The sequence below is a fragment of the Steroidobacter gossypii genome, from assembly GCF_016801985.1.
GTDB classification, from domain to species: Bacteria; Pseudomonadota; Gammaproteobacteria; order Steroidobacterales; family Steroidobacteraceae; genus Steroidobacter; species Steroidobacter gossypii.
The window spans coordinates 1-57,671 of sequence record NZ_JAEVLS010000011.1; the positions used below are offsets into that span (position 1 = coordinate 1).

At 57.7% G+C, this 57,671-nt stretch carries 36 protein-coding genes and 5 pseudogenes (1 of these 41 running past the window's edge); 33 read left to right on the forward strand and 8 right to left on the reverse strand.

What is annotated here, in order from left to right:
- The 7 genes from JM946_RS29365 to JM946_RS31870 form a co-directional block, all read left to right on the forward strand.
- On the forward strand, window positions 1-1,790 hold a 1,790-nt coding region (locus JM946_RS29365; RefSeq protein ID WP_203171029.1), incomplete at its 5' end, for a non-ribosomal peptide synthetase.
- The gene (locus tag JM946_RS29370) at window positions 1,790-6,346 is read left to right on the forward strand and encodes a non-ribosomal peptide synthetase family protein (protein ID WP_203171030.1); all 4,557 of its coding nucleotides are present in this window, start codon (window positions 1,790-1,792) and stop codon (window positions 6,344-6,346) included. The genes JM946_RS29365 and JM946_RS29370, both read left to right, overlap by 1 nt.
- A 58-nt stretch (window positions 6,347-6,404) precedes the next feature.
- A complete protein-coding gene (locus JM946_RS29375; RefSeq protein ID WP_203171031.1) occupies window positions 6,405-7,406 on the forward strand; it encodes a thiamine pyrophosphate-dependent dehydrogenase E1 component subunit alpha in 1,002 nt (333 codons plus the stop codon).
- A 22-nt stretch (window positions 7,407-7,428) separates the two neighbouring features.
- Window positions 7,429-8,478, forward strand: coding sequence for an alpha-ketoacid dehydrogenase subunit beta (locus JM946_RS29380; RefSeq protein ID WP_322110998.1), 1,050 nt, complete (start codon window positions 7,429-7,431; stop codon window positions 8,476-8,478).
- Window positions 8,479-8,516: 38 nt separating this feature from the next.
- Complete coding sequence (locus JM946_RS29385; RefSeq protein WP_230980090.1) at window positions 8,517-9,263, forward strand: SDR family NAD(P)-dependent oxidoreductase; 747 nt, start codon at window positions 8,517-8,519, stop codon at window positions 9,261-9,263.
- A gap of 72 nt (window positions 9,264-9,335) precedes the next feature.
- A complete protein-coding gene (locus JM946_RS29390; RefSeq protein ID WP_203171034.1) occupies window positions 9,336-10,496 on the forward strand; it encodes a hypothetical protein in 1,161 nt (386 codons plus the stop codon).
- A 151-nt stretch (window positions 10,497-10,647) separates the two neighbouring features.
- Complete coding sequence (locus tag JM946_RS31870) at window positions 10,648-11,664, forward strand: glycosyltransferase family 2 protein (protein ID WP_407700618.1); 1,017 nt, start codon at window positions 10,648-10,650, stop codon at window positions 11,662-11,664.
- Between the two features lie 295 nt (window positions 11,665-11,959).
- Here the strand turns inward: JM946_RS31870 and JM946_RS29400 are convergent, their stop codons facing one another.
- The 3 genes and pseudogenes from JM946_RS29400 to JM946_RS31875 form a co-directional block, all read right to left on the reverse strand.
- A complete protein-coding gene (locus tag JM946_RS29400; RefSeq protein WP_203171036.1) occupies window positions 11,960-14,251 on the reverse strand; it encodes a hypothetical protein in 2,292 nt (763 codons plus the stop codon).
- Between the two features lie 892 nt (window positions 14,252-15,143).
- On the reverse strand, window positions 15,144-15,275 hold the full coding sequence (locus JM946_RS29405; RefSeq protein WP_203171037.1) for a MerR family transcriptional regulator: 132 nt from the start codon (window positions 15,273-15,275) through the stop codon (window positions 15,144-15,146).
- 130 nt (window positions 15,276-15,405) lie between these two features.
- Window positions 15,406-15,900 (reverse strand): annotated as a pseudogene (locus JM946_RS31875) (RidA family protein); the annotation flags it as partial.
- A gap of 183 nt (window positions 15,901-16,083) precedes the next feature.
- Here JM946_RS31875 and JM946_RS29415 point away from each other — a divergent pair.
- From JM946_RS29415 to JM946_RS29470, 12 genes are all read left to right on the forward strand, one after another.
- Window positions 16,084-16,599 carry an RNA polymerase sigma factor gene (locus JM946_RS29415; RefSeq protein WP_203171038.1) on the forward strand — a complete coding sequence of 172 codons (516 nt, stop codon included), beginning with the start codon at window positions 16,084-16,086 and terminating at the stop codon, window positions 16,597-16,599.
- A gap of 10 nt (window positions 16,600-16,609) precedes the next feature.
- The gene (locus JM946_RS29420; protein WP_203171039.1) at window positions 16,610-17,689 is read left to right on the forward strand and encodes a FecR domain-containing protein; all 1,080 of its coding nucleotides are present in this window, start codon (window positions 16,610-16,612) and stop codon (window positions 17,687-17,689) included.
- A 136-nt stretch (window positions 17,690-17,825) separates the two neighbouring features.
- A complete protein-coding gene (locus JM946_RS29425; protein ID WP_203171040.1) occupies window positions 17,826-18,812 on the forward strand; it encodes a TonB-dependent receptor plug domain-containing protein in 987 nt (328 codons plus the stop codon).
- Between the two features lie 44 nt (window positions 18,813-18,856).
- Window positions 18,857-19,570, forward strand: a complete 714-nt coding sequence (locus tag JM946_RS29430; protein ID WP_203171041.1) for a type IV secretion system protein — start codon at window positions 18,857-18,859, stop codon at window positions 19,568-19,570.
- Window positions 19,571-19,636: 66 nt separating this feature from the next.
- Entirely contained in the window at window positions 19,637-20,608 is a 972-nt protein-coding gene (locus JM946_RS29435) for a type IV secretion system protein (protein WP_203171042.1), read from the forward strand.
- Window positions 20,609-20,880: 272 nt separating this feature from the next.
- Window positions 20,881-21,654, forward strand: coding sequence for a virB8 family protein (locus JM946_RS29440; RefSeq protein WP_203171043.1), 774 nt, complete (start codon window positions 20,881-20,883; stop codon window positions 21,652-21,654).
- Window positions 21,651-22,478 (forward strand): TrbG/VirB9 family P-type conjugative transfer protein, encoded by an 828-nt coding sequence (locus tag JM946_RS29445; protein WP_203171044.1) that lies wholly within the window; start codon window positions 21,651-21,653, stop codon window positions 22,476-22,478. The genes JM946_RS29440 and JM946_RS29445 overlap by 4 nt, the downstream gene beginning before the upstream one ends.
- Window positions 22,475-23,737: a type IV secretion system protein VirB10 gene (gene virB10 / locus JM946_RS31450; protein WP_218043194.1), complete on the forward strand. Its 1,263-nt coding sequence runs from the start codon at window positions 22,475-22,477 to the stop codon at window positions 23,735-23,737. Before JM946_RS29445 ends, virB10 begins: the two co-directional genes overlap by 4 nt.
- The gene (gene virB11, locus JM946_RS29455) at window positions 23,658-24,812 is read left to right on the forward strand and encodes a P-type DNA transfer ATPase VirB11 (protein WP_203171046.1); all 1,155 of its coding nucleotides are present in this window, start codon (window positions 23,658-23,660) and stop codon (window positions 24,810-24,812) included. The genes virB10 and virB11 overlap by 80 nt, the downstream gene beginning before the upstream one ends.
- A gap of 67 nt (window positions 24,813-24,879) precedes the next feature.
- Window positions 24,880-26,790, forward strand: coding sequence for a type IV secretory system conjugative DNA transfer family protein (locus JM946_RS29460; RefSeq protein ID WP_203171047.1), 1,911 nt, complete (start codon window positions 24,880-24,882; stop codon window positions 26,788-26,790).
- On the forward strand, window positions 26,787-28,067 hold the full coding sequence (locus JM946_RS31125) for an LPD7 domain-containing protein (protein WP_218043195.1): 1,281 nt from the start codon (window positions 26,787-26,789) through the stop codon (window positions 28,065-28,067). The genes JM946_RS29460 and JM946_RS31125 overlap by 4 nt, the downstream gene beginning before the upstream one ends.
- Before the next feature lie 13 nt (window positions 28,068-28,080).
- A complete protein-coding gene (locus tag JM946_RS29470; RefSeq protein WP_203171049.1) occupies window positions 28,081-28,776 on the forward strand; it encodes a hypothetical protein in 696 nt (231 codons plus the stop codon).
- A 314-nt stretch (window positions 28,777-29,090) separates the two neighbouring features.
- On the opposite strand, the gene JM946_RS29475 is transcribed toward JM946_RS29470, so the two are convergent.
- A complete protein-coding gene (locus JM946_RS29475; RefSeq protein WP_203171050.1) occupies window positions 29,091-30,251 on the reverse strand; it encodes a hypothetical protein in 1,161 nt (386 codons plus the stop codon).
- A 1,396-nt stretch (window positions 30,252-31,647) separates the two neighbouring features.
- Here JM946_RS29475 and JM946_RS29480 point away from each other — a divergent pair.
- The 11 genes and pseudogenes from JM946_RS29480 to JM946_RS29520 all read left to right on the forward strand — a co-directional run bounded on the left by JM946_RS29480 (window position 31,648) and on the right by JM946_RS29520 (window position 47,276).
- The gene (locus JM946_RS29480) at window positions 31,648-32,982 is read left to right on the forward strand and encodes a hypothetical protein (protein ID WP_203171051.1); all 1,335 of its coding nucleotides are present in this window, start codon (window positions 31,648-31,650) and stop codon (window positions 32,980-32,982) included.
- Between the two features lie 890 nt (window positions 32,983-33,872).
- Window positions 33,873-34,250 carry a GtrA family protein gene (locus tag JM946_RS29485; RefSeq protein WP_218043197.1) on the forward strand — a complete coding sequence of 126 codons (378 nt, stop codon included), beginning with the start codon at window positions 33,873-33,875 and terminating at the stop codon, window positions 34,248-34,250.
- Window positions 34,247-34,960 (forward strand): glycosyltransferase family 2 protein, encoded by a 714-nt coding sequence (locus JM946_RS29490; RefSeq protein WP_203171053.1) that lies wholly within the window; start codon window positions 34,247-34,249, stop codon window positions 34,958-34,960. The genes JM946_RS29485 and JM946_RS29490 overlap by 4 nt, the downstream gene beginning before the upstream one ends.
- Window positions 34,961-35,565: 605 nt before the next feature.
- Complete coding sequence (locus tag JM946_RS30075) at window positions 35,566-35,769, forward strand: hypothetical protein (RefSeq protein WP_218043199.1); 204 nt, start codon at window positions 35,566-35,568, stop codon at window positions 35,767-35,769.
- 722 nt (window positions 35,770-36,491) lie between these two features.
- Window positions 36,492-38,684, forward strand: a complete 2,193-nt coding sequence (locus tag JM946_RS29495) for a glycoside hydrolase family 172 protein (RefSeq protein WP_203171054.1) — start codon at window positions 36,492-36,494, stop codon at window positions 38,682-38,684.
- A gap of 322 nt (window positions 38,685-39,006) precedes the next feature.
- Window positions 39,007-40,329 carry a sugar porter family MFS transporter gene (locus tag JM946_RS29500; protein ID WP_203171055.1) on the forward strand — a complete coding sequence of 441 codons (1,323 nt, stop codon included), beginning with the start codon at window positions 39,007-39,009 and terminating at the stop codon, window positions 40,327-40,329.
- A 1-nt stretch (window position 40,330) separates the two neighbouring features.
- Entirely contained in the window at window positions 40,331-41,239 is a 909-nt protein-coding gene (locus JM946_RS29505; RefSeq protein WP_203171056.1) for a carbohydrate kinase family protein, read from the forward strand.
- Between the two features lie 93 nt (window positions 41,240-41,332).
- Window positions 41,333-42,205: pseudogene (locus JM946_RS30825) on the forward strand (IS110 family transposase); the annotation flags it as partial.
- Window positions 42,206-42,987: 782 nt separating this feature from the next.
- Window positions 42,988-44,628: an aminoglycoside phosphotransferase family protein gene (locus JM946_RS29510; RefSeq protein WP_203171057.1), complete on the forward strand. Its 1,641-nt coding sequence runs from the start codon at window positions 42,988-42,990 to the stop codon at window positions 44,626-44,628.
- Window positions 44,625-45,374 (forward strand): glycosyltransferase family protein, encoded by a 750-nt coding sequence (locus JM946_RS29515; protein WP_203171058.1) that lies wholly within the window; start codon window positions 44,625-44,627, stop codon window positions 45,372-45,374. Before JM946_RS29510 ends, JM946_RS29515 begins: the two co-directional genes overlap by 4 nt.
- A gap of 794 nt (window positions 45,375-46,168) precedes the next feature.
- Window positions 46,169-47,276 (forward strand): annotated as a pseudogene (locus JM946_RS29520) (IS3 family transposase).
- Between the two features lie 93 nt (window positions 47,277-47,369).
- Here JM946_RS29520 and JM946_RS29525 read toward each other — a convergent pair.
- Entirely contained in the window at window positions 47,370-49,136 is a 1,767-nt protein-coding gene (locus tag JM946_RS29525) for a hypothetical protein (RefSeq protein ID WP_218043201.1), read from the reverse strand.
- Window positions 49,137-49,859: 723 nt separating this feature from the next.
- Between JM946_RS29525 and JM946_RS29530 the strand changes: the two genes are divergently transcribed.
- The 3 genes and pseudogenes from JM946_RS29530 to istB all read left to right on the forward strand — a co-directional run.
- The gene (locus JM946_RS29530) at window positions 49,860-51,389 is read left to right on the forward strand and encodes an IS3 family transposase (protein ID WP_203171060.1); all 1,530 of its coding nucleotides are present in this window, start codon (window positions 49,860-49,862) and stop codon (window positions 51,387-51,389) included.
- 87 nt (window positions 51,390-51,476) lie between these two features.
- Window positions 51,477-52,489, forward strand: a pseudogene (gene istA, locus JM946_RS29535) (IS21 family transposase).
- A pseudogene (istB, locus tag JM946_RS29540) lies at window positions 52,486-53,187 on the forward strand (IS21-like element helper ATPase IstB); the annotation flags it as partial. The pseudogenes istA and istB, both read left to right, overlap by 4 nt.
- Window positions 53,188-53,840: 653 nt before the next feature.
- Here the strand turns inward: istB and JM946_RS29545 are convergent.
- The 3 genes from JM946_RS29545 to JM946_RS29555 all read right to left on the reverse strand — a co-directional run.
- On the reverse strand, window positions 53,841-55,067 hold the full coding sequence (locus tag JM946_RS29545; RefSeq protein WP_203171061.1) for a hypothetical protein: 1,227 nt from the start codon (window positions 55,065-55,067) through the stop codon (window positions 53,841-53,843).
- A complete protein-coding gene (locus tag JM946_RS29550) occupies window positions 55,054-56,493 on the reverse strand; it encodes an MBOAT family O-acyltransferase (protein ID WP_203171062.1) in 1,440 nt (479 codons plus the stop codon). The genes JM946_RS29545 and JM946_RS29550 overlap by 14 nt, the downstream gene beginning before the upstream one ends.
- Window positions 56,494-56,710: 217 nt before the next feature.
- A protein-coding gene (locus tag JM946_RS29555; protein WP_203171063.1) for an HAD-IIIC family phosphatase crosses the window boundary here: on the reverse strand, window positions 56,711-57,671 show its 3' portion. Its footprint extends 932 nt past the window's final position; 961 of the gene's 1,893 nt are visible here — the last part of the coding sequence; its start codon lies beyond the right edge, outside the window — the gene reads right to left on this strand; its stop codon occupies window positions 56,711-56,713.

Genomic DNA, 57,671 nt, shown 5'->3' on the forward strand with positions numbered 1-57,671 from the left:
TCTTCGAGGAGCAAGTGAAGTTAGTCTCGGAGAGGACTGCAGTGCTGCATGAGGGGCAGTCGCTGACGTATGAGGAGTTGAACTGCAAAGCCAACCAGTTGGCGCGATATTTGGTGCGAAAGGGGATCGGTCCGGATCAGCTGGTAGCAATCTGTATCGAGCGTAGTGTTGAGATGGTGGTGGGGCTGCTTGGAATTCTAAAGGCAGGCGCAGCGTATATCCCATTGGATCCGAACTATCCGATAGAGCGATTGCAGTACATGCTGGAGGATGCGGCGCCCGAAGTGGTGCTGGTTCAGGCGAAGTTGAAATCAACGCTGCCGATCACGCGGGCCGAGATGATCGCGCTGGATGAGCGCTGGGATGAGATTGCAGGCTATGCGGATTCGGACCTGTCACCTGCCGAGCTGGAAGTGAGTGCATCGAGTCTAGTGTACGTTATCTACACCTCTGGCTCGACGGGGAGGCCGAAGGGTACGACGATGACGCACCGCTCGATGGGCAATCTGATCGAGTGGCATCGGCGGACTTACCGGGCCCAGCCGGGACAGCGAGTGTTGCAGTTTGCAGCACTAAGCTTCGATGTGGCATTTCAGGAGATCTTTTCCACCCTATGTACCGGGGGCACGCTTGTACTGTTGAATGATGAGGTCCGTCGAGATGCCCGAGCACTGGCTGAACTCTTGCGCAGCCAGAGCATTGAAAGGCTCTTTGTACCTCCCTTGATGCTGCAAAGCTTGGCGGAGCATTGTCAGGCCACCGATATTGTTCCGGAAAGCTTGCGGGATGTGATCACGGCAGGCGAGCAATTACGGATTAGCCCAGAGATCTCGAGCTTCTTCAAGCGATTGCAGGGATGTCGGTTACACAACCACTATGGTCCAACCGAAACGCATGTGGTTACGGCCCTGAGTTTGCCTGAGGATGCCGGCGAATGGCCATCGCTACCATCGATTGGCCAACCGATATCGAACACACAGATCTACATTCTGGATCGACAGCGGCAGCTGGCGCCGATCGGCGTAACAGGGGAGATCTATATCGGTGGGGCGAACGTGGCGAGGGGTTATTTGAGGCGGCCAGCACTGACAGCAGAGCGCTTCATCGCAGATCCCTTCAATGAAGAACCGCCGTCGCGTATGTACCAAACAGGGGACTTGGGTCGATGGCGCACGGATGGCTCGATTGAGTATCTGGGGCGCAATGATGCTCAGGTGAAGATCCGCGGCTTTCGAGTTGAGTTAGCCGAGATTGAGGCACAGCTTTTACGGCATTCGCGCGTGAGAGAAGCGGCCGCTTTGGTGCGGGAAGATTCGCCAGGAGAGAAGCGTCTGGTGGCTTACGTCTCGCCAAGGGCTAACAGTAGTCTGAACGTTGAGGAATTGCGCGCTCATCTACAGGCGACACTGCCCGACTACATGGTTCCCAGTGCGTTCGTCATTCTGCAGAGCTTCCCGCTCACGCCGAGCGGAAAACTTGATCGGCGCGCACTGCCGGCACCGCAGGTTGAGGCATATGCCAGCGAGGAGTATGAGGCGCCCCAGGGCGAAATCGAGCAGACACTGGCAAGGATCTGGCAGGAGCTACTTCAGCTGGAGCGGGTCGGACGGCAGGATAACTTCTTCGAACTCGGAGGACATTCGCTACTCGCAACCCGCGCGGTCACACAGATAAATAGACTGCTCGATGTTGACATCAAGCTGCGGCACGTATTCGAGAAGCCGACCATCCGGCGATTAGCTGAGATCATTCTGCAAAAGATAGCTGATCAAATGTCTGAGGAGGTGTGATGAACGACGCGCACAACGACCTCAGGCATCTTAGCTTGGCGGAGATTAACGAGTTGCGAAATCGCTCGGTGGCTCGTAAAAAGCGGACTCAAATACCTCCATTGGTGCCGCAGGAGCGCGGGAAGAGCCTACCCCTATCATTTGCGCAAGAGCGATTGTGGTACATAGACCAGCTCGGCTTGGTAGGTGCGGCGTATAACGCGGTAATGCTGACGAGATTGGAAGGAAAGCTGAAAGTGAAAGCGCTGGAGCGCAGCTTTTCCGAAGTGCTGCGTCGTCACGAGATTCTGCGAACCCGCTTTGACGTTGTCGCCGGCCAGCCGAACCAAGTTATCGATCCCCCGATGCCTTTTGAACTGCCCATTGTGGATCTATCGGCGTTGCAAAAGGAACAAAGGACACGTGCGCTGCATCAAGCGAGCGCCGATGAAGCACGCCGGCCCTTCGATTTGGCTACGGGGCCGTTGATACGCGTGCTAGCGTTGAAATTGAGCGAACATGAGCACGTCCTGCTCATGGCATTTCACCACATTGTAACTGACGGCTGGTCTTGGCGGGTGCTGTACGAGGAGCTAAGTACCCTGTACAGCACGTATGTTGGAGGCAGGCCCTCCCCGTTGCCTGAGTTGCCAGTCCAGTACGCTGATTATGCGATCTGGCAGCGCCGATGGCTCCGGGGTTCAGTGTTGGATGAGCAGCTAAGCTATTGGCGAAGACAGCTTCTCGGTGCGCCCTCACAGCTGCAACTGCCGACCGACAGGCCGAGGCCCGTGGTGGAGAGCTTTCGCGGCGCGATGCATCGCTTTAAGTTACCAGCATCTTTGACTGCCGCACTATCTGAATTGGCTCGGCTTCAAGGGGCCACGCAGTTCATGGTGTTTTTAGCGGCATTTCACGTGCTGCTGTCGCGGTGGAGCGGGCAGGAGAGCGTCGTCGTGGGGGTGCCGATTGCCGGACGAAGGGCCGCGGAACTTGAACGCTTGATTGGATTTTTCATAAATACCTTAGCGCTGCGTGCCGACGTGTCCAAGGAGCTATCGTTTCGACAGCTACTGGATCGAATGAGGGAAATGACCTTAGAGGCTTATGAGAATCAAGATCTACCTTTCGAAATTCTCGTAAAGGAGTTGCATCCAGAAAGGAATCTGACTCGACAACCGCTATTTCAGGCGATGCTTGAAGTGGAGAATTATGGAGAACAACGTTTGGAGACGCCTGAGCTAACGTGGGCCTGGAGTTGGACAACTGTCGAGCGAGCGTCTACTCATTTCGATCTAACGCTGTATCTGCATGAATCCGAGGGCGGTGTCTCAGGGGCTTTCGAATACGCCACTGACTTATTTGATCCTTCCACGATAGATCGGATGGCGAGAAGCTTTCAGACGCTACTAGAAGGAATTGTCGAGAACTCGGATCGTCGGGTTGGCCAGCTCCCACTGCTGAGCGACGTGGAGAGGCAAAAATTGCGCGGGGAGTGGAGTACTACGCTGGCGCCCTATGTAGCTAAGCGGTGCGTGCACGAATTCTTCGAGGAGCAAGTGAAGTTAGTCTCGGAGAGGACTGCAGTGCTGCATGAGGGGCAGTCGCTGACGTATGAGGAGTTGAACTGCAAAGCCAACCAGTTGGCGCGATATTTGGTGCGAAAGGGGATCGGTCCGGATCAGCTGGTAGCAATCTGTATCGAGCGTAGTGTTGAGATGGTGGTGGGGCTGCTTGGAATTCTAAAGGCAGGCGCAGCGTATATCCCATTGGATCCGAACTATCCGATAGAGCGATTGCAGTACATGCTGGAGGATGCGGCGCCCGAAGTGGTGCTGGTTCAGGCGAAGTTGAAATCAACGCTGCCGATCACGCGGGCCGAGATGATCGCGCTGGATGAGCGCTGGGATGAGATTGCAGGCTATGCGGATTCGGACCTGTCACCTGCCGAGCTGGAAGTGAGTGCATCGAGTCTAGTGTACGTTATCTACACCTCTGGCTCGACGGGGAGGCCGAAGGGTACGACGATGACGCACCGCTCGATGGGCAATCTGATCGAGTGGCATCGGCGGACTTACCGGGCCCAGCCGGGACAGCGAGTGTTGCAGTTTGCAGCACTAAGCTTCGATGTGGCATTTCAGGAGATCTTTTCCACCCTATGTACCGGGGGCACGCTTGTACTGTTGAATGATGAGGTCCGTCGAGATGCCCGAGCACTGGCTGAACTCTTGCGCAGCCAGAGCATTGAAAGGCTCTTTGTACCTCCCTTGATGCTGCAAAGCTTGGCGGAGCATTGTCAGGCCACCGATATTGTTCCGGAAAGCTTGCGGGATGTGATCACGGCAGGCGAGCAATTACGGATTAGCCCAGAGATCTCGAGCTTCTTCAAGCGATTGCAGGGATGTCGGTTACACAACCACTATGGTCCAACCGAAACGCATGTGGTTACGGCCCTGAGTTTGCCTGAGGATGCCGGCGAATGGCCATCGCTACCATCGATTGGCCAACCGATATCGAACACACAGATCTACATTCTGGATCGACAGCGGCAGCTGGCGCCGATCGGCGTAACAGGGGAGATCTATATCGGTGGGGCGAACGTGGCGAGGGGTTATTTGAGGCGGCCAGCACTGACAGCAGAGCGCTTCATCGCAGATCCCTTCAATGAAGAACCGCCGTCGCGTATGTACCAAACAGGGGACTTGGGTCGATGGCGCACGGATGGCTCGATTGAGTATCTGGGGCGCAATGATGCTCAGGTGAAGATCCGCGGCTTTCGAGTTGAGTTAGCCGAGATTGAGGCACAGCTTTTACGGCATTCGCGCGTGAGAGAAGCGGCCGCTTTGGTGCGGGAAGATTCGCCAGGAGAGAAGCGTCTGGTGGCTTACGTCTCGCCAAGGGCTAACAGTAGTCTGAACGTTGAGGAATTGCGCGCTCATCTACAGGCGACACTGCCCGACTACATGGTTCCCAGTGCGTTCGTCATTCTGCAGAGCTTCCCGCTCACGCCGAGCGGAAAACTTGATCGGCGCGCACTGCCGGCACCGCAGGTTGAGGCATATGCCAGCGAGGAGTATGAGGCGCCCCAGGGCGAAATCGAGCAGACACTGGCAAGGATCTGGCAGGAGCTACTTCAGCTGGAGCGGGTCGGACGGCAGGATAACTTCTTCGAACTCGGAGGACATTCGCTTTTGGCTGTAAAGACCCTCTTCAGAATCAACCAGTCATGTCGGTCTACGCTGAAGCTTACTGACCTCTATACGAGTCCAACGGTTAGACAGCTAGCCGCTCAGATCCAGGAAGGTGAGATGCAGGTGGAATTTGTCGATCTACGTCGCGAGTCTGAGCTGGACGAAGGAATCGTTGCCATAGAGGGTACACGGTCGATTCCACCGCAGGCCTTGATGTTAACTGGTGCCACGGGATTCGTGGGTAGATTCCTTTTGGCGCAACTACTGCTGGATACGGCGGCCACAGTGTACTGTGTGGTACGAGCTTCGTCTCCAAAGGAGGCGATGATCAGAGTTCGAACAATCTTGGAAAAGTGGGATCTTTGGCAAGAACAGTTTGCACTCAGACTGGTGGCGATTCCTGGGGACTTGCGGCTGCCGCGTCTCGGCATCGATGAGGTCACCTATCAGCTTCTGTCACAAAAGATCGACAGCATCTACCACTGTGGCACAAGCATGAATCACCTTGAAACATATGCAATGGCGAAGCCTGCAAACGTAGATTCTGCTAGGGAGATTCTGAAGTTGGCGACAAACGGGCGACCGAAGCTGATCAACTTCATCTCCGCGCTCGGGGTGTTCAGGGGGGGCTCTGCTAAATCTCGTGTTGTAGATGAATTGAGCCCCATCGAGAACGAGATACATGCAGCCTCGAATGGCTACGCAGCGAGCAAGTGGGTGGCAGAGAAGATATTCATGATTGCCAACCAGAGGGGTATTCCGTGCAACATATTCCGCTTGGGATTCATCTGGGCTGACAGGCAGAGGGGGCGATATGACGAACTGCAGAGAGGCTATAGAATTCTAAAGAGCTCATTCCTGTGTGGCTGCGGTATCAGGAACTATCGACATATAAGCCCGGCGACCCCCGTTGACTACGCGGCGCGAGCAGTATTGGCACTAGCGGAGCGGCACCCTGATGGGTCCGGTATATTTCACGTATCTTCTCCTAGCGAGAGGATCGAGGGCTTGTTCGAGCGGTGTAACGCGATAGCGGGTACATCACTCAAGCTGCTTTCATACTATGAGTGGATCCAGGAGATAAAGAGGCTCCACGGCCAGGGGCAATCATTGCCGATAGTGCCACTCGTTGAATTCGCCTTTGCGATGGATGAGAGGTCCCTCATTGAGCATGAGCGGCGTGTCCAATCGGAGTTTGTGCGCTTCGATTGTACTCGCACGTACCGGGAGTTGGCCCAAGCGGGGATACTGGAACATCCGCTCGATGACGATTGGCTGAGCTTGTGCGTGCGAGATATGTTCGCGCGTGATCTCGAACTGAGCAGGTTGAAAGGCGCTCAATGGAGCTCGCACCGCGTTCGGGAGGGACGGTCTGAAGTTGGTTAGGTAAGTGGATATATGAGCGGCGACGATGCACGCTCCGCCAAGGAGAGAATTCGCAGACATGGCAACGAGGGTGACTGGCGCAGAGGAAATGATTCCGAGTAGAGCGAAGCTGTGCGAGATGTTTCGCAGGATGCTCAGGGTCCGTGCTTTTGAGGAAAGTGCTTCGAAGCTCATAGCGGAAGCTAAGTTACCAGGTGTCCTGCACAACTGCATCGGTCAGGAAGCTACAGTTGTTGGCGCGTGCATGGCGCTTCGCGATGACGACTACATGACTGGAAATCATCGGTCGCACGGACACCCGATTGCAAAGGGGGTAAGTCTGGCACCACTGATGGCGGAGTTGTTCGGTAAGAGCACGGGGGTTTGCCGAGGCAAAGGTGGCTCAATGCACCTCGCGGCATTCGCCGCAGGGAGTCTAGGTGAGTCGGGCATAGTAGGCTCGTTGATGCCGGTTGCAGTTGGCGCCGGATTAAGCGCCCGCCTGCGCGATACCGACCAAGTATGTCTGTGCTTTTTTGGAGATGGAGCTGCGAACTGCGGCCCATTTCATGAGTCGCTGAATCTCGCGGCTATATGGAAGCTGCCCGTCGTATTCCTATGTGAGAACAATGGTTATGCCCTCTACACACCTCAAGCACAATCAACTTCGGTTGCGCACATTGCTCAACGTGCTAGTGCATACGGCATTCCTGGTGCCATCCTGGACGGTCAGGACGTGCTCGCAGTCTACAGCGGCGTAATGGCTGCGGTTTTGCGCGCGCGGGAAGGTGGTGGGCCATCGCTCGTAGAGTCAAAGACCTATCGGTACTGCGAGCATTATGAGGCTGGCGGCCCCGCCAATCCGCCCATTTATCGCAGCGAGCATGAGATTGCTGCGTGGCGTGCTAGGGATCCGATAAGACTTTTTGCTGCCCACTTGCAAAGTTCTGCTGCGATAGGCGAAAGAGAAATTGAAGCCATCACGTCAGAGGTATTAGCGGAGGTCGATGAGGCAGTGGCATTTGCAGAGCAGAGTGCTGCGCCGAACCCGAGTGCCCTCTTCGAGGATGTGTTCACCTAGAGTGCCTATCTGGAGCTGTCGCGTGTCGTACATCACATACCAGCAGGCAGCCAAGCAGGCGATCATCGAGGAAATGCGGAGCGATCATCGTGTATTTGTGATGGGAGAGGATATCCAAGTCTACGCCTATGCAGATGTCATGGAGGAGTTTGGACCAGAGAGAATCCGAAACACGCCGATCAGCGAGATCGGCTTCTTCGGCGCGGGGATTGGGGCCGCCCTTACTGGCATGCGGCCAATCATAGAAGGAGGATTCTCGACCTTTCTTTACTCCGCAATGGACCAGGTCGTCAATCAGGCAGCCAAGAGCCGGTATATGTTCGGTGGTCAGGCGAGTGTGCAGTTGGTGATACGGCTAAACGTCTCCTATGCCACTTCCTCGGCGGCTCATCACTCCGATCGGCCGTGGGGCCTCTTTGCGCAGGTGCCTGGGCTCAAGATTATCGTGCCTTCCACGCCATACGACGCGAAGGGCCTGCTCAAGTCCGCCATGCGCGATGGAAATCCTGTTCTGTGCTTCGATGACTCGACGCTGCTGAGCTCATCTGGTGAGGTCCCCGATAGGGACTATACGATTCCGCTGGGAGCGGCAGAGATAAAGCGCGCCGGGACAGATCTAACCATTGTCACTCTCGCGGCTACAGTCGGTCATAGTTTAACTGCGGCCCAGATGCTAGCGGGAGATGGTATCTCAGTTGAAGTCTTGGACGTCAGAACCGTAGTACCGTTGGACCGGAGAACCATCCTTGACTCTGTGACCAGGACAGGTCGCTTGGTGGTGGTTGATGTCGCGCCTCGAATGTGTGGCTTTGCATCCGAAGTGGCAGCGACTGTGGCTGAGGAAGCGTTTCAGCACTTGAAGGCGCCGATCCTCCGAATCACCGCGCCTGATGTTCCAGTTCCCTTCAGTCCTGATCTAGAGCGCCTCATGTATCCGACTCCTGAGCGCATCCACGCAGCTGTGAGAAAGCTCTATATGAAATGGGGAAGGAGTGCACGGCGAGATCTGGATTTGTACCATGACTCCGGCGAGCGGCAATTGCCAGACGGCAACGCATCGAGCTTGCCGTGAGCGCTGTGATAGGCCAGTCGTTGAGCGATGCTGTGGTGATGGTAACTGGCGCGCGTGGCGATATAGGGCGCGCAGTGTGTTCAGCACTTGGCGACGCCGGTGCTCTAGTCGTAGGAACCGGCCTCGGTGACCCACCGAAGGACGTGAGGCTACAAGCTTGGTTACAACACGACGTGACATCGGCAGAGGATTGGGCGCATGTCGTACGCGAGATCCGTGCGCGATTTGGGCGTATGGATTGCTTGATCAATAATGCTGGTGTTGCTCTAGTGGAGCGCATCGAAGATACATCCATCGAGCAGTATAGGTTCGTATTTCGTGTGAATGTCGAAAGTGTTCTGTTGGGATTCAAGGCGACTGTGCCTTTGCTTCGAGAATGCGGAAGGTACCGATCCGGTGGATCTGCTGTGGTAAATATCTCATCGACTGCCGGTTTGCGCGGAGTTGCGTTCAACAGCATATATAGCGCGAGCAAGGGGGCGCTAGCTCAACTGAGCAAGTCGGCGGCGAAGGAGTTCGCGGCGCTGGGATATATGATTCGCGTCAATACTATTGTTCCTGGCGCTGTGGAGACCCGAATGATGGCTGGTATTCTCAGCAGGTATGTTGATATTGGGCGCGCCGTCAGCGTCGAGGACCAGAAGTCGATCTTCGAGACTCTAGCTCCACTCGGAAGGATGGCGCGACCGGAGGAGATAGCTGAAGGCGTGGCATTTTTATGTTCGCCCGCGGCCGCCTATATGACGGGTTGTGAGCTCATCATGGATGGCGGCGCTATCGCGTAGCGAATCCTCGGCTGGTGTATACGGATGGGAAGAGGCACGGTAGATCCATAATGGAATTGCGCCGGAGGGAATATGATTAGGCGTCAACATCAAGAACACGACTTCTTTGACGAGGCTAACTCACTGCGAGAGGTGCTCGATGCGCGCTTCACGGATGCGTACACGGACAGTATCGCGTGGTACTACTTCTGTGATCCTCGAATGTACACATATCTGCGTGCCTCGCCTCAGAAGGTCTTCCCCAAGGACTTGTTTGATCGGTTCATGAAGCGGCTGCGAGAATGGTGTATTGAGAATCTTGGGCTTACGCCGATGCATCTGCCGTATCTTCACCTGATGGTGAATGGGTGTCGGTTAGGGCTGCACAGTGATTTCCACAACGGTGCGTGGGGTTATGTGTATTCGCTGACTCGGTGGGATCAACGACGATTTACCGGAGGAGAGACGTTATTGTTGCGCGATGGCATACCTAGCTATAAGAAACATCATGTGCACGGTGAGGTGTTGTATGAGCTGGTACCTGCGCAGTTTAACCAACTACTCGTCTTCGATGATCGGATCGTACATGCGACCCCTGCTATCGAGGGCAGCATGGATCCGATGGATGGGCGGATCGCAATGGTCGGGCACATTCGAGCCACCTCGCCTTTTGTGCGCGGAAGTCTAAGTTCGATGGAAGTGCGGAGAGTGGTGTTAGGGGTGCTGCCACAAATCAGAGATAGCATCAGGAGCTACAAGGATGTTCAGGGAACTGTCTCGTACAGGCTAACGGTTGACATGACGGGAAAGGTAGAATCAGCAGAGGTGCTAACCGACAATGTTGTGACGCCATTCACTGGCTATGAGCAGTCGGATGCGGTGGCGGCTGTCAAGTCGATAGTCTATCAAGCTCTCGTTGGGATGAGGTTTCCATCGGCACGCGGATCATCAGTGGTTATTGTTCCAATACTCATCCCATTGCCCGACCTTCGCCCGATCGAGTTTTCTGTGAACCATGGATTGTCAAGTGAGTCGGCGGCCGAGTGGATTACCGCCAATCTAGAGGGTGATAGCAAAATGGGCCTGCATGGTCACTGGCAGGGGGATACATTCCAGGTTCAGGAGCCTCTTGCCGGAAGTATCAGAGTCGGTCCGCATCAACTCCTTTTCTCTTTCGATCCGCCGATGTGGGTGCCATCACAACGTGAAAGTTTTCATGCCAGCTTAAGAGGCCTTGTAGAGCGTGCCTCATGAGATCTATTACGGGCGGTACACCGATGGCAATTCGCTTAATAACCGCCTTCGTCGCGTTCGTATAACTTGGAATGTGCCGCGTCGGGTTGCAATTGCACGTGAGTCCAGCATGTCTACTCTAGGAGACCAATCGTCGGCACCGAAGCTGTCGATGTGCATCACGACGTTCAACCGTGCGCAGTTTATTGGCGCTACGCTCGAAAGCATCCTCGGTCAAAGTACAAACGAGTGCGAGGTCGTAGTTGTAGATGGAGCATCGACCGACGACACTCCCCACGTCGTCTCGGCGTATGTTAGACGCTATAGAAGCTTGCGCTATATCCGACAAGAAACGAACAACGGTATAGACCGAGATTATGATGCCGCGGTTGAGGTCGCGCGAGGTGAATACTGCTGGCTACTCACGGATGATGACATCATGATGCCCGGTGCCATTGCAGCAGTGCTGGAAGCGCTTCAGCGAGACCCGAGCTTAGTCATTGTCAATGCCGAACTCAGGGACTTCGAGTTACGGAGTATTTTACAGGCACGCTGGCTCAACTTCGAATCAGATCGGGTATATGGGCCGGGTGAGTTGGATCGTTTATTTGTCGAGATCGACGGGTGGCTTAACTGTCACTTCTTCATCATAAGGCGAGAGATCTGGCGTAAGCGAGAAAGGGAGCCATATTACGGATCACTCCTGCTCTATCTTGGTGTCATTTTTCAAGATAGCTTCCCCGCGGAAACACTGCTTATCGCAAGGCCTTGTATCAGCTATCGGCGCGGTAACATGCATACATTCTCACCTCGCATCAGTGAAATCATTTGGAACAAGTGGCCATCAATTGCGGAGTCATTGCCCATCTCTAAGGAAACCCGAAGGAGGGTTTTTAACGTAGAACCATGGCGACATCTCCGAGAGCTGCTAATGTGGCGCGGTCGAGGCTACTATTCTTTCGCTGAGTACCGACAGTGGGTGCTGCCAAGGGTGCGTTCGCCTCGTGCGAGGCTAATAGCCACGCTTGTTGCTCTGCTCCCGGGCGTGTTAGTGAACACATTGTTGATGCTGTATTACTCTATACCGGGCCGTTCGCATGGACTTATGCAGCGGGACCTAGTGCTGCGGGAGTTGGAGGACAGTCGGTTCCACTTGCGGAACTGGCTACCTTTCCAACGCGAGATGTAGTTCCCGCCCCGCGTCTGTATGTTGAGCATATGAGTGGTAGTGGGCGTAATGTACCTCCGTTCCTGCCCTCCTACCAGAACGCTACGTTGCGGAGCCGCGCGACCTCGGTACCTCTGACATTGGGGGCGCTATCCTGATTTATGATCAGTAGTCGCCGCGCGAAGGCATCGTCATTACGTGAGCTCCCCCGTCAAGGGAGACATCGGTTGACGAGAAGCTTTGCGAACAGTTGGCGAACGTCCACGCGGGCAATGCGAATTTCCGCTCAGATCCCGAGTTTCCGTACGGCACAGAGTTATCGGAACTGAATGAGAACGGTCGCACCTTCGGTGCCTATCTCCCCCTTAGTCCACAGCACCTTCCCATCCCAAGCGTAAGAATGAGTTGGTAGTGACTTGCCACCGAGACTTACGCTGACCACTTCCTTTGGTGCTTGATCGATCTCAAAGACAGGATTCACGGTGCGAGTCTGGGGCTCCACCCTGATAGTAAGCGAAGATTGCTCGGCGATGATCCGCAGCGACCGCCGCTCCAGGCTATAGACAGGATGGTTCAAACGTGCGCCTATCAATTCAACTGCCGGTGGAAACGAGAAGCTTTTCGCCCAATCGCGCAGCGACTCATCCGCTAGATCAGTGTGAGCAATCATCCACGTCCACTGCTGGGTATTCATAACCCGAGGCCGCCCCTGTGAGTCCACCGCCTGGCCTGAGCTACTGATCAGTGGCCGTTCCGGCCCGACGTACTTTCCGCGTTCGTCTAGTAGGAGCCACGCGGCGATACTGATATGACTCGGGCTGACGCGAATACGGTCGCTGATCCCCGACCCAGTCATGGACCCACGCGCCAGCGGCCAGTGCTCGCCCCAATAGGCCGGAGTCAGTGGTCGACCACGATCATAAAACGGCACGAAGCCATATAGACTGATCGGCGTACTGTGCGGGGAGAAATAGATCGCTGAGGCCGCGTCGTTCTTATGCGTGGAGAACCGATACATTGTTGGTTGCCGCTCATCGGCTAACTTTCCGAAGATGTCGCTGGACAATCCTGGTGCGTCCCTCGGCAGGACAAAAGCTTGCTTACCTCCGTCCAGCGTTAATAGATCGATCTTAATCTCTGGAAGCACATCTAGTGGGTAGGCCGCCTGCGGCGCCAGAATGATCGCTTCGGAAAGAGAGTAATAAGATGCATTGTTAAGAGGGCTGGTCAAAGTCACGACGCGCGTGCCGAATCCGTCTGGGTAAAAGTAGAAGTCTTCGGACACCTGATCGCCCCAAACTTTGTACTCGAAATCGCTCACCTCATAGCTCCAGCGCACATGGACCCGACTTTTTGTTGCCTCGAGGATGCGTACGCGCCCATAGCGGAGTTCCTTGTCCATCAGAGGCTCTGCCACATCGACGCTATCCCGCCAGCTCGTTTCCACCCATTGATAGTTGAATCCGGTGTTGTACGTTCCCGCCCAGAATGGGACATAGCTAGACCCGCGCCAGAATACGAATCTTGATCCGTTTGGTAGAAACACGACGACGTCGTTGAGCTTAGGATCCCAAGCGGTATCGTAATTCAATGACGAGAGTTCGCCTGTTTTTGGATCCCTAATCGAAATGGGAGCGTCATAACGCAGTTTCGTTTCCACGACACCAAAGCTTGGCCAGGGCGGCCGCGTGCCCGCGATCATGGTGCGAATCTCCTTGCTCCATACTACTCGCTCGCCTTCGGTAAGCCTGACGTAGAGCACGCTACGGTCGCCTGCCACGTCCAGTGGCACTCTCATTTTCTTCACGACGCGGGTATTGGCTACGATCGGCATGGGAGTTTCTACTGGTTGACCCCCTTTGAACCAAGCGCGCAAGCGCCCATCGCGTAGCTCGCGGTCGTGCGATAAAGCGGCGACTTCTATCTCCGCGCTCTGCCCACCTGCAAGCAAGAGCCAGTCGTGTGGTACCAATACTGTGCCCAGATCGACGGGGTTAATACGTTGGTTGGGCCGGGCCTCCGCATCCATCTCGAATTCCGGCCAATGCAGCGTCTGTCGGGCGAGTAGTTGTAGCTCGCCCTCGCCTTGACAGCGGGCCAGAAGGCCCACTTCGTTCGGTCGCTTGGAAAAGGGCACCAGATACGGAGGAGGGTTCGTCAAGGCTATCGTGATCCCATGCCGCTCGAGTTCTTTCCCACCAGCGTACCCCACTACTGAGTATTCCCGTACTGGAGAATTCTCCGGCGTCGTGAAATCCACGCGCACAATGGGCGGTTGTCCTATCCGATCGAGGCCGAATGGAGGCTGCCAAGGGTGTCCCTCGTCAATACTGAACACTGCTCCAATGTTTTGATCACAGCCGCTGAAAGGCTGCGCTAAGAGAGTCGCTGGGATACAGGAGGCGAGTACTATGAGCAGTATTTTGCTTCTCAATTCGGGAGTCTCTTTACGCCTGTGGGCGAACTTGCGCGCCTTCCTGTTCGCGCCGCGGCAGGTCATGGAAAGGCCCTTGGTTCGCTGGTCCGTTGTTGGGTCGAAGTCGAGCGCACGATGAGGTTCGTTTGCACCATCAACGAAGCGAGGATGGTTGTTTTCGAATCCCGGCAAGATGTCGATTATCGTGGGCGTAGGCTGATCGTTCCGTCTTCTGCTGAGGAGTAAACTATTTGGTTGCTAATCGTCTCTCGCCCTATACGCATCAAGCCCTCTAATACAAGGGTCCTTCTTCGCTTCGGCCACCTCGTGTCGGCCTCCGGACTTATCGATAGACATCCTGTCGAGGAGGAACTCATGTAGTCAGACCGCTTCAGCAAGGCCTATTGGCCCCTGCAGAATGAGATAGATGTCGGGAGGTCGATGGTCGCGAAGCGCTCACCGATGTGACGGAATCCGGACGATCAATCAGATACCGCGATTTCGACCTGCGCGCGAAAGCGGGAACTGCGCCTCGATCGACCCTCACGCTGCTTGGCTCAAATAACGCTCCCTGATCGGCCCGGCAATGCCATAACCGAGGCGGCGGCGCGATCGATTGCTGCGCGATACATCAAACGGGCATCATCAGCTGCCTCGTCACACACGAGACGGAGACGACGGTACAGGCTGGAATCTTGACGACATTCAGTCCGAGGGGATGAGAACTTCTGGCGGCATCCAGAAACACCAAAGCCTCACAATTGATCTGCTCCGCGCGGCCTTGGCACTTGTGCCATATTGCTCCCCGCCGATGACCAGCGCGCGCGACGGAAGCTTCGCTCGCAGGTTTGCAGCAGATCGCTTACGTCGTCATACGATCCGCAGGTTCGGCGCAAGCTGACGGCTACGTAAGCCGCCACGCTGCGGATCGTGACTTCGTACGGCTCCGGCGAGCCTTGGCGATCGATCTGAGAAAATGCGAGTCTCGACTTCATCGAGAGGCGCGCGTTCTGCTTCTATCTTCGCCCGCAGATTGTCACGCCTCTGTGTGAGCATCTCGCGTAGCTGCTCTGGCCGCGCCTCATTAGATATAAGTCCGCACTTCCTTCAATGAGAAGCCAAGACTGCGGTAGACGAGCAGCTGATTGAGGCGCGGCAATTGCGTGACGGAGTAGTATCGATATCCGGTATCTTCGTCGGTGACATGCGCCGGCAACAGCCCGATCCATCTTAGTGACGAACCATCTTGCTCGAGACATCGCCCAGGCGCGCGAACTCACCGATTCGGAGCATTTGCGACCCCCATCAACCCGGAAGCACGGCCACTGCCTCCTCTCGATCAACCAGTCCGGATGCACCAGTCGGCTCACGAACACGAATGTGCTTACCGGTGGCGACTGCATGTTCACATAGCGATCCCGCACCTCCACGACCGCCCGCTGCTGAGCAGGATCGACGCTCGCGACGGCGTAGTAATTCAATTTCACGACATCCGAAAACATGCCACCGCCAGCCCGCACGGCGGTATCCAGATTTGCGAACACTTGCTCGATCTGTGCGCGGTAGTCTCCCTTGCCCACCAACTCCCCGGCGGCGTTTCGCGGCACTTGTCCAGCAATAAACAGAACCTTGCCTCGGGTGACTTCCGCCACCTGTGAGAAGCCGATGCTCGGCGGTAATCCACTGGGATCGTGGAGTCGGACACTGCTTTTGAGCTTGTCCGCGGATTGGCCGTCAGCGAGAACCTGTGAGGCTGGGGCAGCGGCTATCGCCGCGCCGGCCCAGGCCGCTGACTTGATCAGGTGGCGGCGAGTCGGGGGAGATGCTTTGTCATGGCGCACGCGTGAATCCTCTGGAATCGACGTGACATGTAACGCACGGCGAAGCGTCAGGTTGACGCACGCCTTCCATCAGTTTCGCGCCTAAAAGGCCGCCGGCAGGTATTTTCCGCCACACTGGTATCCATTTTTCGCCCTCGACTACCCTTAAGCCACGGAGCGGAATGTCCGTGGAGCGCGGAGCTCGTGACCCTGGAAGAAAAGCAGGCCTTTATAGCCGCCGTCGAGGCGCAGCACGGTAAGCGGCTGCGGCGATTCCTACTGGCGCGGGTCCGGAGCGCAGCGGACGCGGCGGATCTGGTGCAGGAGGTCTTCCTGCGTCTGCTCAGGGTGGAAGACCATGAGAGCATCCGCATGCCGGAGGCCTACGTGTTCGCTCTGGCCAATCACGTGCTCTACCAGCATCGCCTGCGGCAGGCAAAGACCAGCGCCCACGACATTCTCGAGGTGCTGGCCGAGGTGCAAACCGTCCCGGAGAACGATCCGGCGGCGCAGGCCGAGACCCAGCAACGCGTGGAGGAATTGGAGCGTGCGCTGACGGACCTCTCGCCCCGGGCGCAGGCGGCGTTGGTGCTGCATCGTCGCGACGGCTTTTCAATCGAGGAGATTGCGGCGCAGTTCGGGGTGTCCCGGCCCATGGCCAAGAAGTACCTCGCGAAGGCGTTGCTGCATTGTCGGCAACGGCTGGAGCCAAAGGAATGAGGGTTCGGGTGTGAGCAGACGTAGCGTGAGCGCGGATTTCAACCAGCAGATCTATGAGGAAGCGTGCGATTGGTTCGTCGATATGCGCATGGGCGATGTCGATGCTGCCGGCCGCCAGCGTTTCGATGCCTGGGTGCGCAAGTCGCCTGAGCATTTGCGCGCCTATCTGGAGGTGAGCGAGATCTGGGATGACGCCCCGCTGGTCGACTCCTCGGCGCAGTTGAGCTCGACGGATCTCATCGCGCGGGCGCGCAAGGCAGGCGCCGACGTCGTTGCCCTGAACGGTGCCGCGCGTACGCCGACAACCGCCGTCCGCTCACCTTCGGCCGTTCGGGTCCGGCTTCGATTGGCCGCCGCCGCCACCATCGCATTCATCGCGATCGCAGTGGGCTCGCTCATCGGATACGAGCATTGGCGTGAGCCCACGTATTCGACCGGCATCGGCGAACAGCGCAGCGTGGTGCTGGAGGATGGCAGTCGGGCGCAACTGAACTCTCGCACGCGCCTGAAAGTGCTCTTCACCGAGCGCGCCCGACATATCGAGCTGCTCGAAGGGCAGGCGCTCTTCAACGTGGCAAAGAATCCGCAGCGCCCCTTTGTCGTGACCAGTGGAGACTTCTCGGTCCGCGCCGTCGGCACCGTGTTCGACGTGGATCGCAAGCAAAGCGGCACCACGGTCACCGTGCTCGAAGGCCGGGTCGCCGTCAGCTCGCTGGCTGAGATGCGTCCCGAGATTGCCCCGGTCCCGGGTATCGAAGTCGCTCCACCGCAGGTGTTCGTCGATGCGGGCGAGCAGCTGCGGACGAATGCGTCGAGCACGGCTCAACCTGCGCCGGCGAACGTTGCCGCGGCCACTGCATGGACGCGAGGGTCGCTGGTGCTCTCGGGCTCGCGCCTCGGCGACGTCGTGGAAGAGTTCAATCGTCACAACGAGCGGCCGCTGATCATCGCCGATCCGTCATTGGCGGAGATGCGCATCAGCGGTGTGTATGCTTCCACCGATCCGACCTTGCTGATCGAGTTCTTACGCGAGCAACCTGCGTTGAGAGTCGAGGAGCGTGAGTCGAGCGTCGTGATCGGCTCGCGCTGATCGGCTCGTGCGCAGCGAATCTTGTAAACATTTCGGGTATCCACTTTCCTCTCAGCGGCACCCTATGTCCCCTGTAACGCCATCGTCATGTTGGGTGGCGGCCATCAGAAGCCTAGTCATAAGGCGGGGAGTGCTCGTGAGATCGGCAAGCGTGGGTGTACTGCTACTGTCCGTGGTCGGGTTTTCGTTCGCGGCCGATAGCTGGGCCGCGATCAAACGTTCGACGCACATACGCGCTCAGGAGCTGGGATCGGCGCTGGAGACGCTCGCAAGAGAGCATGGCTTCCAGGTGCTCTATCGCACCGAGATCGTCGATACGTTGCGCTCCCGCCCGGTCGAGGGCGAGCTCAGCACCGATGAAGCGTTGCGTCGCTTGCTGAATGGCACGGGGCTCACGTATCGCGTGCTCGGCGATAAGGCGATCACGATCGTGCCACTCATGGAGGCTGCACCGGCCGGCGCTACCTCGAGCCTGCCTGCGAGCCCGATGCGAGTTTCTCAGTTGGCATTTCAAGCGGTCAGCGATGCACAGCAGATTCGTGGGAGCGATGCACCCGGCACCAGGAGCGCATCGAGCGGCCTCGAGGAAATCGTCGTCACCGCGACCAAGCGCAAAGAGCGTCTGCGCGACTTAGCCGGCGCCGCATCGGCCACGAGCGGCGTGCAGCTCGCCGCCATCGGCGCGCAGAGCAATGCGGATTATCTGGGCCGGCTGCCTGGCGTCGTCTTCAATGAGGGCACCTCCGGTCAGTCGACCGTGACCATCCGCGGCATCGGCACGACGGCCGGCGTGGACCAGGGGCAGGGGCCGACCGGTTATTTCATCAACGAGGTGCCGTTGTCCGAGCCGAGCTACGCGTCTGGCATTCCGGACATCGATACATTCGATCTCGACCGCGTCGAGGTGCTGCGCGGGCCGCAGGGCACGCTGTTCGGCTCGTCCTCGCTCGGCGGCGCCGTGAACTACATCGTCAAGACCGCCGATCCCGCGCAGCTCGAGGCAGGCACTGAAACCACCGTGCGCAGCATCGACCATTCCGGCGGCGATCTGAGCTACACCGCCAAGGCGATGCTCTCGAGCGTGTCGGCCCGAATCCCGCGCAATGGTTGCCAGAGTTCATGAATGGTGATGGGAGAACTTCGAACAGTTCCGCATAGGAGAGGCAGATGAAGGCGAATCGATGGATGGGTCTTTTAGGGATGGTGGCGCTTCTCGCTGGGTTCGTGCCGACGGCGAATGCGCAGTGGGCGGTGGTGGATGTGGGCGCGATCACACAACTCATCGAGCAGGTGAGAACGATGCAGGAGCAGCTCTCGACAGCACGCAATCAGCTTGCACAGGCAGAAGCCGAGTATCGCTCGATGACGGGAGGACGGGGCATGGAGCGATTGCTGTCCGATGTGCCTCGAAACTATCTGCCGGGAGAGTGGCGTGAGGTTCTTGAAGTGATGACTCAGACCAGCGTCAGGTATGGGGCGATCGCCCGGGAGATGCAACGGTTGGTTGAGGATAACTCAGTGCTGACGGCGGATGATTTAGGGTCCCTGTCGCCCACTGATCGCCGTCTCATTGAATCTTCCCGGCGCTCGAGGGCCATGCTTCAGATCATGACTAGAGAAGCACTTGGCCGGACCAGTGATCGATTTGGCTCGATTCAGCAGCTGATCGATGCGATCGGTCGCGCGGATGATCAGAAAGCCGTGCTCGACCTTCAGGCGCGGATCCAGGCGGAGAACAACATGCTGATGAATGAGAACACAAAGCTCCTGGTGATGTTTCAACTGGCGCAGGCGGAAGAGAACGCGCACAAGCTACGAATGCGCGAAGAGGCGATGATTGCATTTGGTTCGTTAAGGGACCTGCCACCCATCGGATTGTAAGAGCCGGTCCGCGATAAAACATCGGGGTGCATAAACACAGGATCGAACCAAAGAATAGGTGTGCCAATGGGTTTTTTAGCGGAGTTCATTAGATGGTTGGATGAAATCCTCCAAGGCTACATCAGCAACACTACAGCCACGATTGCGGGTGTGCTCGAGCCAGCGATCGTGACATTGGCCACGCTATACGTTGTAGTGTGGGGTTACCTACATCTGATGGGAAGGATCGAGGAGCCGTTCGTGACTGGCATCAAGCGGCTGGTCACGATGGCCGTCGTTCTCGGCATATCTTTATCATTGTGGCATTACAACGAAATCATCGTCGACACGTTCTTCATCGCACCTTCCGTGCTGGCGGCTCAGGTGATCGGGCCGCACGATGCGATCTCTGTTGTCGATGGCGTGCTCGCTGCGGGTAACGAGGTTGCGGGGGCTCTCAGTCGTAGAGCGGGTATTCTAGCGCTGGACTTTTCATTCTATGTCGCCTCACTAGGGGTGCAGATCATTGTGGGAATCACGGCCGTGTACACGATGTTTCTGATCGTGCTTTCGCGTATCGCGCTGTCTGTGCTTCTTGCGCTGGGTCCTTTCTTCATCGCGCTTCTTTTCTTCGAGACCACGAAGAAATTCTTCGAAAGTTGGATTGCGCAGTTGGCGAACTACGCGTTCATAACAATTCTAACTGGGCTTGTCGCAGCGCTCATGCTGACCGTTCTAACGCGTGCCGCGGAGCACGCGATTTCGGCCGGTGGGTCCGTGCAAGTGGCCGACGCCATTCGACTGTGTGTTGCCGCCGGACTCACACTACTCGTAATGCGCCAAGTCATGCCCATCGCTGCCGGGCTTGCGAGCGGACTTGCACTCAGCTCGTTCGGCGTCGTGAGTGCTGCGATGGCCTGGGGACTTGGCACGGCCTCGCGGAACACGCGCGAGTTTGGCCGCGGGCTCATGGATCGTGAGACCCACCGCACGGATTCGCTCACTCGCAAAGCCGGTTACTACACGCGACGGAAACTGTGGGGGCCTCGGGCGCAATGAAGTGCTGTCCGCCGGCCGAGTTCCACCCGACCCGTTTGAGACAAGGAGTCATTTGATGAGGATCGTGAATCCGTATTCGCCCAGGGTCTGCGTCCGTATCCGTCAGACCCGGTGGGCTTTGAACGTCCTCGCCGTTTCGGGTCTCGCACTTCTCCAAGCGTGTGCCGTGAACACACCGACGTGTGACGGCCGCTTCGAGCCCATCAACCTACCGGCGCCTGTCCAAGTTGAGGAGGCCGAAGAGAAGGATCTCAGCGAAGGGAACACGCAACATGAGCGAGGTTGAAACTTATCTGAAGGAGGCGGCCTCCTGGGATGCGGATCGGGAGGCACATCGGGCGCAGACGTTACGGACCACTCGCTGGGCCGCGGGCGCGGGCTGGACGTGTGCGGTGGTCGCGATTGTCGCCATCGTCGTTATGAGTCCCTTGAAAGAAACCCAGCCCTACCTCATCCGGGTGGACAGCGCGACGGGTGTCGTCGATACGGTCCCTGTGTTCACTGGAACGGAAGCGATGCCACAGGCGCTCACGCGGCATCTGTTGAACCTCTACGTCACCACCTGCGAGCGGTTCAATTTCGCCACCGCCGAAAGTGACTACGCGCAGTGCGGATCGTTCCACAGCCCTGAGCGCAATCAAGCCTGGGCTGCTGCGTGGGCCCGATCGAATCCATCCTCGCCACTGAACCTCTACAAGGATGGCACCACGGTGCGCGCCCAGGTGCGCTCGGTGAGTTTCTTCGAAGGGGCCGGTGGCGAGAGCAACCTGGCGCAGGTGCGCTACATGAAAGTGCGCCGCGCAGGGGGCAATGGGATCGATCATGTGAGCTATTGGGTCGCGACGGTCCGCTATGCGTATGCGAACGGCGCGGGAGACTTAAAGAAACGCGAGTGGAGTGAGCAGGAACGCCAGCAGCGCACCTGGAATCCGCTCGGGTTTCGGATTCTCGATTTTCGTCCGGAGCCGGAGGTGCTGGGCCAGGATGAGCCGACCGCCGCAAATACGGTGAGCGAAGCCACCGGCACGGAGGCGCGACGGCGATGAGCAACAGGATGTCTCCTGGTTCGGTGCTTGCGGTGATCACCTTGCTCTTCGCGGCGTTCGGCGGTGCTCGTGCCGAGTCGTTGCCGGCCGCAGGCACTACCGATGGGCGAGTACGCACCGTGACCTACGATCCTGATGAAATCTATCGTCTCTACGGCTTCGTGGGTTACAGCATCGAGCTCGTGTTCGAGCCGGGGGAAGTGTTCGAAGGTCATGGCGGCGGGGATCTCGAAGGTATTGTGTTCGGTGCGCATGAGAACCAGCTCATCGTGAAGCCGCGAGCGGCGAACGTGGGCACGAACTTCGTCGTGTACACCGATCGGCGTGCCTACCGGTTTCATTACACCGTCTCGCAGGGCGTGCCGGATGCGAAGAATGCCCAGGCGATGTATGTCGTGCGATTCAACTATCCCGGACGGACGAGCGCTGAGGGCACGGTCGATGCGGGGAAGAAGCTCGATGAGGCACTCGCACATGCGCGCGATCTTCGGGCGCAGAACAAAGATTATTGGTTTAGCGGAGCGGAGAGTCTCAAGCCACGGGCGGCCTTTGATGATGGCGTGCACACGCGGCTGACCTTTGGGGCGCGTACCGAGTGGCCCGCCGTGTTCGTGCGCAATGAGGATGGCACCGAGAGTCTGCTCAATTTCAGTGTGGAGCAGGATGATCTCGTTATCCATCGCGTGGCGCGCGCCCTCATCTTAAGACGAGGATGGCTGTCGGCCTGCATCGTCAATCAAGGGTTTGAAGGCGCGGGCAACCGCCTGCCCTCCGGCACGCTCGCACCCTCCGTCGTCCGCGCACGCAAACGAGTTGCGCCGTGAACGGGCTCTTTCGACTTCGCACGCTGTTGGGCGCCGGTTGGGGTATGCGTGTACGTGAACCAGAGTCTGCGGGCGCCGCGCCCGATGGAGTGGGGCAGGACGCGGCGATCCCAGGCGATCGCAGTGTGAGTGCCACCTATCGCGCGACCTCGTTGCAGACGCGGCTGACAAACTTCGTTGCGCTCGGGTTGGGGGCACTCGTGATGACGACGTTTCTTGTGTGGTACTACAAGCATGCGCTCGCAGAGCGCCCGGGTGAAGGTGAGGACCGTTCGACGCATGATCGCGGCAGTGAGAGTGCGGCGGCGCTGCCGCCCCTGGGGCGCATCGATCCACCGTTGATAGAGCGCGTGTTAGGACCTGCGCCGGCACTGCCAGAAGAAACATCGTTCAGCGAACTGGAAGATCGGCGCTGGCCGGAAGCGCGCGATGAGGAGCCATCGTACGACGGGGCGAGATCGGATCGGCAGGCGCCGGATCGACGCTTGAGTGGGGAGGCGTTCGTACCCGCGGCTGCACGGCGTGGGTCCGGCGCTCACCTGCCGCCGCGAACGGCGACGATGACCGCGCCGTTCGATGGCGCAGTTTCTACTTCGTTTTCTTCGTCTGCGCCCGAGAGCGGGCGAGGGGAGCTTGCGGATCTGCTTGAGCCCACGGTGCTTGAGCCCGCCCAGGCGCAGGTACTGCCGACGCGCCGATTGCTGTTACCCAAAGGCGCGTTTCTGGATTGCACACTCGAGACCGCCATCAGCTCGGCGCTGCCGGGGATGACGACGTGCGTGACCGCGACGGATACGTTCAGTGCGGATGGCTCGGTCGTGCTGTTGGAACGTGGCAGCAAGTTGATCGGTGAAACCCGCGGGCAGGTCCGAGCCGGGTCCAACCGTGTGTTCGTGCTGTGGACCGAGGCGCGCACGCCGACAGGCGTCGTCGTGCCGCTCGCCTCACCCGGTACCGATGCGCTCGGTCGCTCGGGGCTGCCCGGTGAGGTCGATCGCCACTTCTGGGATCGCTTCGGGGCGGCCATCCTGATCTCCGTGATCGATGGCGCCGTGCAGGCAGCGGTGCAACGAGAGTCGAACGGCGACGCTGTCATCATCAATCCGGCGGGCTCCAACGACATCATGACGGAGGTGCTGAAGAGCACCATTCACATCCCACCGACGGTGACGAAGCGCCATGGCGATCGGATTGCCGTGCTCGTGGCGCGGGATCTTGATTTTAGGAGCGTCTATGAGCTTCGCACCGCAGGCGATTGATAGTCTCGTGCCCAGGGATGCGCCGTCTTCAACAGGTGAGACGCGCACGCATGAGGGGATGAGCATTGACCGATCGGCACTGGCGCTCACGCTCGCGCCGCTGCGTCCCTTATTGGATGATCCGGCCATCACCGAGATCTGCATCAACCGTCCGGGTGAACTGTTTCTTGAGACCTCCTCTGGTTGGCGGCGGGAGTCCTTATCCGCCGCCGACTTCCCCTGGTGCCTGCGGCTTGCCAAGCTGATTGCGCACTACACCCGACAGCGCGTGGATGAAGAATCCCCGCTCTTGTCCGCCTCGCTCCCGACGGGTGAGCGCGTGCAGCTCGTGGTGCCGCCGGCCACGACGGCGCACACGGTCGCGATGGCGATTCGGCGGCCGGCCAGTTGCGTGTGGTCGGTGACGGAACTGGCCGAGCGCGGGCTGTTTCGTGCCACACGCGCCGCATCCGATGCGCCGGCGCCGGTCCAGCGCGAGCTTACGCGGCTGCTCGAACGGCGTGAGTACGTCGAGTTCATGAAGCTCGCCGTGGGGAGCCGTCAGAACATTCTGGTGTCAGGGCCGACAGGTTCGGGCAAGACCACCTTCACCAAGGCGCTGATCCGAGAGATCCCCGCCCATGAGCGGCTGATCACGATCGAGGATGCGAAGGAGCTCGTGCTCGATGAGCATCCCAATCACGTGCGGCTCTACTACAGCAAGGATGACAAGGGGGTGGCGCATGTCACGCCGAAGCAGCTGCTCGAGTCTTGCTTGCGCATGCGCCCGGATCGAATTCTGCTCGCCGAACTGCGGGCGGAGGAGGCGTTTGATTACCTGCGTAACGTGAACTCGGGCCATCCCGGGTCCATCACGAGCGTCCATGCCTCGAGCGCGGAGCTTGCATTCGAGCAGCTGGTGCTTTTGATCAAGCAGAGTCCGGGCGGGCAGGAGCTCGCCCGCGCCGACATCAAACAGCTGCTGTATCTCTTGATCGATGTGGTGGTGCAGTTCGGCGTGTCACATCATGAACGATTCATTCAAGAGATTTGGTACGAGCCGGCGCGCAGGCAGCGGGGGGCTCATGCATCCTAGCGGCACGCCCTGGACGCTGCGCCTCTCACGCGGGCGCGTGCCTTGGCTTTCGCTCACTGCAGTGGTCGTGGCTGCGCTCATCGCGGCCCAGTATGTGGCGGGGTGTTTGCTGTTACTTTCGCTCGGCATTCCGGTGAGCGAGGCCTCACCGCTCACCATCGCCCGCTATGGCTATTACTACGGCGATTGGCCTGCGATCGTGCGCAACCTTTGGTGGTGCTCAGGTGTCGGTGCCGCGCTCGTCGCGGGTATCGCCGCGGTTGCGCTCGTGCCGCGGCGGGCGGCGTTGCATGGAGAGGCGCGCTTTGCGCGGAGTAGCGAGATCCGACAGGCGGGTCTGCTCACCGGGCAGGGCTTGATCCTGGGCGAGCTGGGGGGATGGTGGCCGTGGGGCCGACGGTTTATCACGCTGCCCGGACAACAAGGCGTCGCGCTCTCGGCCCAGCCGCGCTCGGGCAAGGGTGTTGGCGTCGTGATCCCGAATCTTCTCACCTGGGAGGATTCGGTGGTGTGCGTCGATATTAAGAAGGAGAACTGGACGCTCACGGCCGGCTGGCGGGCGGCGTCCGGAAGTGAGGTGTTTCTATTTGATCCGCTCGATGCCGATGGCCGCACGCATCGATGGAACATGCTCGACTATGTGGGGGAGTCCTTAAGCCAGCAGATCGATGATCTGCAGCTGATTGCCAACATGCTCTTTCCCGATCCGCCGGGGGCGGATCCGTTCTGGATGGCCTCGGGGAGGTCCCTGTTTTTAGGCATTGGCCTCTACGTGTTCGCAACGCCCTCACTCCCACGCACGATCGGTGAGATCCTGCGGCAGGGCATGGCCGATGATGAAGAGGGGTTCTCGGCGCACTGGCGGCGGGTGATCCAGGGGCGGATGAAATGCGCGCATCCTTTACCTGAGCAGTGCGTGCGGGCGCTGTCGGATGTGATCGATCTTGCGCCGCAGACGGCCTCGAGCATCCGCAAGACCTTCACCTCACGCCTTGAGCTTTGGGCGAACCCGCGGCTCGATGCCGCGACCTCTGCAAGCGACTTTGACTTACGGCAGTTCCGGCGAAAGCGCATGTCGCTCTATATCGCGGTACGTCCCAAAGATCTGCACCGGCTACAACCCATCCTGGCACTGCTGTTTCAGCAGACCATCGCGCTTCAGACCGACGAGCTGCCCGAGCACAACCCGGAACTTCGATATCAGCTGGCGCTGATCATGGATGAGGGCCCTGCGCTTGGGCGCATCCCGATCATTGCGGAGGCGAGCGCTTTTACGCCGGGATTCAACATTCGCACGTTGTTCGTGATGCAGACGCCCTCGCAGTTGCGCGAGGTTTATGGCGAGCACGGCAGTCGTACGCTGCTGAAAACCCTCGCAGGGCGCATCTATTTTGCACCGAAGGACATGGAGGAGGCCGAGGAGCTCTCGCGCGAGCTTGGGACCACTACCGTGAAAGTGAAGTCGCACTCGAGGCCTGCGTTCTTCTCAGGCGGGATGCGTGGGCATCACAACGTGAGCATCAGTGAGCAGCGCCGGGCGCTCATGCTGCCGCAGGAGGTGTGCGAGATGGGGCCAGAGAAGGCGCTCATCTTCATGGAGGGTATCCGTCCGATCCTCGCTCGAAAGATCCGCTACTACGAGGTTCCGTGGCTCGCACAACGAGTCATGCCGCCGCCCGAGGTGCCTGCGATCGAGCCGATCCTTCCGGCAGCGGTGCCTGCGGGCAAACCTAACGCAGACACCGCCGCATCCGCCGCGGCTGCAGGTGAGCTCCGTGCGCGCCGGGCGAACCTTGAGGACATCGAGCGCATCGATGAACTGACGCTCGAGGATTTCGATGTCGATCTGTCGTCGGTGGTGTTTCCGGAAACGGAGCCGGGGGAGCGTGTGAGCGATCAGGATCTTGAGCTTGCGGCCGAGAGCTTTCTGGCGGCCCTAAAAGGGGACACTGCCGGGCGGCAGGCAGGTCGGTCATGACGAGCCAGGATCCGTTGGAGGAGGAGGATGGGGCAACTGCTTCTGCGCGCAGGCGCACCGACCCTGTGAGGAGCGCGCGGCTCAATGCGATCGCACCGGGCTCTTTGTCTTCTCGCCCATGGAACAGCGAGCGTCATGACGAGCGCGCGAACGGGCGCGCTCACGCGGGCGTCGGGCAGCCGCGAGCGCAGGGCGCACGTCAGAATGCTCGGAAGAGGTGGGAGGTCCCTGAGGAAATTCGAAAACGCTTCCTCGTCACCGGCAATAGCTACTACTTCCACGGTGGACAGCCGGCCTTCGTCGATCGCGGCGATCGGTTGACGACCCGCAGCGAGAACATCGAGGTGGCCACGAGCCTCGCCGCCATCGCGCAGGCGCGTGGCTGGCGCGAGATCACGGTCACCGGCACGGAGACGTTCAAGCAGCTGATGTGGCGCGCGGCCGAGCGCACAGGGGTCATCGTGCGCGACGACGAGGCCACTCTACGGATGCAGGCGGAAGCAAACCGCCAGGTGTCTCCTGGTGCGTCGGCCGCAGCGGAGCCTGCTGAACACGCGGAGCTCACCCTGAGCCAGGCGAGAACATATGAGCCACGCGCGCCAGTGACGGTGTCCCGACCCATGTCCACCGCCATGTTTGATGACGAGGCGTCCTCAGACCAGGCGCTACGAGAATGGCGAGGCCGGCTCATCGAACATGGGGCGGCGCCCTATCGGAACAAGACCGGGAACAACCCCTCCTATTTCATCAAGCTGCAGACCCGTGGAGGAAAGAAAACCTTTTGGGATGCAGATCTGAACCGCGCCCTGCTGACCTCGTTCTCTCGCCCGAAGATCGGTGATGAGGTGGTACTTCGTCGCTGGGAGCACGAGAGCGATACGATCAGGCGGATCGCGAGGGATGAAGATGCGAAGAGGAGGCCTGCGGCGTCTCAAATCCAACACGATCGCTATGTCATCGAGACGCACGATTTCTTGGAAGAGCGGGCGAGATTCTCACGCATGGTGCGCGATGCGTCGGTCTCCTCGCAGATCGCCACACAGCGGCATCCTCAGCTTGCGGGGTCGTACCTGCAGCTGCGCTTGGCGCAGGTCGTTTCCCAGCGCTTGGGCCATTCCGAGGATCAGCGCAGGTTCATGCACATCGTAAGGAACGCCGTGGCGGATGACATCGCGCGAGGAGAGCCGATGAGGATTGTTACACTTCGATCTCGCGCCGTTGCACGCGGCATCTCCCGCGAGCAGCCGGCCCGGGCTGCCGGGCTGCTGCGTGAATGAGGGGGAGGAGGCTGTGGATCGGGATCGCCGCAAACAAGGTTCGTCACAGCACGAGCGTGCGCTGCCATCTCGCGAAGCGCGCAGGCTTGCCGGCGCAGGCTCACTCATCGTCGGTCGCTTGCAGAGCCATGGGACAGCGCCGTATCAGTTTCGTCGGGGCGAGGAGATGTCCTATTACGTCGATCTCACCGTCCTGGGCAATCAGAAGCGCCTCTGGGGGAAGGATCTGAAGCGGGCGCTCGAGCAGGCCGAGACCAAGCCACAGCCAGGCGATGTCGTAGGGGTCCAGCTCGTCTCAAGACGCGCGTTCACGGTCACTCATCGCGAGCGTGATAAGACGGGCCGGGTGATCTCTCAAACAGACCGCGAGGCGCACCGGAACGAATGGAAGATCGAGAAGGTTCAGTACTTCTCAGAGCGTGCGCGCGCGGCCCGGCTCGCTCGCGATGATCAGCGAGATCGCGCTCGTGCTCTTGCGCAACGCCCGGAGCTCAAGTCGACATTCCTGACGCTGCGTGCTGCGCAGGCGCTGGCGGAGCAGCGCCTGCCGAACGCGGCCGATCGTGAGCAGTTCTTGAAGCTCGTCAAGGAGGCCATCCACCAATCGACACTTACGAGGGAGTCCCTGCGAGAGTCGGGTCCGCGTGAACGTTCAATCAAGACGCCAGCGCCAGTACATCCGCGAAAGCGAGAGGATCCGGTGCGGTAAGGGCAGACGGCGTTCCATGGGAACCGCACGGGGAGCGTGGACTTGCCAGAAATGTGAGCGGCTCGCGGGTGATCCGTGATGAACCTTTGATCGATCAAGGCCGCTTTGCTGTTACCCCCACCGTCTGAACCACTCGAGGCCGCCCTCCGCGGCGAGGGCAATTGCAACCTGTTGGATGCCATTCAGTGATGGACTTGGAGCTACCAAACGTGGCATTCCTTGCGGCGTGCGGCAGCCGAGTAAGCACCTGCAACGAACGGCTGCGAGTTGCAGGTTGGTGACATGGCGGACGCTGCTTTACAGAACTTACGGCTTCAGGGTACCTTCCTGCCGACCGTCCCCACAATCGGGCGAATTGTTATTGGAGCATCCAGCGCCGCGGATACAGTGATCTCCTCATGCGGCACTACTACCGAAAGGCGCTCGACCATTGGCGCGCTGTTCTCGTCTCTCAGTGGCGCGCCCACACTGTGCTTGGCGACACGGACGGTGAAAGAATCCCCGTCGAATGAACCACGAAATCGCAGATGAAAATGCCTGGCCACGCCACACAGCCGGATTGACGTGCTGAGATACATTGGAGTTAGTAAAAACGTACTGCCTCTGATCAGGCCTTCAGGAAACAGTCGGAGGATGAATGTACCCGCATCGATCTCGGCCTCTTCCTCCAGGTGCAAAGAAGGCGAAGCGTTGCATCCGGTAAGCATCACTGTTCCAACGGAAACCCCATTGGGTGCACGCAGCACGGCTTCAGCGGGCTTCAGAGCCACCGTGACGGACCGCGCGGGAGCAGCGTTGACAGGCTGTGGATCGTTCCATCGGTAGGTCTGCGGAGCCGCGTTTGTGATGCGAACGTCATTAGCTCCACTGCCATCGGGGATCTGCATGATTTCCGCAGAATGATTCTTGGGTGGCTTGTTGACCGTGATCCGAAGTTCATCTCGTACGTAGGCTTCGAACTTGGCATCGGCATCGTCGAGCGGGCTGAGCGCTATCAGTATCAGGATTCGTCCTCCTGAGCGCAGCGGGCGCTCCCAAACCGGCCGGAAATGTTGACTATAAAGGGGAAGCGGCTTGTCGTCGTGGGGCTTCTGTAGAAGCACGTCCACTTGGAGTACCCGGCCCAGCGGAACGTCAACTTTGAATACATCCCGTGTTGTTGTCACGGGCTTCGCTTTGAGGATGTCGCTAGATCCCGGATTGAAGCGGAAGGTGATTGCGTGCATCCAACCCCTAGCGCCAGCAATGGCGGTCGCGTTGCGCATCAGATGCACCGCTTTTCTTTCCATTCGGTAGTGGATTCTTCCGGTCGCGTGCAGGCTGAAATGGTGGAAGTCACCATCCGAACCTCGGCTCGTTACATACAGATCGTCACCAGCAACATTGAACTTCCAGGGGTTGAAGACTTGCACGTCGTCGCGAAAGATGACGAGCCTCAGAACCTTCCCAATATGCGGCTGCGAAAGGGGGATCATGGGTGGACAGCCTAAACGCCTGGTGGTGACGAGGATATACCGTGTATTCCAAGACTCGCGCGATTTTTTCCAAAGCAGGGTAGCTGGAATATTCTGGCGCTATGATTTGCGCGCCCGAGCAAGCGGCTATGCGCAGGGAACATTTCTGGAATCAAGGGGTCGTTCTGCGCGGACGAACAATCCAGATCCGCCATCGAGGAGCGGCCGAAGGACCTGCGAAGCTCGCGGCCGAACCGTGATCATCCACGCCATTCCGGAGTCTAGGTGGCGGAGTTTGCTCGGCCATGAAACGAGGAAGCCGAAGTGGCCGCCCGGAATCAGCCACAGCGCGTTGCTAGGGATTTCAGTGCGGCGTTCGATGAGATGTCGCATCGAACGGTGTGCGATTGCAGACTGCTGGCGGCGAGCTACCCCGTCTCCGACAGTTTTACTATCCGGCGTGACGTGTGCGCCTACGGGTCACGTCGCCTAGAATTCATGGGACACGCTGATCGAATCCGTCGAGATCCACGCGTCTCGTACAACCGCGTGGTCCCTAAGAAGGTGAGGCATGTAAGACAATACGGTGGGCCCAGAAGAATGGTATGAACCCGGGAACTGCCCGTCGGGCAGCAGAATGGACGTAATGCAATCCTCGCCGATCAGCGGTGTGAGACATGCATCGACTCGCGTCGCGTCGGGCGGAATTTCTTTCGCGTAACAGATGGGGCATACCCCAACGACGTTGTTGCAACCGTCGAACGTTGATATCCCGCGGCGCACGCAAGAATGTCTGGACGGGTATTTCGGACGGGCGATCGAGGATGGAACGAAATCGACCCTGCCAATCATGAGGATATAGTCGACCCTTGGCGGCGCGCGGCATGTAAGCGACGATCGGAGCAGTTCGGGACGATGAAATTCGCACATCGTTGGCGCAGCATCGGCGTAGCCCGAATCGTCCTGCTCGTTAGGGTGCGCGGGCACGTGCCCGTATCTGTTCAGGCGCGATGAACGTTGGCGTCTTGAGATTATCACCGATTGAACCCTCCAGGTGCATGCACAGTTGGCTACGAAGTCGCCGATGTGAAGCGTGAAGTAAAGTGTCCACCAGCGCTATGTCTGTCGTGGCCCTCGCGCTCGCATGGCGCATCGCTTTCGCGGTGGATGGCGATCGTCAGAGACCCGTATCACTGGCGAAAGCGGGCGGGATTCGACAGACATGAAGCATGCGAGCAGTGAGTGTTATGGAAGCGGAGTTACGTAACCTTCTTCCGCGGCTGCATGCCCTCGTTGGTTAACATCATTTGTTGCAGAAACAGTGCTCATGGAGTCCGCGTTGCGGGACTGAACATTACTAGCCAATTCTCGCATGCGACGGTCGATTGTATAGAGACACTATCAAGGATATCTCCTGATGAATGGAAGCTCTGTAACCGCAAATCCACGTTCGACGTATCAAGCTATCCCGCAATGGAGCGAGCGTGTCTGGGTAATGCTCGTCGGGATACTGCTGTTGAATTCGGTACTGCGTGGAATCAGGCCGCCGAATCGCTGGGCGTTAACCCACTTTCTCTCGAACTACGATTTTGGTTTCGCCAAGCGCTCTTTGCAGGGGGCTGTCTTCGCCGCGCTCGATATTCCTGCTATGTACACCTACAGTTTTGCCTTCTGGTACATGATGAGCGTTCTCGCGGCGAACGTGTTGATTTTGCTATGGCTCATGCGACGTCTGTGTGCGGTGGGGGATCTCACTTCACGATTGATTGCGTTGGTGTTCGCATCGAGTCTCGCCGTTGTCGTGTTGGCGCACATAGTAGGATATGGAGACCAAGTAGGGCTGCTGGTCACGCTATTGGCGGTTTTGCTTCGGGACTTCTACAAGCGCTGCATCTTCGTCGCCGTTGTTTTTCCCATTTGCGTGTTGATCCAAGAAACTCAGTTTGTGATGTTCTTTCCATTGCTCGTGTTTCGCTTCCTAATAGATCTTGGTGATAAAGCCACCGAGCAGCGCCGAAAATTACTGTCGCTGTGCCTGGTTTGCGCGTGCGTCTTTGCCACACTGCTCATCGTATTGAGCACGCGCTTGAGCGAAGCGTCGGCAACCGAGATGTATCAATCAATCCAGCCGAGCGTGGAGTTCCCATTGACGGAGTATGGAATCACGTTGACCACAACTTTGACAGACAACTTCCGCATGACGATGGATTTCTATAAAAAACCGTCGGGATATAGCTTCATTCTGTTCAGTTGGGTGGTGACCCTGCCGATTACAGCTTATTTGATGCGCACCTCGTGGTCGCAGATGATTCGAGATCGGCAGTCCATGTTCCTGCGGCTGGTGGCGATGGGCGCGAGCGCAGCTCCGCTGGCCATGCACGTGATAGCTGTTGATGCGAATCGGTTTGCATCGTTCGCATTGATAACGAGCTTCCTGGTATACGCTACTGTGAGGCTGCGGGGAGGTGTTGATGAACAGCTGCCGTCCGTGCCGAAAGCCAACGTCCTCCTGCCCGCAGCGCTGATCGCCATGAGCCTGAGCTCGTCGATCCCATTGTTCGAGGGCTATGTGGTGCGTAGTTTTCCCTATGAAGAACTGCTATTTGATCTGAGTAAGGTGGCTGCTCTAAGAGAGCCATTTCCCCCGCATCCGGAACTATGCTTTGGCACAGGCGACGTCTGTTTGTTCGTCCATGACGGCATGCCGCACTCGGGCATTTCAAAGGCCGATTTCTGCGCGAACGAGCAGTAATCACATGTAAACGACACGGCGATAGCGTGCGACGGAGTGATGCTGTTGGCCACTTGCAGTCTGCTAGAGGTGAACACTTGGCGTTTCAGCACACAGACGAAGGCCAGTACGTCTGAAGTCAGCGCCCACTGACATCTGCGAAGACCGTCTTCGGAGGAAAGGATGTGGCGAGGCTGCGCCTTTGAAGCAGCCAGGTTTCGCCTTGTTTGCAACCGTTCGCCATATTTCTTCGATCGGGGTCGCAACGTGCGTACGTGCCGGCTCCCGTCTCTGCACACACGTCGCAGAAAAGCAAATAGTCGGCGAACCGACGATGAGAGCCACGAGCTGAGCGGTGCATCGACTTTGTCGTTTGTGTGACACTCGATCTGGTCTCGAGCACCGGCCGGATTTAGCGCGGGCATGCACTGGTTTCGCATCGATCTTTCTACCGGAGCAAACTGACGTCATTCCTCGGTGAAAGTACGTGCCCAGGAAAAAGAGGTTCGGTGGGGGGTCGTTACTTCCAAGAAGAGACTGCAACGTCATCGAGGGCTCGATCACACGGCTAAGAAACACTGGGGTGGCGGCTAACGAAAGGGGCATCAATGCAGGCCGGGCACATATTCATACGTAGGGCGAACGCGGTTCTGAGCCGCTATCCAATGTCGGCTTGGATGGATACGCCGACTTCATGGAGAGAGCCCTTGGCGCCTCACCCGCTGACAGAATCGCCGAGATTCTGTGATATTGATCTAACCTTCATGCACCGAGTCCGAATAGCTCGCCCTGCACAGTTCCTTCCGACGGTAAGCTGAGTCTCTGTGACCTCATCTTCTAGGGAAGTTGGAGTTGCTCAGGACGAAATATGTGGTGGAGCGCTCATGATAAGGCGCGAGTTAACTCTCTTCTTGATCGTCGGAGCTTCGAGCGTTCTGCTCGACTTCCTGATCTATAGCAGCATCGTTCGAAGCGCGACTGTTAGCGTTGATGTCGCGAAGGCGAGCAGCTTTTTGATGGGTACTGTATTTACCTATTTCGCGAACCGCATTTTGACATTCGGTCACATTGATTGCCAGCAAGGAAGTTCATGGCGGTACGGAATGCTGTATCTGCTTACGCTATGCACGAACGTGATTGTTAATGCGGCCGCACTGTTTCTGTTGCGTGATGTACGACCAGCAGTGCCATTGGCATTTCTCACGGCGACCGCGATCTCAGCGTCATTGAACTTCATCGGAATGAAGTGGTTCGTGTTCAAAGCAAGCACCTCCTCGGAGACTCAATGAAATTCTCGCTGGTGATACCTTGCTACAACGAAGCTGCAAACCTGCCACTGTTGCTTGCGAGGTGCAGGGATCTAGTAAGCAGGCCTGGCATCGAGGTCATATTGGTGGACAACGGCTCCACCGATTGCACCTCAGCCGTCCTCCAGAGCCTTTTGCCTACTTGCTTGGGATGCCGGAGTGTCCGAGTTGATAGGAATCAAGGATACGGCTTTGGAATTCTCTCAGGGTTGGCCGCTGCGAGAGGGGATGTCGTCGGATGGACCCACGCCGATATGCAAACCGATCCCCTCGACGTGCTGCATGGCCTCGAACTGTTCGAAACGCATGGTGACAGAATTTTCGTGAAGGGGCGTCGCTGTGGCAGACCATTGACGGATGCTGCATTCACGGTGGGGATGAGCGTATTCGAAACCTTACTCCTCGCGAGGCCGCTATGGGATATTAATGCTCAACCAACGATGTTTTCGAGGGCCTTCTACAACTCGTGGCAGGTCGCGCCGAAGGACTATTCTCTGGACTTGTATGCCTACTATCACGCGTTGCGCCAGGGGCTCTCTATACATCGTTTCCCCGTTCGCGTCCGAGAGCGGGTTCATGGCTCATCGCACTGGAACGTGAGCTGGGCCGCGAAGAGGAAACTCATCCGCAGAACAGTCGATTTCAGTCTTGGGCTGCGAAATGAATTTGATCATGACCAAAAACGACGCTAGGCGATGATGGCCGGATACCCCCGTCGCGGAAGTGCACACCATACGCTGATGTGGTGGCGCAGCGGAGCATCAGGGCGATGCTGCCTCAGATAGGACCGGCTTGTCTCCGAAATGGCCCGGTGTGAAGGCTTGTCACTGGGGAGTGGAAAGGTGGCGATGGGCCCGCTCACGGGTCTCTAAGGGCGCATTTTGGCACTCCTGTTTCGGTCAACCTGTACCGTGTACAGACGCCGGACCGTCCGCTGCATTGAGTTCGCCGCTAGAGATGGCCGGTCGGTTGCTCCCATCTGCATGCGTGTACGGTCGCTGAGGGCTGACCTGCGTCGGTAGCAATGTCGCAGGTCACGCAAGCCCGATTGACCACGATTCGAGGAGCCGACGGTGAAATTCCAGAGTGCTGGGGATGTGCATCCAAACTATCATCGTCTTGCCATCATTTGATGAGCGGACCGGCGCATGTTCGAGATCCGTCTGCCGACTGATCTGGTAATCACACTGGAAACCCTGGAGCCCTATCGCACTGAGTTTACCGCCATCGCAGTGGAAGGCGCTTTCAACTGCTACTGGCCCGTTGATGGTCGGCCGAGGCCGGCAATGCCAAGCTGGTGAACACCTCGAAGGCAAGTCAGTACGAGCGAATCAAGGACACCGGCGATCGCTACGATGCTGTCTGGTTGGCGCAGCAGATGGGGCTCGGCATCTCGCCCACGGAGCACATTTACCCGACGGAACGGCGTGTCGTGCACGATTTCCTGCGTATCGCTCCAGCCTTTTCTCGTGAGTGTTCCCCAGCTGTCCACGCCGCGTGAGCAAGTCCCGCACGCTGGCGGACACCTGAGCAGAACGCACGAATAGATCGCTAACTGCCTAACGTACAAGGCAACCCTCCAGTCACTGGCGCCACGCTGTTCACTATCGCGTGGAATCACCGTTCACCATCGCGGTTCGCAGCTGTATCCGCGGGCACGATGAGCGCAAAGCAAGCTTTGCGCGTGAGCTCAATGAGCAGGGACCACATGCAAGAGACGCCCGGTCTCAGATAACGAGACTCGAAGAGTGTGGGCGGCTAGGGGCTTGATCGTGTCAAGACACAACAGCGTTGGGACCTCTGAATGTCTATGGTCTCCGGGTTTCGACATCGCGCTGAGCCTGGTTGCTGCCGAGGGCGCGAAGACGTAAGGAAAACAACACTCAATCCCCTTCTGACGACGCCGTGCGGCCGCGCCGGAGTCCTCGCGAGTGGTCTCGCGCTGGCGCGAAGCGCGGGCCATCGAAGCCGTGCCTCGCGAAGCAACTGAACTGCCGATCAGCTTTATGCCGCTCGATGGAGGAGTGTCGCGAGAATATTAAGCGGTGGCACTGCTTGGTACTGCCCATGATCGCAGCTGTAACTCGGCCGTTTTCGAATGCCGACTCGAGAAAGAGAAAGCCGTAGCAGATCAACCAGGTTCGTTGCCCCAATAGTGATCACGCGGCGATTTCGGAGGCTTCGGAGAAGCTGTGTTTAGAGAGGGACGGGTCCGTGAGTCGAATGATGATGTTTCTGTGCTCTGCTTGGATCCTAACTGCTAGCGGGGAGGTTAGGGCGTCACAGGGCGCAACGATCACCTATCCGGAGATCGTCAGCCGTATTTACAGCTTGGCGCATCTCGCGGAACCACCGGGGAAAGGTGAGAAAAGCGGCAATTGGACAAGTTACGCTCGAGCGGCGCAGTACGATCCAGCGAGTGGCGCTTACAAGGACTGGGGAGAGTTCGACGATAGCGCTGGAGTCCTTCGTAAAGAGGGAGACAGCGATGTTGTCGTAGAAGCGAAGGGGCCCGGCGTGATTTGGCGCGTATGGTCGGCCTATCCTCGCCAGGGTCATATCAAGTACTTTATCGACGGCGCCGAAACCCCTGTCTTGGACATGCCCTTTGAGGAATATTTCAATAACCTCAAGGAGCCGTTCAACTACCCGGAACTGACCCACGTAGTTTCTCGGGGATACAACAGCTACATTCCCATACCCTTTCGAAAGTCCATAAAGATCGTGCTGGCGAAGGGTTGGGGTCTGTTCTATCACTTCAACTACACCATTCTCCCGGATGGGACGTCCGTGCCCAGCTTCAAAGGATATTTCGACGGCGCTGAAAAGGCAGCTCTTGCACAAGCCAATGAGATTCTCGGTCGGCGAGGGAATCAAGGAACAGCGGCAGAAGCCGGTGAGCTGCTCACACGAGAGATCCGCATCCCTCCTGGAGGAACTGCGCGCCTGGCCAATCTTCGGGGCCCGAGAGCAATCACCTCGATTCGGGTGACTCCGATCGATTTGGGCGATGCTACAGGCCGTGGCGACAGTCACTCTGAAGACATTGAGATCCTGCGCCAATTGGTAATGCAAGTCGCGTGGGATAACGAGAGCTCTCCTTCGATCTGGTCGCCGTTGGGAGACTTCTTTGGGACCGCCCCAGGCATCAATCGTTATCGGTCACTGCCAATGGGGATGACTTCCGATGGCTTCTATTCGCACTGGTATATGCCTTTCTCCAAGAGGGCGATACTTGAGCTTAAGAACGATGGACGCACCATGCGTCGCCTGCGTATCTCCGTGACGCATCAGCCGGAGCCACGCGCGGATCGCTTGTTACGCTTTCACGCAAAGTGGCATCGGGACGACTTCGGAGCGCGGGACGCAATTCGCTATCTCGAAGGGGATCGGTGGCCCGATTGGCCAGTATTGATGGTGGAGGGTGGGCCGGGCCGGTTCTGCGGCTTCCACCTTCACGTCTGGAACCCGAACCCGGCCGGCAGCAAACGTAAGGCCATTCCAGGAGGCTGGGGAAATTTGAGCCTGGAAAAGAAAGCTCTGCTGGACTGGTTTGTCAAGCACCGAGTATGGTGGGGAGAAGGGGATGAGAAATTCTTTGTGGACGGAGAGAAGTTTCCCTCGACCTTCGGAACGGGCTCTGAGGATTACTTCGGGTATGCCTGGGCGGCTTTCCATCCAGAAGTATTCGACAGTGCCTTCCAAAGCCAGCCTCTGAATCGCAACAACTATGGCCACGTTTCCAACGTCCGATTCCAGGTGGCAGACAACGTGCCCTTTCACCGTTCCTTCGAGGCGGTCATCGAGAAATACCATCCGAACGCGTGGCCATTGCTATATGCCGCCACGGCTTACTGGTACCAGGCAGCGGGAAGCGCCGATGCCTACAGGCCGGTTCCGGTTCAGGAACGACTGAATTACTTCGTGGATGTCGAACGAGACACCGATATCATCGAGGCCGAGCAGCTAGAAATCGTCAAGAAAGACGATGGAGTCGTCGTGTTCGACGCATGGGCTTCGGTCTTCAGTTCGGATCATGCCATTGTGTGGAAAGACGTGACCAAAGCACACGCCCGCCTTGTTCTAAAATTTCCTGTAGAGGAAGACGGGAATTTCGACGTGCTAGTGCAGGTAGGTCGTAGTCCTGACGCTGGCGTTTATCAGATGAGTCTCGATGGGCAAGCAGTTGGAGAGGCTCTCGATTTGGGGGGCGGGATGGATGTAAAGCGAGCCGAATCACAGAACGATGTGCTGTTCTTTGCTCGCAGCCAATACGCAAGACAACTTCAAGAGGTCAGCTTAGGTCGCCACTACTTGAGAAAAGGGGATCATTACCTCGGCGTCGAATCCCTCAAGTACAAAGCGCCTTTGGGTCTCTCATTTCCTTTGGATTATGTTCGGCTGCGGAAAGAGTGACAGCCTATGAGCTTGGTGCAGCATCACCGTTCCAGGCACCACCGGCATCGGTGCAGCGATGGCGGCCACAGCAGTGTTCGCCAGCGATGCGCCGGCTGGCACGATTCTGCTTTGCAGTGGGTTTCTACTCAGCAAAGACTTGCTTTGCCCTCACGACGAGCATTGTCCATCGCTAGCCCGGGCGTCATGCAAGCCAAGCGCTGGGATTGAGTGACAACAGATCGATGCGCTCGCACATTATCTTGCTCTGCCGAGCTAGACGTTACATGCTGGACTTGAGGTCGAAAAACAAATCGTGAATGACGCTCAAAGAGACGGACACATGAGCCGCCAAATCTTCTTTTGGTCGGTGACATCTGCGCTCGCGGGATTTATCTTCGGGTTCGATACTGTCGTCATCTCCGGCGCGGAGCAGAAGATCCAGGCGCTATGGGGATTAAGCGCGGGCACACATGGTATTGCGACAGCTTCGGCGCTTTACGGAACGGTCGTGGGCGCGCTGCTGGGCGGATGGCCCACCGACCGCTTTGGGCGTCGGCGTACTTTGCTCGGCATTGGCATCCTCTACATCGTATCGGCAGTGTGGTCGGCTCTGGCCACCGACGTGTATTCGTTCATCATTGCCCGACTGATCGGTGGCTTGGGCATCGGAATCTCAACGGTTGCTGCGCCGCTCTATATATCGGAAATCGCACCTCCCCGGTATCGTGGACGCTTGGCGGGAATGTTCCAGTTCAACATTGTCTTCGGCATCGTCATCGCATATCTGTCGAACGCCTTGTTGGCGGGTGCTGGTCAGAGCGCCTGGCGCTGGATGCTCGGTGTCGCTGCGCTTCCGTCGATCCTGTATACGCTTTGTTGCTTGGTGATTCCGGAGAGTCCTCGTTGGCTCCTGGGAGTCGGGGACCACAAAGCCGGTGTCGCCGTGTTGAAGTTGATCGAGCCGAATGCGTCGGATGAGAAAATTGCGGCCCAAGCGGAGGCTATATTGGCCGGATCCGCGGAGAAGGCTTCAGCGGAAAGATTCTGGAGTTCATCGCTACGCGTACCCATCCTACTAGCTTTCTTCGTGGCATTTTTCAACCAGCTTTCCGGGATTAATGCGATCCTCTATTTTGCTCCGCGCATCTTCGAAATGACCGGATTGGGTACACAGGCGGCATTACTGCAGTCCGTCGGGATCGGTATCACTAATCTGATCTTTACACTCGTCGGATTGTGGCTCATCGATCGCCTGGGCCGGCGCACACTTCTATATCTTGGCTCGTATGGGTATATCATTTCTCTTGGGCTTGTGGCATGGGCGTTCTTCACGGCCATCTACAGTATCGTGCCCATCTGCATTTTCGCTTTCATCGCTGCGCACGCGATTGGACAGGGCACCGTGATCTGGGTTCTGATCTCGGAAATATTTCCGAACAAGCACCGCGCGGTGGGGCAGGCGCTTGGTAGCTTCACGCACTGGATTTTTGCGGCGTTGCTAACTTCGTTCTTCCCGAAAGTTGTCACTACCTTTGCTCCGGGCTACGTCTTCCTGTTTTTCTGCTTCATGATGGTCTTGCAACTGATCTGGGTTAGGGCCATGGTGATCGAAACAAAAGGTGTGCCGCTCGAACAGCTGCATGAGCGGCTCGGAGTGGCATAGGATGACCTTCACCGTGGTTGGCTTGGGGGAGGTTTTATGGGATCTCCTACCCACGGGGCCGCAGTTGGGCGGTGCCCCGACGAACTTCACCTATCAGGCCGCGGCGCTGGGGGCTCAAGCGATGATGGTGACTCGAGTCGGTGACGATGATCTTGGCAGGGAAGTAATGAGGCGCTTTCTGGAGAATAATCTCTCGGGCGACACGGTCCAGGTCGATCGCACTCGACCGACCGGCACGGTGGCTGTGACATTGGATGAGGAAGGTGTCCCGCATTACACATTCGCCGAGGATGCAGCTTGGGAAAGACTCGTGGCGACCGATGTTGCAATGCAGGCCGTCCGCGGGGCGCATGCTGTCTGCTTTGGGACGTTGGCGCAGCGAAGTGAGACCTCGCGCGGCGCCATTCAGCAGTTGGTCGCTGCGGCGCCGGCTCATGCACTCAAGATATTCGACGTCAATCTGCGTCTCCCATTCTATTCCCGCGAAGTGATCGACCAGTCGTTGCGCCTCTCGAACATTCTGAAGATGAACGACGAAGAGCTCGCGGTAATGACCTCGATGTATTCGCTTCACGGCGACGTCCGAGAGCGGATCGAACAGTTGGCGTGCGCCTTCGGCTTTAAGGTCGTTGTCGTGACCTGCGGCGCCTCGGGGAGTTTGATCCATCAAGAGGGAAGTTGGTCAGTGCTTCACTCGCAGGCGACACCGGTGGTCGATACAGTGGGAGCTGGGGATGCCTTTGCAGCCGCCCTGGCCATGGGACTCTTGGCTGGGATGAGCTTCCGCGAAGTTCACGTGGTTGCCGCCGAGCTCGCACGCTACGTCTGCTGTCAATATGGTGCGACGCCGTCACTGCCAAAGGGATTCCGAGATAGATTGGATAGGTCGAGTCCACACGGCATAGCCTGAACATCGCCCGAGAGTCGCTTGAAGTAATGGCATCGGGGCAGGCTCGATATGAATGGTCTTTCGTAGCGGATCTGCTCACATTGATCCGTGAGATCAGCCATCATCCCCGACGCGGATCGATGCATGCATCACACCCTCTACGCCCGCCCAAGCTCGCGCAGGAGGAAGTTGCCGAGCCCACGATGCTCTCTCCTGCTACGATGCCGATCTGGTCTCGCAGCTGACGCAGACAAGCAATCGTCTGCGCGGATGGCTCACGCAGACGCATCCCGCCTTGGAATGCGTCATCGGCGCGGTTAGATCATCCAGCAGTACTGGGCCTGCTCGAGCGTTACCCATGGTCGAGCGCTTGTCGGCAGTCAAGAGAAGGATCTCGTTCATCGTCTGCTTAAGCCGGCGCCACCGATGGGCAAGAGGTTGGCTGCGGAGATCGTCCGAGCACTTAGCGAATAAACGGCGGTTGTGCATAGAACCAAAGCCGCGGCGATGGTCGTTCCGTTCCTCGCAGGAACGCAAACGCGTTGGGCAACTTCTCAAAGCTCACCCTCTCTTCGCGGTCCAGACCGGCATGCCGGGAGTCGCGATCTGGACCGCGGATCGACTCCTCGCTGACGTGACTTGCCGACGTCACATCCACGGCACATCTGGCCGCTTACGCTGTCCTGGCGCCCGTGACCCGCCGCTCAGCTCCCTCATCGGAGGCCAGCATCCTTCCGGGGGGCAATAAAGTCCTCAAACGAAGCCCTCCTATCCGTCTTCGCCTCGATACGCGAGCCGATCTCGAGCGCATACTACGATCGCAGGAACTAACAGGAAACGCGACACTGTCGCTTATTGCCGTGGCACGGCGTCAATGCGACGTGCTGCTTCGCTATGCTCCGAGACAGCACCTTCTACTGCTTACCCGTAGCCACTACGGAGCTGACAACGACATGGAGGATGCCCCGACGCCACTCAGGCCGCTGAGTGGCGCGGGGGAGCAACCAACTCGTGTTATCACCTTAGGCGCTTCACGTGTGCCAGTGCTCGAGCACCGTTCACGTTGGCTGGCGCCAAGTGTGCAGTCGCTTCACAGGAAGTGCAAGTTGCTGCGCGAGGCTTCGGGCGATACGTCGCCCTATGTTCCTGAGGGTGGCTTCACACCGTGAGAAAATAAAATGTTGAGAGCCAGTTGACACGCGTCCGCTCCAGTATAGCTAAGCTGTGAGAGTGTCGCGCCCACTCAATGCTGGTTCGTGCCAAATCTCAGTGTCAGATCGAAAGGTCCGCACGACTAAGGATCTGAAAGCCCTCAAGAAGATTGTGATGGATAAATATCAACCACATCAGGACAGTGATGTGGTTCTATGAGCTTATGGTCACTCAGGAAAAGGTCATCGTGATCGATGTCGATGGAACGTTGGCCGGGCGACGTGGGCCGGGGCAATCTTACGCGGAGGTAAGCGCCGTCCCCAGCGTCGTGCAGAAGATTCGTGAGATGAAAGAGAAGGGCTATTGGATCATCTTGTATACAAGCAGGAATATGCGAACGTACGATGGAAACATCGGCAGGATAATGCGTCACACGGCGCCTGTTCTCGTTGAGTGGCTCGCTCGCCACGAGATTCCGTACGATGAGCTCCATTTTGGAAAGCCTTGGTGCGGTCACAACGGTTTCTACGTGGACGATCGAGCGGTACGGCCACGGGAATTTACGGTGTTGGATCTTGCTCAGATCGAGTCTTTGATTCGAAAGGATCGATTGTGCGATGGATAGCCTCGTCGTGCTCGTGCCGAATTGGGCTGGTCTCTCGCCAGACATGCAGGCCGAGACGGGAGCAAAGTATGCTTCGTTTATTCAGCTCGGCGGCGCGCCCCTGTACAAGCGCATCATCTCTCAGTACAGAAGCGACGATCACAGCGTTCGGATGGTTTTCTTGCTCTCTCCCGATGCTCCTGAGCTTGATATTGACCCGGCCGAGCGTTTGAGCATCGAGGCCGTTCGACTCAACGAGAGTGGAAGCATTGGGGAGACTGTCCTCGCGGGAATCACAAGGATTACACCGGGTGACGTGGTCGTCGTACACATGGCCGATACACTGCTCGACGTAGAAGAAATGCCTCTCGGCGATGCCGTGTATGTTCAATCCAGAAGCGACCTTTACCGTTGGACAAGTGTAACAGTCGACGCTGCGGGCACCGTGAAAATCACCAACGATCGCCAGGAGGTCGAACCCTGTGGCCCCAGGCTCGTCTGTGTCGGCCTCTTTTCGTTCAGAGATGGCAAGCGTTTGGCGACTGAATTGCTCAGAGCAGTGGAGCTGAGTAGCCCTAAGCGGGAGCCATTCTTCGTGGCGCTCGAGAGTTACTCAGCTATCCGTCCGATGGGCTTGCGCGCGGCGAAACGATGGTTGGATTGTGGTCACGTGGATGGCTATTACGAGTCACGGCTGAGCTATCAGAATGTACGACACTTCAACTCACTGAGCTATGACGCCCTCCGAGGACGCGTGACAAAGAAATCGCGGAACACAGATGATTTCCGCAAGCAGGTGCGCTGGTTTAAGCAAGTTCCTGATGAGGTTGCGCCTTTCCTTCCTCGGGTGTTTGATAGCAGCGACGGCGACGATCCGTTCATTACGATGGAGCTGTTGTCGATCCCGACATTGAGCGATCTGTTCGTCAATCAACGGCTGAATCTGGGGGCGTGGAATGATGTTGTTCGCTCAGTGTCCTGCATTCAGTCCTACTTTGCCGGAAAAGCAGTAAGAAGCTCGCTAGCACCACAGCTCGCACAGGCGGTCTATTTTGACAAGACGCAGTCACGTCTGGCGGAATTTACAGCGCAACTTCCAGCTACGAAGCACTACTTCGTATATCGCGGCGCTGAAAGGTGGTCGATCGATCGTGTCCAGCGAACTTTGGCTAGCTTCGTCGAGCGTTCAGGGCTGCTGAACATAAAGGAGCTCACACCGATCCACGGAGACTTCTGTTTCAGCAACTTGCTATATGACCCCAAAGTTAGGCTGATAAAGATGATTGACCCACGAGGAGAGTTTGGCGTGCCCGGTGTGTTCGGGGATCGCCGATACGATCTCGCGAAGTTGGCTCATTCTTATGCCGGCGGGTACGATTTCGTTGTCTCCGATGTGTTCTCGGTTGAGGTAAACTCTCAAGGCGCGTTGCATGTTGGACTGAGGTCGTGCGACTACCACACCAGAGTGCGCTCCATCTTTGATGCGGTTCTGCTTCCCGAAGCCGAGCTACGGGGCCAAGTATATGCGCTGCAGGCCTTGTTGTTTCTAAGCATGCTGCCCTTGCATGTAGATATGCCGAAACGACAGCTTGCGATACTCACCATTGGTCTGCAGCTATACGCTAAGAGTTGGGACGGGGGAACTGACGGATGACGGTTTTGATTACGATGGCCGGCGTGGGCTCTCGTTTCAAGCAGCGAGGATACCTCCCGCCGAAATTTCGCATCATGGCCCGGGGGCGCTCCCTGATGGATTGGTCACTATCGTCATTGGAAGCCTTCTTCAACGATCGATTTATCTTTGCATATCTAGATGAGGAGGATGAAGGTTGGATCCGCGCGACGGCGGAAGCCTTAGGCATTGCCGAAATCGTTGTGGCGAAGCGCTCTGGCGTGAGTCGCGGACAAGCTGAGACGGCGTTCGACGCTTTGGTGCATGCCGATCCGCAGGAGCCATTGTGGATCTACAACATTGATACTTGCGTAAGGCCAAACGCAATGCGTCCGAAAGATCTTGGAACGGCTTACGGCTGCCTCCCAGTGTTTCAATGCAGCGAGCCGAGCATGAGCTTCGTTCGCTATGGTGCCGGCTTGGATGTGATCGAGGTGGCGGAGAAGCAGCCGATATCAAGTTGGGCAACGGTCGGGCTGTATGGATTCATTTCCGCCGAAAGCTTCTCGCAGCACTACGAAGAAGCCTATGAACGGCGGCGCATACAACTCTCGCACGGTGAGCGCTACGTTGCTCCTCTATACGAGGTCATGCTCGTCCAGGGCAAGCGTGTCGTCGCCCCGCGCCTGGACATCAGTGATGTACATACCCTCGGTACGCCCGCTCAGGTTCTTGCTTTTGATCCAGAGGCGCAGCCGCCATTTGGTAGCCCTGCATCGTTGCGATGACCGCGTCGCGCTAACCCTCGTCCTTTGCAACTGAGCAAGCGCGGCCGAGGCGCTAGTCCTGTGCGCTATTCGCAGCTGGTGTTCGTCCGAGCGACGCGTGCTGCGCGCATGGGTCATGCGTGCTTTCGCTGGTGAGATTCGCGACGGCTAGCTTGTGATGTGCGTCTGGGTCCAAGGCTGCTAGCGGGGGGAAGTGGGGCCCATTTCATTGCAGGCATTGCCATTTTGGCCTGGCTTCATAAGCTGACAAAATGGAGCTTCTCGAACCTTACGTGTCGACCTCCATGACTTCTGGATCACTGGACGCCCCGGCCCTGTACCGCGCCAGTGAGGGCAAGCCGGTGCTGAAGCGTGCTGCCAGATGAGTTAAGGGGTTCGTCTCACGCGGCAAGGGGCCGGCACACGTCTTACTGACTGCTACAGCGGGGGGTGAGCGCCAACTGTCGCTACTTGCAGGATCGCTTTCGGTAAATCGGTCGGCTGATATGATCCGTCGCCGAAGTATTCCATTGCTCGAGCTGTCGAATCCTGCCGTGTTCTAGGCGAGATCCGCCGGGCTGATTCAAATCTCCAGCACCACAGCCCCCTATCACACCACCCCTCCTAAGAAATAACGTCTTCTCAGCGCTGCAGTTCGTCTTCGCGCATTCAGTCGATTCTTCATGTGACAATCCACTGTAGCGGCTCACTGAAAACCTCCTCGAGTGTCTCCCTGCGCAGAGTGATGACCTGCTGGCTGAACTTCGGACCAGCTGATGCTTTGTGGGATGATGGCTCCTCGGGATGGAGGAGCGATGAAGAAGAGCCGGTTCACCGAAGAGCAGATGGTCAAGATTTTGCGAGAGGCCGACCAGGCGCCGATCGCCGAGGTAGCCAAGAAGCACGGCGTCAGCGACGTAACGATCTACGCCTGGCGTAAACGCTTCGGCCAGTTGGAGTCCGTCGATGTGAAGCGATTGCGCCAGCTGGAGCAGGAGAACGCCAAGCTCAAGAAGCTGCTGGCCGAGCGCGACCTTGAGATCGACGTGATGAAGGAAGTCGCGGCAAAAAAATGGTGAGCGCGCACGTGCGTCGCCAACAGGTCGCGTTCGTGTGTGAACGTGGCGTGTCGCAGCGGCGAGCGTGCGCGCTGATGTCGGTGGCTAGATCAACGATTCGGTACGAGTCCCGTTTGCTGGCCAAGGATACGCCCGTGGTGGCAATCATGCGCGAGCTGTCGGCGCAGTACCCGCGGTACGGTTATCGTCGGATCCATGTGTTTCTCAACCGCCAAGGCCATGTGATGAGCCTAGACCGAGCGCATCGGATCTGGAGGCAGTATGGCTTGCAGGTGCCCAGAAAAAGCCTCGCAAGCGCGTGGCAGCGAGCCGGCCCCGGCCACTGGCAGCGTCGGATGCCAACCAGGTCTGGGCCTATGACTTTGTGTACGACGCCTGCGCCAACGGCCAGCAGCTGAAATGCCTAACCGTTATCGATGAGTACACGCGAGAGTGTCTGGCGATCGATGTCTCCGGAAGCATTCGATCGGCACGAGTCATCGAGTTACTCTCCCGGCTCGTCAGCACGCATGGCGCCCCACGGTATCTGAGGTCCGACAACGGGCCGGAGTTTGTCTCCACAGCCGTGCTACGCTGGCTGACGAAAGCAAGCATCGGCACCGCGCACATCGATCCGGGCAAGCCATGGCAGAATGGCTCGAACGAATCATTCAACGGCAAGTTTCGCGATGAGTGCCTGAGCATGCAGTGGTTCAAGAATCGAGTCGATGCGAAGATCCTGATCGAAAACTTCCGACGTGAGTACAACGAGATTCGGCCTCACTCGAACCTCGGACAGCTCACGCCTATACAGTTCAAACAAACCCTTTCAACAACGAGCCCGAAAGCCGCATCTCCGAAGTAATCACTGGTCCGAAGAAAGCCAGCAGGTCAGTGACAGCCGAGCGCGTTTCCGGCCACTACACGGGGTTGCGATTCTCGGTTGAACATCTGGTCGTCAGTCTAAGCAGAACAGGCGTGCTTCTTCGATTTTCGCTTCACCCCCTGGATCGATCTGATTCGGGGCAATGGTGCCAAAGCGGGAGAAAAAACTCTTGATGTCGGGTTGGTTTAAGAACCGTAAGGCTCCAGAGTTCGGAACGCCTCCCGCGGGATCAAGTCTGATCAGATAGTCCGATCGGGCTCTGCGAAACGCGAATTGCATCAACGAATAGCCTTCTAAGTAGAATCTCTCCAAGGATTTTCTGGACTCAAAGCTTCCAGGCGTCCCCCAAGAGATCTTCGCCCAGCCCATATCTCTACGCCATATCTTGATTTCCAAGGCTATATAGTTGCTCGTTACGCAATAGTCGCGTATGTCGAAATAGATCGGCCCCAGTGCGAGTTTGGCGGAAGGGGCAGATTCTCTCAAATACTCGAGACCTGCCTCACCATATTTTGTTTCCTTCGAGGTCAGACGAATGTAGGCACCGTCACCAGAACCCAGTTCACCTTCGTCATCTTCTATCCTCTGAGCCGTCCATAACGGCGGATACAATGGCCACTGCGGGTTGATAGGTATAACCAAATCTGGCTTTAGCTTTTGGAACTTTGCGTACGCAGTCCACTGCAGGTGGGCACGTGAAAACACGTCCGCTGTTGATGGAGCGTTGACTTGTGGAATAGTCAGGAAATTCGCGGCGCATATGGCGCTCGTCAGACATGTCGTAGTTAGCTTAAGTACCATGTCGTCCTTTGCACAGACAAATGCAATGTAGAATATCAGCGAGTATGGAAATATGAAGTACCTTGCGAATATATCATTCATCGGATTGAGGTCAGAAATCGCGGCGTATCCGGACGCCATTGCGATAACAAACAACATGACAATCGCCGCGACGGCGGCAAGCGTAGGAGAGATCCATATCGCTGGATCGAGGCGCCGTCTCACGAGAATCCATCGTACGAAGGAAAGCAGGGTGACACACCAAAACAGAACTGCTGTCGCACACGTGATTCTATTAGTCGCTCCGAAGAGTATCGAGGACCCGAGAGCATGGAGCCAGTGTTCCGTGCTCGCGTCCAGTGCGCTTTTGGATATCCTTGGCGACACAACAATCGATATCGCCTGAATCATCCCGCAGATGGGAACAATCGTATACATAGCCTTTCTTGACGCCCAGTCGCGAAGAGCGGCGAACCGAACCGCGAGGACGGGGATTAGTACTGATGAGAACGGACCACTGAGGCTGGCGACTACGAGGAACAATCCCTCTAGCAAGGAGGTTGGCTTGTGACTTGGAAGGCAGACGTAGAATGCAAGCGCAGTTCCGAGGAGAAAGAAGGAGGGGGTTAGATACAGGAACGAACATGCCGTGGCGATCGGCTGAAGGGCGATTGCGATGACGAGAAGTGCGATCAGATGATGATCAATGCCACTTCTTTCTGCCCGGGTGGTCAGCACGTAGACTATAGATAAGAACGGAACTATCGCTCCAAACAAGAAGATGTATGGGGTGATTGCAAGAGGTAAGGACCGGGCAAATAGAGCAACGATCCGTATATAGAGGTGATGGTAGCCCGCGTAGGCGGCCCACACCGACCGAATCCCTAGTTCATTGGCGTGTTTGATGAAGACGTAGCCGTCGTCAGCGAACAAGCTATCTTCCACAAAACTGATGTCCTCGACTCTCAAAGCAAGTGCGACGACTGCAATCGGAAGTATGAGCCAAAAGCTGCGCGTTCTGGCAAAGATCGGTCCGGCATTCATGTTATGAAAGCCCATTGTAGGTAGGGTGACGGTGAGCTTAGTTCCAAATGAGTTCAACCGTTACTTCGTTGAACCGGGAGCTTGCCTCAAGGCCGTCACCGATGAGCCCGCGGGATAGTTCTGGCTGCTGCGGGCTCGCCGTGATGAAGGTGCGTGCCATTGGTCCCGGGCAAGCCGCTGGGCTGACTACTAGCTGCATATCGGTCCGATGCAGCCCTCCGAGAGGATTTCGCTTCGACGCCGTGGTGCCCAGAAGAGGAGCGAAGGAACGCTTTCCGGTCCAGCAACGATGTTCGTACAACGAAATAGCCTGACTCTGTTTAAGAGTCCTCGTCAGGCCTCGGTCCAGGCTATGCAAAGCGGACAATCAGGGCGACGACCATTCGATTAGTGCGCCCGGGCAGCGACCATGCTGCACTGTGTGCGTAGTAAGGCAATTGTTGAAAAGGTCGCGCTACTGTTTGCGGCGGACATAGAGTTTACTTCCGTGGTCGAGGCGGGCTCCAGATGAAACTGCAAACGATCGATCGAAGCCTGGCTTTGCTGGTTGACCACGAGATGACATAGCTCGCGCGGGCTCATTCCAAGCACGCGTCCAAATGCGCGCGCGAGACCGGTGCAATCGCGGTAACCGACAGCGTAGGTGATCGCGGCAATGGAAGATTCGTGTTAACGCCGAAGTAATACTGACCCAACCGGAGGTGCGGACGAAATCTTGGACTATCTGGAGGGTAGTTCATGTATTCGTACGAGGATCGGCTTCGAGCTGTGCGGCTCTACATCAAGTTGGGTAAACGACTCGCCCTGACCATTCGTCAGCTCGGCTACCCGACGAAGAACGCACTCAAGCACTGGCATCGAGAGTACGAGCAGCGCCTGGATTTGTCCGCTGGCTACGTGCGCGAGCCGAAGTACTCGCAGGCGCAGAAGGAAGTGGCCGTCAAACACTACCTAGATCACGGCTGCTGCTTCGCGGTGACGATTAAGGCGCTAGGCTATCCGTCGCGGACTCTGCTTCCTTCATGGGTCCAAGAACTGCGCCCACAGACGCGCACGCGCGTTGTTGGCCGAATCCAGGGCCTGACGCCAGCAATGAAGCAGTCCGCAGTCATCGAGTTATGCATGCGACAAGGAAGCGCGCAATCAGTGGCTCAAGGGCTGGGCGTGTCTCGGCCATCGTTGTACAACTGGAGGAATCAGCTACTCGGCCAAGATGCCTCCCGATCAATGAAGCGCAAGAAGAACTCCCCGCCAAGCTCTGAGCGAACCGAACTGCAACAGCAGGTCGAGACGCTTCAGCGGGACATCCGTCGCCTGCGGCTCGAGCAAGACCTGCTGAAGAAGGCAAATGAACTCTTAAAAAAAGAACTGGGCATCGACCGGCGGCTCCTGACGAATCGGGAGAAGATGCAGCTGGTTGATGCCCTGAGACCGACATACACGCTAACGGAGCTTCTCCGAGAAGTGGGCTTGCCCCGCAGCTCCTACTTCTACCATCGGGGCCGACTCGCAGTCGCGGACAAGTACGTCGAGGTGCGTCGCCTCATGACCGACATCTTCGAGCGCAACTACCGTTGCTACGGCTACCGCCGGATGCAGGCATCGTTGACCAGAAAGTCCGTAAACGTCTCAGAGAAGGTCGTGCAGCGACTGATGAAGCAGGAGTGCCTGATCGTCGTCAAGCACAAACGTCGTCGATACGGCTCATACATGGGCGAGATCAGTCCGGCGCCGGACAACCTCCTGAACCGCGACTTCACCGCGGATGCACCGAACGAGAAGTGGCTCACCGACATTACAGAGTTCCAGATTCCGGCCGGCAAGGTGTACCTGTCTCCCATGATCGATTGCTTCGATGGCATGGTGGTCAGCTGGTCGATCGGCACGCGCCCGGACGCCGAACTCGTCAATGCGATGCTAGACTCTGCTATCGAGATGGTCGCCGGCCGCGGCGACCGGCCCGTCGTGCATTCCGATCGCGGCAGCCACTACCGGTGGCCTGGATGGCTCTCACGGATAGCTGCCGCCAAGCTGGTCCGCTCGATGTCGCGCAAGGCGTGCTCGCCAGACAACGCAGCGTGCGAGGGCTTCTTCGGTCGCCTGAAGAACGAATTGTTCTACTCGCACAATTGGCTGTCCACGACCATCGAGGAGTTCATCGCCGCGTTGGACTCCTACATCCGCTGGTACAACGAAGCGCGGATCAAGATCTCGCTGGGCGCACGCAGCCCCGTCGAGTACCGTAGCAATCTCGGGATCGCTGCTTAACCAGTCCAAGAATTCCGCCGCATCCCCACCCCGCCGAGGCAAAAGTGACCCACCTGGGCGAGGATGACGGCTTTTTGAGCCGTCCAGATGTTGACCCAGGAGCAAGCGGTGGAGATTCGGGTTCTGGAACGACGAGGTCGCTCGATTCGGCAGATCATGAGAGAGACGGGGCTATCGCGTAACACGGTTCGCAAGTACCTGCGTGGCGGCGGCAGGGCAACGTACGGGCCACGTGAGCCGCGGGCCTGCAAGCTCGATCTCTATAAGGCCTATCTACAGGAGCGCATTGAGCAGGCCCGGCCGGACTGGATTCCGGCGACGGTGGTGATACGCGAGATCGGCGCCATGGGCTATGCTGGCGGCATCAATCAGCTGAAGGCGTATCTGCACGCGTTCAAGGCCGTACGCGCAGATCCCGTGGTGCGATTTGAGACCCCGCCAGGTCAGCAGATGCAAGCGGGTCTCACGACGATCCGTCGCGGCCGAGATCGACTGCTTGCGTTCGTGGCGACGCTGGGCTTCAGTCGTGCCACGTTTGTGCGCTTCTTCGCTCTGATCTGTTGGCTGACTAGCGCGATGGATTAGTCGCCGCCTTCGACTACTTCGGTGGCGTGCCGCGCAAGGTGCTGTTCGACAACACCAAGACAGTGATCATCGAACGTGATGCTTACGGCCCAGGGCTACACCGATGGCATGCGGGCATGCTCGAGCTCGCTCGCGACTGTGGCTTTCAGCTGCGGGTGTGTCGTCCGTACCGAGCCAAGACAAAGGGCAAAGTCGAGCGATTCAACGGTTATCTCAAAGGCAGCTTTCCGGTTCCGCTGGCCGCGACGCTGCGCGCAGGCGGCTTGCAGCTGGACGTGGAGACTGCGAACCGCGAGGTCCTGCGCTGGCTCAACGAGGTGGCGAACACGCGTATCCATGCGACGACGGGAGCCCGACCATGCGTGCGGTTGACCGAGAATCAGGCTCAGTTGAGCGCATTGCCGATTCGCGCGATGCAGAGCGCACCAGCGATCGCACGCGCCAGCGTCGTGCCGTGCGAGTCGCTACAGCATGCGCTGTCGGTGTATCAGGCACTGCTGGAGGATGCAGCATGAGCTTGCAGCAACAACGTATCGCCGCTCTGTGTGTAGAACTGAAGCTGCCTGTCCTGAGCACCGAGTGGTCGGCGCACGCTCAGCGAGTTGCCGACACTCAGGCCAGCTTCGCCGAGTTCCTCACATCGCTGCTCGAGACGCAGCAGGCGGCCAATACCGAGCGCACCCGACAGGCGCTGCTGAAGCTCGCGACGCTGCCGGTGGTGAAGACGATCGAGAGCTACGACCTCAACTCTGCCACCGGCGCTCCGAAGCAGCAGATACAGGAACTTGCTTCACTGACCTTCGTCGAGCGTGCAGAGAACGTTGTGCTGCTCGGACCTTCCGGCGTTGGGAAGAGCCATCTGGCAATGGCGCTCGGCTACCGCGCCGTAATGGCGGGCATCAAGGCGCGCTTCATCACCGCCGCTGATCTGATGATCCAGCTCGCTGCGGCCAACGCGCAAGGCCGGCTGAAGGGATACTTCAATCGCGCCGTTCTTGGACCAAAGCTGCTCATCGTCGATGAGATGGGCTATCTGCCATTCGGACGTGATGAGGCGAACCTGTTCTTCAACGTCTTCGCCAAACGCTACGAACGGGGCAGCATGATCCCCACCAGCAACTTGCGCTTCACGCAATGGGCAACAGCCCTGGCCGATGATGAAGCGCTCACGGCAGCGCTTCTCGATCGGCTGCTTCACCACGCGCACATGGTCTAGATCGCTGGCGAGAGCTATCGCCTCAAGGACAAGCGCAAAGCTGGATCGATCAAGGTGGCAACGAAGACTTAGTAATAGGCGCCCGGGTGGGTTAAATCTACTTCGGCATTCTTGAGGCGGCGTGGGTCAGAATGCAATCGGCGTTGAAATCGTGTCGTTCGAGCAGAAATGGGCCCTCGGAGCAGCGTTTCCGCCTCGCTTCGAACGTCGGCAGCACCTATGCGAGCACGGCCTGCGAAGTCATGGGTGCCCGTCCTGTGAGGCGCGACCCATACGGGTGTTAGCTATCGAGCCCTGCGCCGTATTGATGCTGAGTTCACAGAAATTGAAGAGCAAGACTGGGCGGGATTTACTCACGTCACGAAACTCGAGATCGCGGCCCGGTCGAAGGTTCGAGTGGCCACGCCATGACCATGAGCGCAAAAAGCCGTGATTGTTTGGGGGCGTCGCGTCTACGCTCTTGTCAGCGAGCCTCCAGTCCGAGCCGCTGCGGAAGTCCTTCAGTATGGAGCCTACGCAACTGGACATCAGGCTGCTCGACAGTGCTCCAGCAGCAGCGATGCTGATGCAGCACGTCGCCCAACGCGCAAAAATCTTCGCGGCTCGATGTGCTCGAAACGATGCACAGGGCGCTGATGCCAATCAGCTGCTCACTGTTCCCTGGCAAATTCACGATAGATGGTGAGCATACGTTCGACGTCGGAGCGATGTTGATTGCGATAATCCCGCTGAGCGGTCCGTATCTCTGCAAGATGAGCCTCCAGATTCTGCGGGGTGAGGCGTTGTCCAACGATCTCGATTTCTGGCGAGAATATCTGCCGAACCATCCGGTCTCCGAGTGACCGAGTATAATGGCCGCAGTTAATGAACCACTGGAGACCTCGAGATCCTTCATAGATGCTTTCGGTGGTATATGGGCTATATGTATTCATATCCCAAAGATCGACGGGTCGATTGGGTTCGGCACTGTACTCCATAGCAAGGTGTAAAACGCGCCGCTTCCATTTCTCGAACGTTTCCCAGTGGCCGGCGTAATCGAGAACTTCGAGCATGTCTGCGTGATACGGATTGATGATCACAATCACGCGCGTCCCACGTTTCGCGCAGAGCTCGAGTATATCCCGCACACTCTGCATGGGCGCGAGCTTTTCATGCACGCCATGGAATCGGGTCACGGCGAGAACATCATCCAGTAGCCACATGGGATAGAACCCGATGGAATCCTGCGGATGTTGGTAGAGCGAGAACTCCCAGTCACCGCTCAGCGTGTTAGAGGATCGTACAGATCGGTTTGCAGCTAGCACTTTGACGCTATTGCCGAGCGCATCGAGGGAAAGGAGGGCAGCAACCGTGTCATTGAACTGCTCCCGCCGATAAGCCGGATTGGCCCCCCCCTCGTCGGTGACGGAGAGTCGTATGAACTGAGTTTCTGGCGGTCGCTGCGAGAGTTGATTCGTTAGAAAGAATTCGAAGTCGAGGCAGAGGACCACAAGTTCTAAGGGGTTCCGCGCGAGGACGTGTTGCAGGTAGCGATAGGACGTATACGGGTCCGCTGCGCTCATCGCTAGGTTGTAGACCGGCCTATAGCGGGGGGGCCAGGCGGGATTGGTGGCTTCGAGACCGATGGCGACTCGAGAGCTCCCTAAAATGACGGTACGTGGGTGGCTGCGCAGTACTTCATGGGCTTTCATCATGTGCTGGTATTGATCGGCCGCCGGCTTCCGAGCGTTGAGGCCATCGATCCTCGGCGTCCCGATGACAAGGTAGGGATCCATGGCCGCGTTAAAGATCACAACTGCCGAGAGCGTGACGCCACAGACCAGCAGCCACGCGAGGATGAATCTGCGCGTCGGCGGAAGGGCATCAGAACTGGCCATAGAGGAATCGGCTGCTGCCCGTGAGGGCGAGAAATCCGGCAGAAAAAAGCAAGGCCATCACGACCGCCGTGGCATAGGAGAGTGGTGCGCCTCCTTGTAGTAGGGCCCGTCCTATGGAGGTTGGCTTGCTCGTCAGAGGCGGCAGCGATTCCTCGGTAAAATCGAGCGCAGGTTGGTAGCGACTCAAAATCTCGAGAGAGTTTGGCATCATCACGACGACGGTGAGCAATCCCACAATGCAGACAGTGGAGAAGCCATAGGCTTCCCAGTAAGCCCTCAACGTGACGCTTAGCCCGAGATCGTCGGCCCCGGTCATCTGAAGCGTTCTTAGAACCGGCGCCTGTGCTCCGTTGAGTCCAAATAATCCACCCAGCACGGAGAACGCCGATTCGAGAGAAGGGGCGCGAAAGAATACAAAGGACACGGAAACGGCAAGAAAGGTCAGAAGCCATCCGACGGGTCCCATGACTCTCTCGTAGACGAGATTGTTCGGCCAGAAGCGGGGACGCAGGATGCGCCACGCCTGATTGACCGTGAGATAGATTCCGTGCAGGACGCCCCATGCGACAAAGGTCCAGGCGGGACCATGCCACAAGCCAGACAATGCCATCGTCAACACCGAGGGAATCGCAATCAGGGTCCAAATCGCGGAGAGCGCCGAGCCCTTTCCTTCGAGTACGGGTTTGCCCTCGAGCAGGCGACGTCGTGACAAATTGACGACGAGCGGCGTGTAGCTGTAGGCCGTCAGAAAGCGCGTCAAGGAAATGTGCCAACGATTCCAGAAGTCGACGATCGACACGGCTTTGTAGGGCGAGTTGAAGTTCATTGGCAGCCGCACTCCCAGCATCCGCGCGGTGCCCAATGCCATATCCGAGTATCCCGAGAAGTCGAAGTAGATCTGCAGCGTGTAAGCGAGAATGCTCGTCCAAGCCGTGAGTAGTGGAGGATATCCCTCGCCTGCGAAGTCGAAGGCAGCAGGCGCGAAGACGCCGACTCCATCCGAAATGACGCATTTTTTGAAGAGCCCGAGTGAAAAGAGACAAAGTCCGATCGCGAGTTCTCGCGCGGGGCAGGACACTCGGTGGGTTTCGAACTGGGGAACTAGCTCATTATAGTGAACGATGGGGCCCGCGATCACTTTTGGAAAGAAGAAGTTGAACAGAAGATACTCAGTCAAGCGCAAGGACTGAATCTGACGCGACCATGCATCAGCAAGCAGGGCGATCTTCTGAAAGACAAAAAATGATATGCCTAGAGGAATGATAATGTGAGCGGCCTCCAAATGAGTGCCGAGAACACTGTTGGCGGTATGCAGAAAGAAATTCGTGTACTTGAAATAGCCTAGGCAGGCGATGTTCGCCAGGACGCCAATGATGAAAGCGGTCAGTCTGACACGATGATTTTCAGGCGCGGATTCGATGATCACCCGTACTAGGATGTAGTCCAGTAGAATGGATGACGCTGAGATGAGTAGGCTCCATGGTCCGCCGCCAACGAGATAGAAAACGACGGAGCACGTGAGCAACCAGTACGATGCAAATCGATGACTCACACCGGCGGAGAGCAGCCAATAGCCGGTAACTGCTATAGGTAAGAATATAAGAATAGAGGGGAACGAATTGAAGGACACGGGCCTCACCCGATCACGCAGATGACACTGCCTTGACTTCAGTCTCGATCGCAACGGGCATCGCGGTGTAGGTGGTGATATCCAACTTCCATTTGCTCAGACGTCCTTCCCTCGCATAGATCCCGAACCCCATGTTGGGATAGTGATGCTCCACAAGGCCGTTTCGATCGCTGGGTATATATTCACCGACGAGCGCCGTGGCGCCGGCCGCTCTGGCGCACGTGACGATATGGTTGAGCATGCAATGCTCTATCTTACGATTGAAGACTCGGCAGCTCATCAACCAGGTATCGATGGTCCAAGCCGAGGAGTTCTTCAGACAGATGGCGACGGCAACGATCCCGTTGTCGCCAAATCGATCCAAGAGGCGAACCTGCAGCGTAAACGCAGAGTCGGCCCGCTCATATTCCTCAACCTGAAGTTCCGTGTAACGACGATTCGTCAGGTTGAACTGATTGGTCTTGTTGATCAGTTGTGTGATCCGGCTGCGAGCGATCGGCTCAAAGGGCGCCAAGATGGCCCGCATTTGTAGCGACTGCAGGTACACATCCAAGCTGGGCGCAGCTTTGAGTGCTTTGGCTCTCCTCGCGTTACCGACATATTGATCTGCTCGATTACGATCCTCTGAGGTGAATGCGCAGGACTCGAAGTAACCTGCGGCAAGCAGTGTCGGCACGTAGAGTGCCGGGTCATCCGGGAGCTCCGGCACGGCCACCCGGGGCAACTGTCGGCGCACCTGCTCGCGCTCTGCGGGATTATCATCGAGTAGGACGAGTGCATCTAGGCCGACATTGAGTTCCCTGGCGATCGCCTCGATGTTCGATGCCTTGTCTTGCCAGTTGGCCTGGAACACACTGAGATGGTGTTCACGAAGAAGCATGTCAGGATGAGACCGAAAGGCGGCGCGCGCTACTTCCTCATCGTTCTTCGATGAGACCGCAAGGAGAATCCCTCGGTCACGCAACGCCAGTGCT

Excerpts from the sequence above, each read along its gene's own strand:
- JM946_RS29370 (WP_203171030.1), top strand. The coding sequence starts at position 1,790 with ATGAACGACGCGCACAACGACCTCAGGCATCTTAGCTTGGCGGAGATT.
- JM946_RS29375 (WP_203171031.1), top strand. The coding sequence starts at position 6,405 with ATGGCAACGAGGGTGACTGGCGCAGAGGAAATGATTCCGAGTAGAGCG.
- JM946_RS29385 (WP_230980090.1), top strand. The coding sequence starts at position 8,517 with ATGGTAACTGGCGCGCGTGGCGATATAGGGCGCGCAGTGTGTTCAGCA.
- JM946_RS29390 (WP_203171034.1), top strand. The coding sequence starts at position 9,336 with ATGATTAGGCGTCAACATCAAGAACACGACTTCTTTGACGAGGCTAAC.
- JM946_RS31870 (WP_407700618.1), top strand. The coding sequence starts at position 10,648 with ATGTGCATCACGACGTTCAACCGTGCGCAGTTTATTGGCGCTACGCTC.
- JM946_RS29430 (WP_203171041.1), top strand. The coding sequence starts at position 18,857 with ATGAAGGCGAATCGATGGATGGGTCTTTTAGGGATGGTGGCGCTTCTC.
- JM946_RS29435 (WP_203171042.1), top strand. The coding sequence starts at position 19,637 with ATGGGTTTTTTAGCGGAGTTCATTAGATGGTTGGATGAAATCCTCCAA.
- JM946_RS29440 (WP_203171043.1), top strand. The coding sequence starts at position 20,881 with ATGAGCGAGGTTGAAACTTATCTGAAGGAGGCGGCCTCCTGGGATGCG.
- JM946_RS29445 (WP_203171044.1), top strand. The coding sequence starts at position 21,651 with ATGAGCAACAGGATGTCTCCTGGTTCGGTGCTTGCGGTGATCACCTTG.
- virB11 (WP_203171046.1), top strand. The coding sequence starts at position 23,658 with ATGGCGATCGGATTGCCGTGCTCGTGGCGCGGGATCTTGATTTTAGGA.
- JM946_RS31125 (WP_218043195.1), top strand. The coding sequence starts at position 26,787 with ATGACGAGCCAGGATCCGTTGGAGGAGGAGGATGGGGCAACTGCTTCT.
- JM946_RS29475 (WP_203171050.1), bottom strand. The coding sequence starts at position 30,251 with ATGATCCCCCTTTCGCAGCCGCATATTGGGAAGGTTCTGAGGCTCGTC.
- JM946_RS29480 (WP_203171051.1), top strand. The coding sequence starts at position 31,648 with ATGAATGGAAGCTCTGTAACCGCAAATCCACGTTCGACGTATCAAGCT.
- JM946_RS29490 (WP_203171053.1), top strand. The coding sequence starts at position 34,247 with ATGAAATTCTCGCTGGTGATACCTTGCTACAACGAAGCTGCAAACCTG.
- JM946_RS29495 (WP_203171054.1), top strand. The coding sequence starts at position 36,492 with ATGATGATGTTTCTGTGCTCTGCTTGGATCCTAACTGCTAGCGGGGAG.
- JM946_RS29500 (WP_203171055.1), top strand. The coding sequence starts at position 39,007 with ATGAGCCGCCAAATCTTCTTTTGGTCGGTGACATCTGCGCTCGCGGGA.
- JM946_RS29505 (WP_203171056.1), top strand. The coding sequence starts at position 40,331 with ATGACCTTCACCGTGGTTGGCTTGGGGGAGGTTTTATGGGATCTCCTA.
- JM946_RS29510 (WP_203171057.1), top strand. The coding sequence starts at position 42,988 with ATGGATAGCCTCGTCGTGCTCGTGCCGAATTGGGCTGGTCTCTCGCCA.
- JM946_RS29515 (WP_203171058.1), top strand. The coding sequence starts at position 44,625 with ATGACGGTTTTGATTACGATGGCCGGCGTGGGCTCTCGTTTCAAGCAG.
- JM946_RS29525 (WP_218043201.1), bottom strand. The coding sequence starts at position 49,136 with ATGGGCTTTCATAACATGAATGCCGGACCGATCTTTGCCAGAACGCGC.
- JM946_RS29530 (WP_203171060.1), top strand. The coding sequence starts at position 49,860 with ATGTATTCGTACGAGGATCGGCTTCGAGCTGTGCGGCTCTACATCAAG.
- JM946_RS29545 (WP_203171061.1), bottom strand. The coding sequence starts at position 55,067 with ATGGCCAGTTCTGATGCCCTTCCGCCGACGCGCAGATTCATCCTCGCG.